This window comes from Moraxella sp. RCAD0137 (assembly GCF_002894025.1).
GTDB lineage: Bacteria > Pseudomonadota > Gammaproteobacteria > Pseudomonadales > Moraxellaceae > Moraxella > Moraxella porci.
Genome location: NZ_LTCC01000004.1, coordinates 1 through 57,671, shown reverse-complemented (window position 1 = coordinate 57,671; position 57,671 = coordinate 1). Strand labels below are relative to the sequence as shown.

Annotated in this window: 47 protein-coding genes (1 of these 47 running past the window's edge); 24 read left to right on the top strand and 23 right to left on the bottom strand. The window is 48.2% G+C overall.

What is annotated here, in order from left to right:
- From AZ602_RS04690 to AZ602_RS04680, 3 genes are all read left to right on the top strand, one after another.
- Nucleotides 1-208, top strand: the 3' portion of a protein-coding gene (locus AZ602_RS04690) for a CidA/LrgA family protein (RefSeq protein WP_103033925.1). The gene continues 170 nt to the left of window position 1, outside the view; 208 of the gene's 378 nt are visible here — the last part of the coding sequence; the start codon falls outside the window, past its left edge; the stop codon is at nt 206-208.
- Nucleotides 205-924 carry an LrgB family protein gene (locus tag AZ602_RS04685; protein WP_255409068.1) on the top strand — a complete coding sequence of 240 codons (720 nt, stop codon included), beginning with the start codon at nt 205-207 and terminating at the stop codon, nt 922-924. Before AZ602_RS04690 ends, AZ602_RS04685 begins: the two co-directional genes overlap by 4 nt.
- A gap of 144 nt (nt 925-1,068) precedes the next feature.
- Nucleotides 1,069-2,637, top strand: coding sequence for a Na/Pi cotransporter family protein (locus AZ602_RS04680; RefSeq protein WP_103033924.1), 1,569 nt, complete (start codon nt 1,069-1,071; stop codon nt 2,635-2,637).
- 20 nt (nt 2,638-2,657) lie between these two features.
- Here AZ602_RS04680 and AZ602_RS04675 read toward each other — a convergent pair whose 3' ends face one another.
- Both AZ602_RS04675 and AZ602_RS04670 read right to left on the bottom strand, forming a co-directional pair.
- Entirely contained in the window at nt 2,658-3,266 is a 609-nt protein-coding gene (locus AZ602_RS04675) for a 3'-5' exonuclease (RefSeq protein WP_199174087.1), read from the bottom strand.
- Nucleotides 3,267-3,275: 9 nt separating this feature from the next.
- Nucleotides 3,276-5,090, bottom strand: a complete 1,815-nt coding sequence (locus tag AZ602_RS04670; protein ID WP_103033922.1) for a DUF294 nucleotidyltransferase-like domain-containing protein — start codon at nt 5,088-5,090, stop codon at nt 3,276-3,278.
- 199 nt (nt 5,091-5,289) lie between these two features.
- On the opposite strand from AZ602_RS04670, the gene dcd reads away from it, so the two are divergent.
- From dcd to AZ602_RS04655, 3 genes are all read left to right on the top strand, one after another.
- Nucleotides 5,290-5,865: a dCTP deaminase gene (dcd, locus tag AZ602_RS04665; protein ID WP_078317553.1), complete on the top strand. Its 576-nt coding sequence runs from the start codon at nt 5,290-5,292 to the stop codon at nt 5,863-5,865.
- A gap of 174 nt (nt 5,866-6,039) precedes the next feature.
- A complete protein-coding gene (locus AZ602_RS04660) occupies nt 6,040-6,330 on the top strand; it encodes a polyhydroxyalkanoic acid system family protein (protein WP_103033921.1) in 291 nt (96 codons plus the stop codon).
- Nucleotides 6,331-6,357: 27 nt separating this feature from the next.
- On the top strand, nt 6,358-6,927 hold the full coding sequence (locus tag AZ602_RS04655; RefSeq protein WP_103033920.1) for a DUF4126 domain-containing protein: 570 nt from the start codon (nt 6,358-6,360) through the stop codon (nt 6,925-6,927).
- Nucleotides 6,928-7,003: 76 nt separating this feature from the next.
- Here the strand turns inward: AZ602_RS04655 and AZ602_RS04650 are convergent, their stop codons facing one another.
- The 6 genes from AZ602_RS04650 to AZ602_RS04620 all read right to left on the bottom strand — a co-directional run bounded on the left by AZ602_RS04650 (nt 7,004) and on the right by AZ602_RS04620 (nt 11,805).
- Nucleotides 7,004-7,483 (bottom strand): low molecular weight protein-tyrosine-phosphatase, encoded by a 480-nt coding sequence (locus tag AZ602_RS04650; protein ID WP_103033919.1) that lies wholly within the window; start codon nt 7,481-7,483, stop codon nt 7,004-7,006.
- 37 nt (nt 7,484-7,520) lie between these two features.
- The gene (gene truD, locus AZ602_RS04645; protein WP_103033918.1) at nt 7,521-8,603 is read right to left on the bottom strand and encodes a tRNA pseudouridine(13) synthase TruD; all 1,083 of its coding nucleotides are present in this window, start codon (nt 8,601-8,603) and stop codon (nt 7,521-7,523) included.
- Nucleotides 8,604-8,639: 36 nt separating this feature from the next.
- Nucleotides 8,640-9,206, bottom strand: a complete 567-nt coding sequence (locus AZ602_RS04640; protein ID WP_103033917.1) for a DUF1543 domain-containing protein — start codon at nt 9,204-9,206, stop codon at nt 8,640-8,642.
- Between the two features lie 11 nt (nt 9,207-9,217).
- On the bottom strand, nt 9,218-10,069 hold the full coding sequence (locus AZ602_RS04635; protein ID WP_103033916.1) for a tetratricopeptide repeat protein: 852 nt from the start codon (nt 10,067-10,069) through the stop codon (nt 9,218-9,220).
- 271 nt (nt 10,070-10,340) lie between these two features.
- Nucleotides 10,341-10,790 carry a hypothetical protein gene (locus AZ602_RS04625; protein ID WP_227525175.1) on the bottom strand — a complete coding sequence of 150 codons (450 nt, stop codon included), beginning with the start codon at nt 10,788-10,790 and terminating at the stop codon, nt 10,341-10,343.
- A gap of 61 nt (nt 10,791-10,851) precedes the next feature.
- Nucleotides 10,852-11,805 carry an SEL1-like repeat protein gene (locus AZ602_RS04620; protein WP_227525174.1) on the bottom strand — a complete coding sequence of 318 codons (954 nt, stop codon included), beginning with the start codon at nt 11,803-11,805 and terminating at the stop codon, nt 10,852-10,854.
- A 165-nt stretch (nt 11,806-11,970) separates the two neighbouring features.
- On the opposite strand from AZ602_RS04620, the gene metH reads away from it, so the two are divergent.
- Nucleotides 11,971-15,732: a methionine synthase gene (metH, locus tag AZ602_RS04615; protein ID WP_103033913.1), complete on the top strand. Its 3,762-nt coding sequence runs from the start codon at nt 11,971-11,973 to the stop codon at nt 15,730-15,732.
- 104 nt (nt 15,733-15,836) lie between these two features.
- Here metH and AZ602_RS04610 read toward each other — a convergent pair whose 3' ends face one another.
- The gene (locus AZ602_RS04610) at nt 15,837-17,288 is read right to left on the bottom strand and encodes an NAD(P)H-hydrate dehydratase (RefSeq protein WP_227525173.1); all 1,452 of its coding nucleotides are present in this window, start codon (nt 17,286-17,288) and stop codon (nt 15,837-15,839) included.
- Between the two features lie 32 nt (nt 17,289-17,320).
- Nucleotides 17,321-18,022, bottom strand: a complete 702-nt coding sequence (locus AZ602_RS04605) for a tRNA-(ms[2]io[6]A)-hydroxylase (protein WP_103033911.1) — start codon at nt 18,020-18,022, stop codon at nt 17,321-17,323.
- Nucleotides 18,023-18,686: 664 nt separating this feature from the next.
- Between AZ602_RS04605 and AZ602_RS04595 the strand changes: the two genes are divergently transcribed.
- Nucleotides 18,687-19,790, top strand: coding sequence for a porin (locus AZ602_RS04595; RefSeq protein ID WP_103033909.1), 1,104 nt, complete (start codon nt 18,687-18,689; stop codon nt 19,788-19,790).
- 113 nt (nt 19,791-19,903) lie between these two features.
- Here AZ602_RS04595 and AZ602_RS04590 read toward each other — a convergent pair whose 3' ends face one another.
- The 6 genes from AZ602_RS04590 to rsmD all read right to left on the bottom strand — a co-directional run bounded on the left by AZ602_RS04590 (nt 19,904) and on the right by rsmD (nt 25,007).
- Entirely contained in the window at nt 19,904-20,560 is a 657-nt protein-coding gene (locus AZ602_RS04590; RefSeq protein WP_103033908.1) for a hypothetical protein, read from the bottom strand.
- 173 nt (nt 20,561-20,733) lie between these two features.
- A complete protein-coding gene (infA, locus tag AZ602_RS04585; protein ID WP_029102801.1) occupies nt 20,734-20,955 on the bottom strand; it encodes a translation initiation factor IF-1 in 222 nt (73 codons plus the stop codon).
- Between the two features lie 72 nt (nt 20,956-21,027).
- Nucleotides 21,028-21,861 (bottom strand): tRNA pseudouridine(38-40) synthase TruA, encoded by an 834-nt coding sequence (gene truA, locus AZ602_RS04580; RefSeq protein ID WP_103033907.1) that lies wholly within the window; start codon nt 21,859-21,861, stop codon nt 21,028-21,030.
- A complete protein-coding gene (locus AZ602_RS04575; RefSeq protein WP_227525172.1) occupies nt 21,858-22,853 on the bottom strand; it encodes an asparaginase domain-containing protein in 996 nt (331 codons plus the stop codon). Before AZ602_RS04575 ends, truA begins: the two co-directional genes overlap by 4 nt.
- A 196-nt stretch (nt 22,854-23,049) precedes the next feature.
- A complete protein-coding gene (asd, locus tag AZ602_RS04570) occupies nt 23,050-24,168 on the bottom strand; it encodes an aspartate-semialdehyde dehydrogenase (protein WP_103034017.1) in 1,119 nt (372 codons plus the stop codon).
- A gap of 170 nt (nt 24,169-24,338) precedes the next feature.
- Nucleotides 24,339-25,007, bottom strand: a complete 669-nt coding sequence (rsmD, locus tag AZ602_RS04565) for a 16S rRNA (guanine(966)-N(2))-methyltransferase RsmD (RefSeq protein WP_103033905.1) — start codon at nt 25,005-25,007, stop codon at nt 24,339-24,341.
- 248 nt (nt 25,008-25,255) lie between these two features.
- Here rsmD and AZ602_RS04560 point away from each other — a divergent pair, with 248 nt between their 5' ends.
- The 6 genes from AZ602_RS04560 (at nt 25,256) to adk (ending at nt 32,133) form a co-directional block, all read left to right on the top strand.
- Complete coding sequence (locus AZ602_RS04560; protein ID WP_369803867.1) at nt 25,256-26,587, top strand: hypothetical protein; 1,332 nt, start codon at nt 25,256-25,258, stop codon at nt 26,585-26,587.
- Nucleotides 26,588-26,725: 138 nt separating this feature from the next.
- Complete coding sequence (locus tag AZ602_RS04555) at nt 26,726-28,735, top strand: heme lyase CcmF/NrfE family subunit (protein WP_103033903.1); 2,010 nt, start codon at nt 26,726-26,728, stop codon at nt 28,733-28,735.
- Entirely contained in the window at nt 28,732-29,310 is a 579-nt protein-coding gene (locus AZ602_RS04550) for a DsbE family thiol:disulfide interchange protein (protein ID WP_103033902.1), read from the top strand. The genes AZ602_RS04555 and AZ602_RS04550 overlap by 4 nt, the downstream gene beginning before the upstream one ends.
- A gap of 9 nt (nt 29,311-29,319) precedes the next feature.
- Nucleotides 29,320-29,844 carry a cytochrome c-type biogenesis protein gene (locus AZ602_RS04545; protein ID WP_103033901.1) on the top strand — a complete coding sequence of 175 codons (525 nt, stop codon included), beginning with the start codon at nt 29,320-29,322 and terminating at the stop codon, nt 29,842-29,844.
- 9 nt (nt 29,845-29,853) lie between these two features.
- On the top strand, nt 29,854-31,113 hold the full coding sequence (gene ccmI, locus AZ602_RS04540) for a c-type cytochrome biogenesis protein CcmI (protein ID WP_103033900.1): 1,260 nt from the start codon (nt 29,854-29,856) through the stop codon (nt 31,111-31,113).
- A 366-nt stretch (nt 31,114-31,479) separates the two neighbouring features.
- Nucleotides 31,480-32,133, top strand: a complete 654-nt coding sequence (adk, locus tag AZ602_RS04535; RefSeq protein ID WP_199174090.1) for an adenylate kinase — start codon at nt 31,480-31,482, stop codon at nt 32,131-32,133.
- A 57-nt stretch (nt 32,134-32,190) separates the two neighbouring features.
- On the opposite strand, the gene AZ602_RS04530 is transcribed toward adk, so the two are convergent.
- From AZ602_RS04530 to AZ602_RS04520, 3 genes are all read right to left on the bottom strand, one after another.
- Nucleotides 32,191-34,332 (bottom strand): triacylglycerol lipase, encoded by a 2,142-nt coding sequence (locus AZ602_RS04530; protein WP_103033898.1) that lies wholly within the window; start codon nt 34,330-34,332, stop codon nt 32,191-32,193.
- Between the two features lie 166 nt (nt 34,333-34,498).
- Nucleotides 34,499-35,374, bottom strand: coding sequence for a M48 family metallopeptidase (locus AZ602_RS04525; protein WP_103033897.1), 876 nt, complete (start codon nt 35,372-35,374; stop codon nt 34,499-34,501).
- 184 nt (nt 35,375-35,558) lie between these two features.
- Entirely contained in the window at nt 35,559-36,884 is a 1,326-nt protein-coding gene (locus AZ602_RS04520) for an MFS transporter (protein ID WP_103034016.1), read from the bottom strand.
- Between the two features lie 108 nt (nt 36,885-36,992).
- Between AZ602_RS04520 and AZ602_RS04515 the strand changes: the two genes are divergently transcribed.
- Together AZ602_RS04515 and AZ602_RS04510 are read left to right on the top strand one after the other, a co-directional pair.
- Complete coding sequence (locus tag AZ602_RS04515) at nt 36,993-39,797, top strand: autotransporter assembly complex family protein (protein WP_103033896.1); 2,805 nt, start codon at nt 36,993-36,995, stop codon at nt 39,795-39,797.
- Between the two features lie 214 nt (nt 39,798-40,011).
- Nucleotides 40,012-45,057 (top strand): translocation/assembly module TamB domain-containing protein, encoded by a 5,046-nt coding sequence (locus AZ602_RS04510; RefSeq protein ID WP_103033895.1) that lies wholly within the window; start codon nt 40,012-40,014, stop codon nt 45,055-45,057.
- Nucleotides 45,058-45,198: 141 nt separating this feature from the next.
- Here the strand turns inward: AZ602_RS04510 and hemP are convergent, their stop codons facing one another.
- Nucleotides 45,199-45,360 (bottom strand): hemin uptake protein HemP, encoded by a 162-nt coding sequence (gene hemP / locus AZ602_RS04505; RefSeq protein WP_227525178.1) that lies wholly within the window; start codon nt 45,358-45,360, stop codon nt 45,199-45,201.
- A 286-nt stretch (nt 45,361-45,646) separates the two neighbouring features.
- Between hemP and AZ602_RS04500 the strand changes: the two genes are divergently transcribed.
- Together AZ602_RS04500 and AZ602_RS04495 are read left to right on the top strand one after the other, a co-directional pair.
- A complete protein-coding gene (locus AZ602_RS04500) occupies nt 45,647-46,684 on the top strand; it encodes an NUDIX domain-containing protein (protein WP_158245116.1) in 1,038 nt (345 codons plus the stop codon).
- Between the two features lie 217 nt (nt 46,685-46,901).
- Entirely contained in the window at nt 46,902-48,254 is a 1,353-nt protein-coding gene (locus AZ602_RS04495; RefSeq protein WP_103034015.1) for a glyceraldehyde-3-phosphate dehydrogenase, read from the top strand.
- A gap of 80 nt (nt 48,255-48,334) precedes the next feature.
- On the opposite strand, the gene AZ602_RS04490 is transcribed toward AZ602_RS04495, so the two are convergent.
- Nucleotides 48,335-48,721, bottom strand: coding sequence for a hypothetical protein (locus tag AZ602_RS04490; protein WP_103033892.1), 387 nt, complete (start codon nt 48,719-48,721; stop codon nt 48,335-48,337).
- Nucleotides 48,722-48,855: 134 nt separating this feature from the next.
- Between AZ602_RS04490 and AZ602_RS04485 the strand changes: the two genes are divergently transcribed.
- The gene (locus tag AZ602_RS04485) at nt 48,856-49,308 is read left to right on the top strand and encodes a hypothetical protein (RefSeq protein WP_103033891.1); all 453 of its coding nucleotides are present in this window, start codon (nt 48,856-48,858) and stop codon (nt 49,306-49,308) included.
- Between the two features lie 90 nt (nt 49,309-49,398).
- Here AZ602_RS04485 and AZ602_RS04480 read toward each other — a convergent pair whose 3' ends face one another.
- Complete coding sequence (locus AZ602_RS04480; protein WP_103033890.1) at nt 49,399-50,475, bottom strand: alpha/beta hydrolase; 1,077 nt, start codon at nt 50,473-50,475, stop codon at nt 49,399-49,401.
- Nucleotides 50,476-50,788: 313 nt separating this feature from the next.
- On the opposite strand from AZ602_RS04480, the gene cgtA reads away from it, so the two are divergent.
- The 5 genes from cgtA to AZ602_RS04455 all read left to right on the top strand — a co-directional run bounded on the left by cgtA (nt 50,789) and on the right by AZ602_RS04455 (nt 57,195).
- Complete coding sequence (gene cgtA / locus AZ602_RS04475; RefSeq protein WP_103033889.1) at nt 50,789-52,003, top strand: Obg family GTPase CgtA; 1,215 nt, start codon at nt 50,789-50,791, stop codon at nt 52,001-52,003.
- Between the two features lie 9 nt (nt 52,004-52,012).
- The gene (proB, locus tag AZ602_RS04470) at nt 52,013-53,143 is read left to right on the top strand and encodes a glutamate 5-kinase (protein WP_103034014.1); all 1,131 of its coding nucleotides are present in this window, start codon (nt 52,013-52,015) and stop codon (nt 53,141-53,143) included.
- A gap of 72 nt (nt 53,144-53,215) precedes the next feature.
- Nucleotides 53,216-54,286, top strand: a complete 1,071-nt coding sequence (gene hemE, locus AZ602_RS04465; RefSeq protein WP_103033888.1) for a uroporphyrinogen decarboxylase — start codon at nt 53,216-53,218, stop codon at nt 54,284-54,286.
- Between the two features lie 286 nt (nt 54,287-54,572).
- Complete coding sequence (gene argC / locus AZ602_RS04460; protein ID WP_103033887.1) at nt 54,573-55,646, top strand: N-acetyl-gamma-glutamyl-phosphate reductase; 1,074 nt, start codon at nt 54,573-54,575, stop codon at nt 55,644-55,646.
- A 241-nt stretch (nt 55,647-55,887) separates the two neighbouring features.
- Nucleotides 55,888-57,195 carry a S1C family serine protease gene (locus tag AZ602_RS04455; RefSeq protein WP_103033886.1) on the top strand — a complete coding sequence of 436 codons (1,308 nt, stop codon included), beginning with the start codon at nt 55,888-55,890 and terminating at the stop codon, nt 57,193-57,195.
- 398 nt (nt 57,196-57,593) lie between these two features.
- Here the strand turns inward: AZ602_RS04455 and AZ602_RS04450 are convergent.
- On the bottom strand, nt 57,594-57,671 hold a 78-nt coding region (locus tag AZ602_RS04450), incomplete at its 5' end, for an IS3 family transposase (protein ID WP_146025225.1).

Genomic DNA, 57,671 nt, shown 5'->3' with positions numbered 1-57,671 from the left:
GCTGATGGATTATTTGGTGCTACTGGTCATTCCTGCGTGTATCTCTATCATGCAGTATCTGGACATCATCCGTGATGATTTGTGGGTGCTGCTTGTTGGCGTGAGTGTAAGTACGATTTTGGTACTGATTAGCACGGCGGGCTCATATACTTGGCTACGCAGAGTACAAAAATCTCGTCATCAGAGGCATCAGGAGCGTGTGCGATGATGCAGCAGTGGTTAGCCCTCGGTGATGAGCTATTGAGAAGTCCATTTTTATTACTCATGCTACTGATCGGGGTATTTGAATTGTCCGTATGGCTGCGTCAGCGTACAGGACAGCCATTGATCAATCCGACATTGGTCACGACTGTGGTGGTGATTGCCGTGTTGATGGTGCTCGATATTGAGTGGTCAAGCTTTGAAAAAGCAAGCAATTACATCACGTTTTGGCTACAGCCTGTGGTGGTGTGCTTGGCAGTGCCTTTGTATATCCAATGGCAAAAAATCCGAGCGCAGTGGCTACCTATCATCATCTCCCAAATCATCGGCAGTGTGGTGGGCATCGTGACAGGTGTGGGATTGGTGCGACTGCTCGGCGGTAGCACAGATAGTATGGTCGCCACCGCTGCCAAGTCAGTAACCATGCCGATAGCCATCGAAGTGACGACGGTGCTTGGCGGTGTCATCGGCATCGCAGCAGCGACGGTGCTGATTGCTGGTGTGGTGGGGCAAATCATCGGCGTGTGGATATTGCATCGATGCGGCCTTAGACTGCCGATGGGCATGGGGCTGTCGCTAGGCAGTGCATCACACGCACTTGGCACAGTGCGGTCAATGCAGCTGGGCGCTCGCTATGTGGCGTATGCAACTTTAGGGCTGATTTTAAATGGCGTACTGACGGCGTTTTTGGCGCCTGTGCTGGTGCCGTGGCTTATTCCTTAGGCTAATCAATTAAGCTTATCAATCAAATTATTTGAATATCAAGGCAATTAAAACAATGAAAACGCTTGGTATTATTGGCGGTATGTCAGCGAAGTTTATTTTACAATGACAAAAATTTTAGACTAACAATTAACAAGGCTTAGCGTGCAACAGATTATCATTCAGCTATCAGGTGGCATCGGACTGTTTTTGCTCGGTATGAGTCTGATGACCGACAGTCTCAAGGCGATGGCAGGCGAGAGTCTGCGGCAGTGGCTTGGGCGTTTTACAGGCTCGCCATTTAAGGCGATGATGTCAGGCATTGGCTTTACGCTAGTCGTGCAGTCATCGACAGCGACGACGCTTGCGACTATTGGCTTTGTGAGTGCAGGGGTGCTAAGCTTCACCCAAGCCATCGGTGTCATCATCGGTGCCAATATCGGTACGACCAGCACTGGCTGGATGGTCGCACTGCTTGGGCTGAAATTTTCGGTATCGATGATCGCTCTGCCGATGGTGGGTATCGGTGCGATGATGAAGCTGCTTGGTCAAGATCGCATGGCTTTATTGGGGCTTTGCTTGGCGGGATTTGGGCTGTTGTTTATTGGCATTGATTTTCTGCAATCGGCGATGGCAGGCTTTGCCGAGCAGGTGGATCTGGCGCAGTGGTCAAATGATGGCTTGATGACACGACTGATCTTGGTGCTGATAGGCATTGTGATGACCATTCTTTTGCAGTCATCGAGTGCAGCGATCACAGCAACTTTGGCAGCACTGGCAGGTGGAGCGATTGATTTGCCACAAGCATTGGCACTGGTGATCGGGCAGAATATCGGTACGGTGGCCACCGCGGTACTGGCAGCCATCGGTGCGACAGTGAGTGCCAAGCGGACAGCGGCGGTGCATGTGGTGTTCAATGTCGTGACAGCAGTGGCGGCGTTTTTTGTGCTGATGCCTGTGACGATTTGGCAGGTGCGTGACGGTGTGCTGGCAGACTGGGATAATGTGCTGATCATTGCTTTGTTTCATACGGCATTTAGTATGATGGGCGCGATGATATTTATGCCGTTTACCCGTCGTTTTCAGGCGCTGCTTGAGCGGCTGATCCCTGAGCGCATCGACGCATCGAATACGCACTATCTGGATGAAAGCTTATTTTCGATGCCGGCGGTGGCCATCGGTGCGGCTAGGCAGGCGCTGTGTCAGACGACAGCGGTAGTGCTGTCGCAATTTGCTAAAGCGTGCCAAGGGCGGATGTATGGTGATGCCATCGATGTGATGCAGCTAGATCGCTGTTTGCAGACGGTGGATGATTATCTTAATAAGATGCCCGTGCCACAAGCAAAAGCAGACCAAGAAAAGCTGATGCGACTGTTGCAGCTGATCGTCTATATCCGTGTGATTCGTGAAGATTTGACGCATAGTGCGTTTATTGATGTGCTGCATACGCACGCTGAGCCTGTATTGATGCAAGAAGTCACGGCGTATTTTGAAGAGTTATCGATGCTGATGCTGGCAGATGTCGAGCAGCTACCCAAAGCATTTGTACAACAATTTGTGGCGTTTGGTGATGATATGAAGGCCCAAAAAAGCGATGCTCGCTTTGCGCTCATTGAGCGGTCGGCGAGTAGTCAGACGCACGCTGCAGATGCACTCAATCTCATCGTCGCTCGCCGCTGGCTGGATCGACTGGTCAAGCACACCGCCAAGATGGTGATTTTGTTGGGCAAATGATGGCTGTCAAGTGATCAAGCTCACACGCGGCGGTGCTTGAGCGCTAGATACATCATCGCCACATTGATGGCGTCGTTGAGTGCATCATGGCGGGGCAGATCAGGAATGCCAAGCGTTTTTACCATATTTGCCATCGTCAAATCGATCTCGGCATCATAGTATTTGTGCTTGGTTTCTTGGGCGTGAAATAGGCGTGAGACCTCGATTTGCGGCTGGGGCAGCTTGATGCCGAGCATGGGCTTTAGAAATTTATTCACCATCGCCACATCATATTCTAAGAAATAACCCACCAAGGGGCGACCACCCACGAAGTGCAAAAACTGCTCAATGGCATCTTCAACCGTCGTGCCATGTGTCAAGTCCTTGGGGCGAAGTCCATGGATGGTGACATTGGTCGCCTCCATCATACCCTCAGGTTTGATGAGTATCTCAAAGGTTTCGCTTGTCAAGATTTTATTGCCACGGATTTTGACCGCACCGATAGAGATGATCTGTGCCTCTGCTACATTGAGACTGGTGGTCTCGCAGTCAAAGCTGACCAGCTCATCAGGATGTGTGTCGTACAAAAATTCATAGCGTTTATCACGCAGTTTGCTGCGATAATACTGGTGCATGAGTTTATGAAACATCATTTTCCCCTATGAATATTGTAGGTTGAAATGATTGCTGACATAGCTTTTGAAGCGTTTCACCACTTGCAAGGCATCCTTGAGCAAATCCCGCTCAAGTGTGGATAGGCGTTCGGTGGCGATTTGGTTGGGCTGCACTTCTTGACCGTGTTTGATGGCATTTAGGCCATTTTTTAGGCGCGTGTGCATCAGATACGCCAACGCTTCAGATACATCTTGGCTGAGCTGTTTTTCGATAATGCCCATCGATGCAAGCTTTGCGATACGCTCAAAGGTATTGGTCTCGGTGAGTTTGGCTTGTAGGCTCAAAGCACGCACGCCATGCACCACTGGGAAAGTGCCCATTTTTTTGATGTCCATTTTGTTCTGTTTTTGACCCAAAAATTGCGCAAAAAATCCTTGCCCGTCTTCGTTAAATTGATTGATGGCACGCGCAAAGCCCATCAGCATCCCAACATCATCGCTGATATGATGCATCAGGCTTGCTTGGACATCATGCAATAAACTGGCATCACCAGCGACCGCTTTGGCATCAATAAAAATCGCCAAATTCATCATATTCTCACCACTGGCACTGCGACACCATGTGATGACCATGTCGCGAAACTCGCTGAAATTTTGGCACCAAGTCGGATTATTGACCATGATTTTGCCTTGGCAAGGTGGATAGCCAAAGCTGGTCAGTACTTGTGAAAACTGCTCTGCATAAGGCATGACGGCGGCAATGTCGATGCCATCTTTGACGATGAGTGCGTTATCTTGGTCGGTCTTGAGCACTTGCTCGCCACGACCTTCAGATCCCATGACGATCAAGCATGAGTTCGCCACGATATCAGCAGGTGCGATGAGTTGCCATGCTTTTTCAAACAATCTGGCATTGAGCACTTGCATCAGCTGCGCTAGTTGTCTGGCCTGCATACCATTGGCAAACAGTGCTGAGATGGTGCTCGTCATCTGTGAAGCAACAGCGGTGAGCTCATCAAGCGTGGTGGCGACTTCAAGTTTTTCGGCGATCAGATGACTGTGGTTGGATAAAAATGCCAAGATATCCACTTGCTCAAGAATACCGATTGGATCATTATTTTTATTGACCACGACACGCTGAATGCGATGGTTCATCATCTTAAGTAGTGCAGTGAACATAAAATCGTCAATATCCACGCTAATCAGATCAAAGCGCGCCAGATGATGCACGGCTTCATGGGCATTGACGATGCCGTCGCTTTGGGTGATGACATCACGAAATAGTGACTCGGTGACCAGACCGATGCGTCCATCATGATGGATAAGTAGGGATTTGGATTTGGCTTTTTGCATCGCCTTGCCAGCATCGAGTAGGCTGATGCTACCACTATATAGCTCATCATAAGGGCGGTAGGCATCTTTGACTTTGGCGGTGAATAGTCCTGCCAACTCATTATCCCGCTTATTACCTGTCTGGGATTGTAGCTTGTCAGCGATATTGGCAAAAAAATACGCACCAAATTCGCTGTTTTTTTCGATCAGTTCTCGAATGATGCTTTTTGGGATGGCGTATAGCAAGCTTTGATCAACAGCGACGAAACTGTGGCGATAAGTCTGCTCAAACAAAGCCCGTGTATCAAAGCTGTCAGACGGATGATATAGAGCAAGTACTTCACCATCGGCATCAACTTCTTGGATCATGCCTTTGATGACGATATAGAGTGTATCAATGCTGTCATTGGCTTGTATGACGGTCGCTTGATCGTCAAAAAATACAATATCGGTGGCTTTTTCGAGTGTCTGACGCTGCAGACTTGTCAGGCTATTATAAGGGGCGGTGCTAAAGTCAAAGCGATTCATGAGCAATCCTTATCATGAAATATTAACACAAACAGTAGGGGAATTTTTACAGTAAATCCTGTTTCATATATTAGCAGATGACAAAAATTTGACAAGTGGTATAGATAAATAAACTTCGCCAAAAAATCAAAAATTAGCTACTAAATTTTTGGCAAATATTTTATAATGAGTGCCAATCATCATCAGTTACGAGTACAAAATGTCTATCAAATCCGATCGCTGGATCCGCAAAATGGCCGAAGAGCATGAGATGATTTCGCCATTTGAGCCAGGTCAAGTGCGTTATAATGAACAAGGCGAAAAATTGGTCAGCTATGGCACATCAAGCTATGGCTACGATGTCCGCTGTGCCAATGAATTTAAGGTCTTTACCAATGTACACTCAGCCATCGTCGATCCTAAGAATTTCGACGAGCGTAGCTTTATTGATATCGTCGGTGATGAGTGCATCATTCCGCCGAACTCATTTGCACTGGCTCGTACGGTCGAATATTTCAAAATTCCCCGTGATGTACTGACCATTTGCCTTGGCAAATCGACTTATGCACGCTGTGGCATCATCGTCAATGTCACGCCACTTGAGCCTGAGTGGGAAGGTCATGTGACGCTTGAATTTAGCAATACCACCAATTTGCCAGCGCGTATCTATGCCGGTGAAGGCGTAGCGCAGATGCTATTTTTCCAATCAGATGCTGATGATGTCTGCGAGACTTCTTACAAGGATCGCGGCGGTAAATACCAAGGGCAGACGGGCGTAACCTTACCTAAAACTTAAGGCCAAAAACCCAACACTGCCAACACCGCACAATCAGACCCTTAAGCATGACTTAGGGGTTTTTTGATTAATTTGAGCGGATAAACTGTGCCATCTATGACAGTTACAAAATAGCACGGAATTTTGGGTGATGGTGATATAAAATAAGCCAGACTTTACAAAACGAGCATAGCAATGAGCGATATCCGTATCGAAAAAACACACAATTTTGATTTTGCCACCGCGCGAGATAGAGCCAAGCAATGGCTTGGTGAGGCTGAGCAGCAGTTTGGATTAAAAGCCACTTATACCGAAGGCGAGTCGATGGATACTGCCAGTATCAGCAAGGCAGGCGTGGATGCCAAAGCAGTGCTTGATGCCCAAAAAATCACCTTTGAAGCATCGCTTGGATTTTTCGCCAAGCCATTAAAAGGGGTGATTCATGATGGGATTAATCAGGGTTTGCAGAAGTATTTTGAAGTATGATTTTGGCTTAGGATAAAGGGTGGAGTTATGACTGTTGAGATGATTATTAGCATTTGTTTGGGGATTGGTCTGGCAGCAAGTACAGGCTTTCGGGTATTTGTGCCGTTATTTGGATTGTCATTGGCATCGTATTTTGGCATCATACCGCTCAATGACACTTGGGCGTGGGTGGGTAGCTTATCCGCCTTGATTATCCTAGGTGTGGCCAGTGTGGTTGAGTCCATCAGCTATCTGGTGCCTGTGGTGGATAACCTACTTGACACCATCGCTGTGCCATTGGCAGGCGTGGCTGGGACGCTGGTGATGGCAAGCACCTTGACAGACATGAGTCCTGCGATGACTTGGGCGCTGGCCATCGTCGCAGGTGGTGGGGCAGCGGCAACCATCAAGACCACATCAGCGGCGACACGGGCGGTATCGACAGTGACCACCGCAGGCGCGGCCAATCCTGCCATCGGCATGGCAGAAACGGGCGCGGCGATCGGGCTGTCGGCAGTGTCGATTCTGTTTCCTGTGGTTGGGATGTTCATTGCTGTCATCGGCATCGTGGTATTGATTTGGCTTGCGGTGCGTCTAAAGCGTCAATTTGCCAAATGATCTTAAACATCCTTGAATGATAAAGCAATCAAAAGCTCGGTATATGCCGAGCTTTGGTGTATGGATAATCACGATTTTATTGATGTGCTTGCCATGCAGTCAGGTGCTGATCGGCCACCGATTCCAAATGCGCATACATCGCCACAAAATCAGATTCATCCCCATAATAAGGATCGGCAACGGCTTTACCAGTTGGATCAAATAGCTGCAAGCGTGCCACCGTGCGACCATCTGCAAGCTGTTCGGCTTGGGTGCGTAGTTTGCTTAAATTTGCCAAATTACTCTCATCCATCGCAAAGATGAGTTCAAATTCATAAAAGTCCGCCACGCTGATCTGTCTGGCTCTTAAGCTTGATAAATCATAGCCTAGAGACCGACCAACTTTGATACTGCGAGTGTCAGGCGGATTGCCTGTGTGGTAATTGGCGGTGCCTGCTGAGTCTAGGCGTATGGGTAGGCGAGCATTGGAAATTTTGGTCGCCATCACCGCTTCAGCAGCAGGCGATCGACAGATATTGCCAAGACAAACAAATAAAATACTGCTAGGATAAGTCATAAATCTTCTCAATCATCAATGTGAAATCTTGTACTTGTCATGCATCTGATGTATCTGGTGATGATGATCCCATCACCAACTCATCCACCAAAGCCGATAGCACGACTGTGGCAAATGCCCCCTTAGGCAGTTCAAAATTCAGCACCAACGACGCATCATCTACCCAGTACCAAGTAAGTAGCCGCACCAATAGGCGTAAGGGGCGATAGCTCATTTTGGCATCAATCTTCAGTAGTCCTTGGCAAAATACCGTAAATTCATCCCGACCAAGCACGCCATCATACAGTGCGGCCGCATCAGCGGTATGCTTGGGTGTACCTGTGCCAAACAGTGGGGCGGTGGGGTGAATATCACAAGTTCTCAGGCGAGTGCGGATGTCATCATCGATATCAGCGACAAAAATCGAGCCTGTGCCATCCAGATTAAATACATCACCGTCGATCGCCGTCTGCCAGCTGCCATCTGCCACACGAGCATCCAGCATGGCATTGAACAGTGCACTGCGAGCGGTCGAGATCAGTAGGCTGTCACGATGAGCGGTTTTTTTATTTGGGCGGTAGGGTTTGGGCGTGGCTAGGATTTTTTCAAAAAAAATTTGAGCCTTTTGGATATTACCCTGATCATTGCCAAACCGCTGTTCGCCAAAATAGTTTGGCACGCCACTGGTTTTGATTTGAGTTAGCCTATCATCGATGGCGGCTTTATCGCCTGTGATGGCGTGTAGGGTGATGGTGAAGTGATTGGATTTGTGCGTACCACGACCTAGCTTGCGACTGTGCCACACTTGCTCGCTGATGTGGACGGACTCGCCATCGTGCAGATGCGGCTTGATAAAGTCGGTAAATGGCACACTCGGCACCACCTTGGTCGGCAGGCGAATACTGAACCACTGATGGGTGATGGCGTGGCGGTCTTTTAGCCCTGAATAGCCGACATCTGCTGTAGGCACGCCTGCCCAGTCAGCCAGTAGTCGTACGACATAGGCGGTGTTTAGATTGATTTTGGTGATGTATAACCACAGATGTTCGCCATCGTGGGTGTGCTCGATGGCAAGCTGTTCGGTGACGATAAAGTCGGCAGGCGTGGCTTTATAAATAGCGTGGCGGATAGGGCAGATCATGGTATCGCTCAGTAAAATATCTTCGCCACCATTGTATCACACAAACATCTTCTTCGGCAGATAGCCAATCACCATCTCATCAGGGGTAGCCGTACTATCTGCGGTGATATGCAGACGGTAGCGGTCTTTGAACACTTGGGGTAGCACATCACTGACATTGTGAATCTCATCAATATCCACGCCATACTTATCATCGATATGCGATGTCGCTCGAGTACCTGCGATGTCAAACGCTTGATAAAACTCGCTTTGTTTGGCGATGGCGGTCGCTTGATGGATATCATCAGCCATAATCAATAATTTGTGATGATATTCTTCAAAATGATTGGGCTTGTAGCCACCAAGATTGACAAAATATAACTGTTTGTCGTTGGGCGGGTCATTGGGATGATCGTCTTTATTGATAATCTCGATACGATAGCCATCAACTGCAGTAATTTTGCGATAGGCATCTAGGTGCCAAATATCTTTGATTTCTGGCCAAGCTGATTCAAAATGCGGTATCAGCTCACGCACATCATCGGCGATACCAAAGAAAATATCATGCTGTTCGATCAGCCGACCCTTTGGCGTAGCACCGATTTTTAGCATATATAGATACATGGTTTCCCCTGTTAATAACCTAGTTGGTTTAGTTCGTGATATTCATCACAGCTTTTTTGATAGCCGTTATCACAGGCTTTACTAAGCCATTGTTTGGCGAGTGTTAAATCTTTTTTGATGCCTTGACCATGATGGTACATTTTGGCAAGATTGATTTGGGCAAAAATATTACCTTGTTCAGCAGATTTTAAAAACCAATCTTTTGCTTGTGTGTAATCTTGAGTTATCCCAATGCCGCTGCCGTACATTTCACCAAGATTAAGCTGTGCATCTGCAAGACCTTGTGTAGCAGCTTGTGTGTACCAATACAAAGCCTGCTGATAATCTTGGGGTATAATTTTGCCATCATAATAAAGTTGAGCAAGGTTGAATTGGGATTTTGCAAAGCCTTGTTTGGCGGATTTGGTGTACCACTCCACAGCCTTTTTGCCATCGAGATAACTTGGGTGGGTGGCAAAAATATATCCCAAATTATATTGGGCTTGGGTTTGATTTTGTTCGGCGGCTTGGTTTAGATAATCAATGGCTTTTTGGGTGTCTTTTGGAATGCCATACCCTTGATAATACATCATTCCTAAATTATACTGGGCGTTCGCATTACCTTGATTGGCTGATTTGCTAAGCCATTGGTGGGCTTGTGAATAGTTTTGGGTAATGCCTTGACCGTCAATAGACATCAAGCCTGCGATTAGTTGGGCTTGGTCATCCCCTTGTTCTGCCGCTTGACTAAAATAACCAAATGCTTGGCGATAGCCATCATCAGTACCAAGATCATAATAATACACACCTCTATCAAAGGCGGTATTTGCCATCACCGACATCGATAGCATTAATCCCATCGCCAAACTTGCTAACTTTTTCATCTTTTATGCTCCATAAATAGATTGACTAATTGGTGGATAATATCATATTTGCCAAAAGTGTTTTGCTTGAACAAAAAGGTAGCATTCGCCAATAATACATAGCTCAAGCAACCATTCCACTTGGCAGAGAGTAGGTGAAGCAGTGTATCATCTTTGGGTTTGGGCTTATGTTTGAATGAATAAATGTAAATTTCTACCATTGATTGTGTTTTTATTTTAAATATTTAACAAATATATCCATAACATCATGATATTATAAATTTAAAATTATTTAATTTATCTCATCATACGGCCAAACAAAATCTTTAGGTCTTAAATCGGGATAAAAATAAATCAAATATTGCCCGATATTTTCAACGCCATAAACCGCACCGCAGCGGCTTAATTCTCTATCGCGCAGCTGTTTAACCAGCTCATATTTTTCTTGATTATTTGTGGCGATAGGATAGCTATAGGCAAGCTCGTATTGCTCGTCAATCAGATTTTGATAAAACTGATTTTTATTTTCGCTATCCTCCTGTGCGATACTAAATGCCAAGGCAGCCTGCTTACTCTCATCCAAGGGCAGATTGGATTGCCTGTCGCTCATCGCTTGCATTGCCAGACTTGAAGTGCTCAAGCAAATAGAGATGGCAACATCTGCTTTTTCTTCTTGACTTAAATCCAAAAAAGGATAGATGAGCGTATCTGCCCAAGCAGTCGCCCCAGTACTTATCAGCATGAGTATCGCAACAGCACTGATTTTTAATTCTTGCATTGTGATAAGCCTGATATCAATAACCTTATTGGTTTAGCTTACGATATTCATCACAGCCATATTGATAGCCGTTATCACAGGCTTTACCATACCATTCTTTGGCAAGTGAGTAGCTTTGGCGGACACCCCAGCCATTGTAGTACAAGCCTGCAATATTGGATTGAGCCACGGCATCATTTTGGGCGGCCGCTTTGGCATACCAGTTAAAGGCTTGTTTATAATCTTGACGGACGCCATAGCCGTGATAGTACAGATAGCCTAAATTTACCTGAGCCTCAGCAAGCCCTTGATTGGCGGCTTTGGCGTACCATTCTACCGCTTTTTGATAATCTTGGCGTACGCCGTGACCTTTTTCATACATCAGCCCAAGATTGGTTTGAGCCTCAGCAAGCCCTTGATTGGCGGCTTTGGCGTACCATTCTACCGCTTTTTGATAATCTTGGCGTACACCATAACCTTTTCCGTACATATAGCCTAAATTTGCCTGAGCATCAGCATATCCTTGATTGGCGGCTTTGGCGTACCATTCTACCGCTTTTTGATAATCTTGGCGTACGCCGTGACCTTTTTCATACATCAGCCCAAGATTGGTTTGAGCCTCAGCAAGCCCTTGATTGGCGGCTTTGGTGTACCACTCAACCGCTTGTTGATAATCTCGGCGTACGCCATCGCCTTTTTCGTGCATCAATCCAAGATTGTATTGAGCACCAGCATTCCCTTGTTCAGCAGATTTGGTGTACCATTCGAGTGCTTTATTGTAATCTTGATTTACACCATAGCCCATAATGTACATATAGCCAAGTTTTAGTTGTGCTTCACTATCCCCTTGTTCCGCCGCTTGACTAAAATATGTAAATGCTTGACGATAACCATCATCAGTGCCAAGATTATAAAAATGTAAGCCTTGCTCGTAGGTAGTATTCGCCATCACCGACATTGATAGCAGAAGTCCCATCGCCAAAGTTGCTAACTTTTTCATCTTTTACACTCCATCAAAAGACTGATTAATAATTTATCTAGTATAACAATTTCCCCATCATTTGCCAACGAAGTCAATTTGACAAAAATTACAAAAACTTAGCCATCATCACAGCATAAAACTGCTATAATAAGCCCATTTTATTTGCCAAATTTTGGATAACTTATGAGCGTATCAGCCAATAACAACACCACTCACAAACCGCACAATCCTGATAATTTTATCCGCACGCCACAGGGCGAGTTTGCCCATCGTGATGTCCAAAGCACCAATAAAGCACGCTTGACAGAGCTTTTGAAACAGCGGATTTTATTCCTTGATGGGGCGATGGGGACAGAGATTCAAAATTATAAACTCACCGAAAGCGACTATCGTGGTACTCGTTTTGCTGATATCGCTAACGATGTCAAGGGCAATAATGACCTCTTGGTACTGACACAGCCTGACATCATCAGTGCGATTCATAGAAGCTATCTGGAAGCTGGCTCGGACATCATCGAGACCAACAGCTTTAATGGTACGCAGATCTCGATGGCGGATTATCACATGGAGCATCTGACCTATGAGATCAACCGTGAAGCCGCTCGCCTAGCCCGCCTAGCTTGTGATGAATACAACGCCAAAACGCCTGATAAGCCACGCTTTGTGGCAGGTGTCATCGGTCCGACTTCTCGCACTTGTTCCATCTCACCCGATGTCAATGACCCTGCGTTTCGCAATGTGACCTTTGATGAGCTCGTGGACAACTACACCGAAAGTACGCTGGCACTGATTGACGGTGGGGCGGACATTATTTTGATTGAGACGGTGTTTGACACCCTAAACGCCAAGGCGGCGATTTTTGCGGTGACGGGCGTATTTGAGATGATTGGCTTTGAGCTGCCGATTATGATCAGTGGTACGATTACCGACGCATCAGGGCGGACGCTGTCAGGGCAGACGGCAGAAGCCTTTTATAATTCGGTACGCCATGCCAAGCCCATCTCAATCGGCTTTAACTGTGCTTTGGGGGCGGACGCACTCAAGCCACATATCCAAAGCTTATCTGATGTCTGTGAGACCTTTGTGTCAGCACACCCCAATGCAGGCTTGCCGAACGAATTTGGCGAATATGACGAAACGGCCACCGAGACTGCCACGATGGTGCAGGGCTTTGCCAAAGCAGGGATTGTCAATATCGTCGGCGGCTGCTGTGGCACGACACCTGAGCATATCAGCACGATTGTTGAGATGGTATCACCGCACGCCCCACGAGCCATTCCTGAGTACAAGCCCGCTTGCCGTCTGTCGGGGCTAGAAGCTTTTAACATCACTCGTGATAGCTTATTTGTCAATGTCGGTGAGCGTACCAATGTTACAGGCTCCAAAAAATTCTTGCGACTGATCAAAAACGAAGAATACGCAGAAGCTCTGGATGTCGCCCGAGACCAAGTAGAAGGTGGTGCTCAGGTTGTGGACATCAACATGGATGAAGCGATGCTTGATAGTAAGCAGGCGATGATTCATTTTGTCAATCTGATTGCGTCCGAGCCTGACATCAGCCGAGTGCCACTGATGATTGACTCATCAAAATGGGATATCATTGAAGCAGGTCTCAAATGCACGCAAGGCAAGGCGATTGTCAATTCTATCTCGCTCAAAGAAGGCTATGATGAATTTGTCGCCAAAGCTCGCCTATGTATGCGATACGGGGCGGCGGTGATTGTCATGGCGTTTGATGAAGTCGGTCAAGCGGACACCGAAGCACGCAAGATTGAGATTTGTAAACGCAGTTATGACATTTTGGTCGATGAAGTGGGTTTTCCATCTGAAGACATCATCTTTGACCCAAACATCTTTGCGGTAGCCACAGGTATCGAAGAGCATAACAACTACGGCGTGGACTTTATCCGTGCGACCCGTTGGATTACTGACAATCTACCCAATGCGATGGTGTCGGGCGGTGTGTCCAATGTGTCGTTTAGTTTTCGTGGTAATCCGATTCGTGAAGCGATTCATGCGGTGTTCTTGTACCACGCCATCAATAATGGCATGACGATGGGTATCGTCAATCCTGCGATGCTTGAATTGTATGATGAGATTGAGCCGTCTGCTCGTGACGCCATCGAAGATGTGATTTTAAACCGTAATAACGACAATAACGAAGCGACCGAAAAGCTGCTTGAAGTTGCCGAAAATTACCATTCAGGCGACAAAGCCAAATCAGGCGGTGCTGACCTAGCATGGCGTGAAGACACGGTAGAAAAACGCATTGAATACGCCCTAGTCAAAGGCATCACTACCTATATTGATGAGGACACCGAAGAAGCTCGCCAAAAATACCCACGACCGCTCGATGTCATCGAAGGGCCTTTGATGGACGGCATGAATGTGGTGGGGGATTTGTTTGGTGCAGGTAAGATGTTCTTGCCACAGGTGGTCAAATCCGCTCGTGTGATGAAACAAGCCGTCGCATGGCTAAATCCCTACATCGAAGCCGAAAAAGTCGCTGGCGAGTCCAAGGGTAAAATCCTGATGGCGACCGTCAAAGGTGATGTGCATGACATCGGCAAAAATATCGTCGGTGTGGTCTTGGGCTGTAACGGCTATGAGATCATTGACCTAGGCGTGATGGTGCCGTGTGAGAAGATTTTGCAAGTGGCTTGTGATGAAAATGTAGATATCATCGGATTGTCAGGGCTGATTACCCCGAGCCTTGATGAGATGGTCTATGTCGCCAAACAAATGCAAGAGCAAGGCTTTAAGCTGCCGCTACTCATCGGTGGTGCGACCACGAGTAAAGCACATACGGCGGTCAAGATCGAACCCAATTACCAAAATGACATCGTCGTCTATGTGGCGGATGCCAGCCGTGCTGTCGGTGTGGCGACGACCTTATTATCCAAGGATAAGCGTGGCGAGTTCATTGATGAGATTCGCGCAGAATACAGCGAAGTGCGTGAACGCCTAGCTAATCGTAAGCCAAAAGGGGCGAAGCTTAGCTATGAGCAGTCGATTGCCGAAGGTTTTCAGTATGATTGGGATGGCTATACACCGCCAGTGCCAAATACGCTAGGGCAAGTGGTGCTTGATGATTATCCACTTGAAAACTTGCTGCCGTATATTGACTGGACGCCGTTTTTTATCTCGTGGGGCTTGGTGGGCAAATTCCCAAAAATCTTTGATGATGCAGTTGTCGGTGCTGAAGCCCGTGATTTGTACGCCAATGCACAAGCCATGATTGATAAGCTGATCAAAGAAAAACTCGTCACCGCCAAAGCGGTATTTCGCCTAGCCAAGGCACAACGCAGTGCACCTGACACCGTCGTAGTCTATGATGAAGCAGGTCAAGTGGTTCAGCACTTTGAGCATTTACGCCAACAAAGCGATAAAGTCACCGGCAAGCCAAATTATAGTCTGGCTGACTTTATCTCGCCAAACGGCGATGATTATTTAGGCGGCTTTACCGTGTCTATCTTTGGTGCCGAAGAGCTTGCCAATGAGTATAAGGCAAAAGGCGATGACTATAATGCCATCATGGTGCAGGCAGTGTGCGACCGCTTTGCCGAAAGCTTTGCCGAGCATCTGCATGAGCTCGTTCGCAAAGACTACTGGGGCTATCAAGCGGATGAAAACCTAAGCAACGAAGAGCTGATCAAAGAGCAATATGTTGGCATTCGTCCTGCACCAGGTTATCCTGCTTGCCCTGAGCATACCGAAAAAGGCAAGCTGTTTGACTGGCTAGACACCACCAATGCCATCGGTACTTATCTCACCGAAAGCTATGCCATGTGGCCACCGTCTAGCGTATCGGGTTTTTATTATAGTCACCCTGACAGCACCTATTTTAATGTCGGTAAAATCAGCAGCGACCAATTAGAAGACTATGCACGCCGTAAGGGTTGGGATATCAAAACCGCTGAGAAGTGGCTAAATCCAAATCTCTAAGCTTGTGCTAAATTAGGTTGGACAACAAAACCGCTTTGATGATGTCAAGGCGGTTTTTTTGGGTTTGGTTGCTTGGGATGACTGAAGGGCAATTGAGGCTGGAGTTATTTGGCGATGGCTTTTAGTGTTTGGCTTGCCATCCGTCCCATCTGATTGACATCGACGACGATGCCATCAGCACTTAGCACATCACCGCAGTAAGCGTGTAGAGCGACGATTTGATGAATTGGCGTCGTTGGTGCTTGGGCGAGTATCCCTGCCATCATACCAGAGAGTACATCACCCATGCCGGCAGTTGCCATCGCGGCATTACCGAGCGTACAGATGCGAATCTTGCCATGCATATTGATGGTGAGTGTGTTGGCACCTTTTAGTACCCATTGCCCGCCGTAGCGTGACTGTAGTGATCTGATGGCATGGATACGATCAGCTTCGACTGCATCGGCGCTGATACCTAACAAGCGAGCAGCTTCGGCGTGATGTGGCGTGGCGATGGCATTGGCTGGCAGGCGTATATTTGAACAATATGCCAAGCACCACAGTGCATCTGCATCTATAATGATAGGTATGGTTAGCTGAGCTAATTTTTGTCGGTACACATCACAAACTACAAGTGACCATTTATCACGCCCAAGCCCCATGCCGATACAAATAGCTGTCATATGCTCTGGCCTAGCTTCATACATCTGATCGATGTCATGCACCATCAGATTAGGTTTACGGGCGATGATAGCAGGATGATGATTGGGATGTGTGGAGATGGTGACACGACCTGCGCCGACACTGATGGCGGTCTCAGCACTCATGATGACCGCACCGCCCATCGTGGGGTGACCACCGATGACCATGACCGAGCCGTAGTCACCCTTGTGCTGATGGCTGCGTGAGCCATCACGAGTGGGTAGGGTGGGTAGGGTATTATCGATATGAGCAGTTGTGATTAGTGCATCATCGGCAGGGATGAGTGGTAGGCAGATTAGCTTGCCGACATGGCTTTTGGCACAGCCGGTGAGCAGTCCTACCTTATAGCCCATCAAACACAGTGTCATATCAGCACGCATAGACGCAGGCAGTGGCATCCCTGTGTCAGGATGTAGCCCTGTAGGGATATCGATGGCGATTTTATAGCCTGTGTGTGTATTATAGTCATCGACGATGACAAGCATCTCATCTGTCAGCGGACGATCCAGACCATTGCCAAACACCGCATCGATATGCACATCTGCCACCACAGGCGCATTCGTGATGCTGATACCTGCATCGATGGCAGCTTGGCAGGCGCGCAGAGCATCAGCACTGGCAGGTGGAGCGATTTGATAGATATGCACTGTATGATGGCGTGACAGATAGACGGCGAGCAGATAGCCGTCGCCACCATTATTGCCGCTACCGCACCAGATGCACACTCGTGATGGTGCTAATTGCCCTAGCAAATGATTTGCCATCATCAGTGCCGCTTGCTGCATCAGTCCATAGCTTGAGTTGCCAGCGACGAACCAGCGAGACTCCCAATCTTTGACGGCTTGGGCGGTATATACAGGGATGGGGTAGCTCATCATCTTATCCTTATCAATGACGAATGAATGGCTTATGCGTTCGCTTGGCTCTGCGCCATCAGCTCATCACTTGGCACGCCACTATGAAACCGCAACTGATCATCAGGCGAGTCAATCAATTCACGCTCAACATCACGAAAGAACGCCACCCGCTCATCGATACTCTCATCCGTGATGGAGCGAGCCAGATTCAGATAGTCTTCATAATGTCGTGATTCTGATTTGAGTAGATATTTATAATAACGAGCCAATTTCTCATCATCGATGGCATCAGCGAGTGCCGAGAATCGCTCACAAGAACGCGCTTCAATAAACGCCCCAATAATCAGCACATCCACCATCGCCGCAGGCTCATGCGTCCGTTTGTGTTTGAGTAGCCCTTTGGCGTAGCGACCTGCAGGCAGATAATGCCACTGGATACCACGATCTTTCATCAAGGACAGCACTTGCTCGTAGTGTAGCATCTCTTCACGCACCAGCTGTGCCAGTCGCTCTTGGAGTTCACGGTGAAATTCATAGCGAAAAATCAGATTCATCGCTGTGCCTGCTGCTTTTTTCTCGCAGTTGGCATGGTCTTGGAGTAGTAGGGGTAGATTGTCTTTGGCAAGCTTTAGCCAGCTATCAGAAGTGCGACAGCCTAAGAATTCATAAATATGGCTGATGTCCGTCTGTGCGCGGGCGCGAGTGGTGATGATGGCCAGATCATCGTCATGGCTGCTGTTTGGGTGTGTCATGATAGTCCTTATGGGTGGTGCATCTGCTGCCAAAACCATCAATGACAGCTATGATGCCTGTATGATGCCTTTATTATAGCATATTGCCAGCCATCAAGGTGAGACTGACTTGGCGCGTTTGATCAAACCTACAGCAGTGTAATCAGCCATAAATGCAACAAAATTTAAGCCAAACAACATTTGTCACAGTGTCGTAACATTAATATGCTACACACCCAAATTTCAGCGTACAAATGTTTTAAATGTCAAGATTTGATCTGATTTATCAGACGAATATTTGTAACAAAATTTGAAATACGCACGCAATTTTTGCCAAAAATTAGCCTTATTTTGGCCATAAACTGATCATTTTTATCATAAAAATGAAAAATAATCCAAATAAATAACTTTAAAAAAATGATAAATTTCAAAGATTTATAAAATAATATGCAAATGTTACAAATTTTTTCATGCCAAAGGTATTGCAAAATATTTCAAACTTGGTATTCTATAGTCACAGTATGAAGATTGGCTGCCTGTATTGCTACAGTGTGTAATTTTATGTTACTCTTTGCTGCGATGCTCAGCCATCATGAATTGATACATCAGCACCTCGCCAGTGTATCTCATAAGCAAGCAATCTTGTACCGGGCAACGATGTCCGATTTTTAAAGTGGAGAAACCCATGAAAAAACTAGTTCTAGCTACTGCAGTCGCTGCTCTATCGGTAACAGCCGCTCAAGCTGCACCTACCGTATACGGTAAAGCATTCCTTACTCTTGATCTAAATGATGGTGATACTGACCGCACCACAGTTACTACTACTACTGTAACCAATTATGATGGTACTGTAGCAAGTCGAGTTGTTGGTAATTCTGAAACTACTAGCGTTTCTACTACTGGTCGCAGCAAACTAAATTCTAACGCTTCTCGTATCGGTATCCGTGGTTCAGAAGCACTAACTGCAAATACTGACGTACTATACCAACTTGAATACCGCGTTGATGTTGATGCACGTGACCAACGTAACTTTGAATCTCGTGACACTTACCTAGGTCTAGCTAATAAGCAATATGGTACTCTGCTAGCAGGTCGTCTATCTGCGATCGATGGTCGTGTAGACTATGCTAACGTAACTCAAGGCGGCGTACTTGGCGGTGACAATGTTCTAGCATCATTCGACAAACCACGCGCTAACAACGCATTTGCATATGTTGCACCAACTTATAACGATGTAACTGTATCAGCTATGTATGTAATGGATGAGAACAACTCATCTGACAGCCTAGGCCGTGATGCTTTCGGTGTGGCTGCTCAATATGAGCCAAAAGCACCATACCGCGCAGGTGTTTCTTACATCCAAGCAGGTGACTTTAAAGCTGCTCGTATCTCTGGTGCTTATGACCTAACACCAGCGACCACCATCGGTGCACTATATCAAAATACTGACTTTGGTGGCGATGACAACGAAAATGCATTCACTCTAAGTGCAAACCACAAAGTAGCACAAACGCCATGGACTGCATACGGCCAAGTTGACCTAGTTGACAATGCTAATGGCAATGCTAATGCTGAAAAACAACGTTTTGTATTGGGTGGTAAATATGCATTTAACCGTGCAACCACTGGCCACATCTATGGCGCTTATCTAAACACTGATAAGTTGGAGTACGAAACCACAACTACATCTGCTGACCCACTTCTTGGACAAACCAGAACTGTTACTGTTTCTGGTACTGAAGACTACAGCGGTTTCGGTCTTGGTGCAGGTCTAGAATACAAATTCTAATCCCAGCCGACTCAGTCAAAAAAGCTCATCGTATGATGGGCTTTTTTTGTTGATGGCATCTGTGCGCTATGGATGTATGATAAGTCTGTTTGGCACTTAGGCATCCATCGGCATCACCGTAAGAAACACCCATGCTGCAAAAAATGCAGTGTCTGCACCGCTGCCACCTTATCCGTCAATAGCCCCGTATGGCTCACCGGCAGGATCAAATAATCATCAGCGTCCTGCAATCTGGTCTCGGACAGATACACCGTGCCATCATGCTGACGCGCGTCACCATCGAGCTTATGGCGATGAGTGTGCAGCGTCAAAATTGGCAAACCCAGTCCGATCGGTCGGTTGCCAGCGATGATGCCTAAGCTGACATCATCACGCAGCGGCGGGCAGCTGCCATCCAGCGCCCCCAGAAACGATTGGTTAATAAGCGGTGATAGGTAGCGATGCGCAAACTGTGCCGTCTGACTGCCCTGATGTGGCGTGCCAAGCGTGACACAGCGATGCACTTGCCACATCGGATAATGCACCAAAAAATGCCGTATCACAAGGCCGCCTAGGCTGTGTCCGACCAGATTAATCGGCATGGCAGGATCATGATGGGTTAGCAGATACTCGTGCAGCCCTTGACTGTTCTTGGCGATGGGGTGGCTTAGGCTTTTGTAGCCATAGCAATAGGTTGGCAAGCCATGATTTTCCAGTCTCTTGGCCAGTGGTTTCATATACCACGGATTTAGATGCAGTCCGTGAATTAGGATGGTTAAGGGTGTGTTCATTGCTGCTATGATATTGCTTAGATGAACCGATATCATAACAAATCTATAAAATGACAATCAACCATCGCACAAAAAGCATACAATACATACAATAAAAAAAGACCCAAACCAGCGTTCGGATCTTTTGGGATTTAAAATGATTTAAAATAAAGCTAAGTCATCAACTTGGCGGATTATTTACCACGATAAGTGATGCGACCTTTGCTCAAATCATAAGGGGTCATCTCAACCTTGACCTTATCACCTGTCAAGATGCGGATGTAGTGCTTACGCATTTTGCCCGAGATGTGGGCGATGATTTCGTGTCCGTTATCTAGGCGGACTTTGAATAGGGTGTTTGGCAAAGTGTCGATTACTTCGCCTTCAAATTCGATGATGTCGTCTTTTTTTGCCATAATCTCATCAATATCGTTAAAAAATTTGGGCTATTATACTATTTTTTGAGCCGAAAACATAGCCTTATTTGACTATTTCGGCAAATTTAGCCAAAGGGGCGTCAGTGGTTCATCAGGCAGTAGCGTCTGGAAGCGCTCTGGATAATAGGCATTGATAAAATACAGCCCATCAGCCGATGCGGTCGGCGGTGCCAAGGTGCGATCTTTGGCGTGTATCAATGGCATCAGCGCATCCACCGCCATCTCACCACGACCGATGGCAAACAGTGCACCCATGATGTTACGCACCATATGATGCAAAAAACCATCGGCTTGGATGTCCAGCACCAGATACGCCCCATGTGTGAATAGCTCGGCATGGCTGACTGTGCGTACAGGCTGATTGGATTGGCAAGCTGCCGCACGAAAACTTGTAAAATCATGCGTACCGACCAAAAGCTTGCTTGCCTGTATCATCTTATCAATATCAAGCGGTGCATATTCATGTGTCACCTGATGGCGCAAGATGGCAGGGCGATAGGGCTGATTGAGCGTGATATAGCGATAGCGACGAGCGATGGCACTAAAGCGAGCATGAAAATCATCAGGCATCGGCACCATCCAGCGCAGAGCGATGTCATCGGGTAGCATGCTATTGACACCGCGCAGCCAGTTATAGACAGGGCGATGGGCGTGCGTGGTGAAATGCGCTACCATATTGCCAGCATGGACACCAGCATCGGTGCGACCTGCAGCGATGAGCTCGATGGGTTCGTTGGCGATCTTGGATAGGGCGTTTTCGATGACGGCTTGGACACCGATGGCATCGATTTGGCGTTGCCAGCCACGATAGTTGGTGCCGATGAACTCGATACCGACGGCATAGACCTGTGCATGGTTTTGGGCGGCTTGGGTGTCTTGTGTCATGGGGCGATCGTCCAATGCTCGGCAGTGAGCTGATTATTTAGGCTAAGCCACAGCGCCTGCCCGTAGATGGCAGCGATGCTAAGGTTGCCGCCTGAGATGACGCCATGCGCATACTGCCATGCGCCAGCTGCGTAGGTACTGCTGACACCGCCAAACGGGCACATCGTCGTGCAGATGATGCGCACGCCACGAGCGATGGCATCATCGATGGCACGGATGATGGCAGGCGACGATGGCAAATTGCCCGAGCCATAGCCGATTAGGATGACTGCTTTGACATCAACATGGAGCGTCTGTAGGCTCTCGACAAGATAATCGGGGTCATTAGGCAGAGCATAGATGGCGTGGATACGGGTTTGGGCTGCTTGCTTGATGATGGTTGGCAGGTGGGATAAATGATGATCCAGCACCGCCTGATCCGTACCATCGATAACCGCTGGGCTGATGGCAGCTGGCACACCGACAAAGGCATCGTGGATTTGGCTGTTGATTTTTTGGGTGTTTTTGGCATCAAGTGTCTGATGATAAAACTGCACAAACACACCCGTCTGTGCCATCGCGACATCCAGTGCACCGCTAAGATTTGCCCATGCATCGCTGTGTGGATTGATCTGATAATCGGCAGAATCAGCGACGAACAGCGGCTGCATACTGCCTGTGATGACTAGGCTAATATCATTAAAGTCTGCCAAAGCATGTGCCAAAAATGCCGCCAAAAAACTGAGTGTATCCGTCCCTGTCAATAGCACAAATCGGCGCACGCCTGTGGTATAAGACGCCAAAATCAGCTGATAAAAATGCACAAACTCCGTCGGTGTCAAGGTGCTAGAATCCTTGACGACATCGTTATCAAGCACGGTGATGGCATACTGCTTCTCTGCCAATCGTTCGGTCAAAATCGGCAAAAACACATCAGCAGGCAAGGGCGATAAGGGCGTACCATGACTGCCAAAAGTACCGCCAGCATAAATCAGATGAATGGGTGTGGTCATAAGAATCATCACTCAAAAAAGCTTAGGCGTATTATAAAGCAAAGCCACCAAAAAAGCACATCAAATCATCGGTAAAGCCATCGTACTCACCATCGCAAGGCGTGTCTTAGGCAAATAAAAAAACCATTTATGCCACGATAGGACATAAATGGTTCTTGCACACGCTAAAATGGCGGTGAAACGCTCAAATTAGGGCTTAGATGCGACCTTGTACGATGGCAAGCATACGGCGTAGCGGCTCAGCAGCACCCCACAGTAGTTGGTCACCAACGGTAAAGGCAGTCAGGTACTCGCCGCCCATGTTCATCTTACGCAGACGACCGACAGCGACATTTAGCGTGCCTGTTACTGCTACAGGGGTTAGACGCTCCATGCTCGCAGGTTTGTCATTTTCGACGACATCCAGCCATGGATTGTCGCTGTCACGCAGAGCAGCTTCGATTTCTTCAAGTGGGATGTCTTGGGTAAGCTTGATGGTCAGTGCTTGGCTGTGGCAACGCATCGCTCCGATACGCACGCAGATACCATCGATATTGATGAGTTCATCGCCTGATTTGCCAAGGATTTTATTGGTTTCGGCTTGACCTTTCCACTCTTCACGAGATTGACCGTTTTCAAGCTGACTGTCGATATAAGGAATCAGACTGCCTGCCAATACTGCGCCGAAGTGCTGTTTTGGGAAGCTGTCGCTACGCTGTGTATCGGCGATGGTCTTATCAATCTCAAGGATGGCAGACGCAGGATCGGCAAGCTTGTCAGCGACCGAATCACGCAGTACGCCCATACCGCTGATTAGCTCACGCATATTGTTTGCGCCAGCGCCTGATGCGGCTTGATAGGTCATCGCTGACACCCATTCTACCCAGCCACGGCGGAACAGTTCGCCGATGGCCATCAGCATTAGGCTGACGGTGCAGTTACCGCCGATGAAGTCTTTTTTGCCATTGGCTAGAGCGGCATCAATCACATCACGATTGACAGGGTCTAGGATGATGATGGCATCATCTTCCATACGCAGTGAGCTTGCCGCATCAATCCAGTAGCCATTCCAGCCGCTGTCACGCAGTTTGCCATGTACGGCTTTGGTGTAGTCACCGCCTTGGCAGGTGATAATGGTATCGCATTTGGCAAGCTCGGTGATGTCGTTGGCATCTTTTAGAGTGCCTGCATCCACGCCAAAATCAGGGGCTTTGCCACCAGCGTTACTCGTTGAGAAGAACACAGGCGTAATGTGTGCAAAATCGCCTTCTTCGACCATACGAGCCATCAGTACAGAACCCACCATACCACGCCAGCCAACCAGACCGACTACCATTTTTTCTGCCATGTTAAAACTACCTTTTGCTTGGTGAAATGACCCAATCAAGACCATCACGATTGGGCGTCATGTGAATGGATAACTATGCCTTGTTATGACCAAAAAATCAAGCACTTTTATGCACTTTAGCACAGCAATTTTTTGGGATGAAGTTAACTTATGGTTAATCATTCCTCCAGACCATCTGCACGCTTAAGATCCTCTTGTGTCATCGGCGTCATCAGATAAGCGTGCGCTTGGCCGACTTGAGTGGCTTTGATGAGGGTAAATGCATGCAGCAAATCGGCACTGATCACAGTATCGATGTCTCGATCCGCCTCAAGGTATATTAAGCTGTTCTCATGAATCAGCTTTAAGTCGATGAGTGTGTTTAAGATCGGCTGCCACAGATCCAGCGCATACGGCGGATCGATGAATATTAGATCAAACGGTCCTTGAAGTGCGTCCAATGCCGTCGGAGAGGTGCCGTGTATGATCTGAGTGGAGGCACTGAGATTTAATAGCTCAGCATTGGCAATGAGCTGCTTGGCTTGAGCAGCATTGGCCTCAATCAACACAGCATCTGCTGCACCACGGCTTAACGCCTCAAACGCCAGCGCGCCACTACCAGCACAGACATCAAGCACGCGCGCATCGGTCAGATGACCTGTCAACCAATTAAAAATCGTCTCGCGCAGTCGATCAGGCGTCGGGCGCAGACCGTCGGCGTCGATAAAGCTGATCAGGCGGCGTCTGTGCATACCACCGATGATGCGCACTTGATTGGTGGGTCGGTTGGGGCGATGATCGGTGTGCGATCGGGCGTTTGGGCTGCGGCGTTTGGTGGGTGATTTCATGGTAAGTTTCTCTGGGCTTTTTTATTTTACAAATATTTTGCGACTGTTTTGGGTTATTTTACTGGATGTTACGGTTTTGTGATAGCCCTTGGATGGAATTTGTGACTAAGTTAAAACTAGGATTAATTTGTCAATTTTGATGGCACAAAAACACAGAATTTTCCCAAAGCGCGCCAGATCTGTGCTAGAATAACGGGTTAAATTTTAGGCAAATTTGCCATCGCTGCCCTTAAACATCCACATTTTAGATCATTGCTATGTTTTCATCTGTCTGGCAAGCCCTAAGCGAACACCCTGAATTTATCGCCATGCTGACGATTCCGCCAGTGACAGCGTTCGTGACTTGGGCGCATGTCTGGATGGCGCTTGAGATGTTGTTTTATCCCATCAAATTCTGGGGCATTCGCATCAATAATATGCCATTTGGGCTAAAAGGCTTGGGCTGGCAAGGCATCGTACCTGCCAAAGCAGGGAAAATCTCTGGTAAAATCGTCGATCAAACCCTTTCAAAGCTTGGCTCACTCGATGAGTTTTTTCAGGCGATGGAGCCTGAAGAGATGGCAGAGTTCATCACTTTAACAGTCGATAAAAACTTAGAAAGCCTCATCGATGAGATCATGCTGGAGCGCTCATATACACTGTGGACGCACATGCCTTATGCCATCCGTCGCCGCATCTACTCACATGTCCATGCCAAGCTGCCTGACATCATGAAGGCGCTGGTGATGGATTTGACTTATAATGTCGAATCGCTTGTCGATATGCGCCAGATGATCGTCTCTAAGATGGAAAATGATCGCAAGCTGATGGTGGATATGTTTTTGCGCGTCGGCAAAAAAGAAATCAACTTCATCTGGAAAATCAGCGCACTGATCGGCTTTGGCTTTGGTGTGGTGCAGATGGCGATTTTTTATTTTGTGCCACAGCATTGGACAGTGCCTTTTTTTGCGATGGTGTGGGGTGCTTTGACCAACTGGATCGCCATTTGGATGGTGTTTAATCCTGTTGAGCCGCGCTTTATTCCATTTGTTCGTCTGTTTCGTTATGAGATGGTCGATGGCCATAAGCGCATTCGATGGATGCGACCGCACTGGCACACCTACAGCTGGCAAGGCGGCTTTATGAAGCGACAAGATGAGGTCTCAAGCGTGTTCGCTGAGATCGTCGTCAAAGAGCTGGTGACCCTTGAGAACATCATGCATGAGATGATGTACGGCAGCCGTGCGGATCAAACGCGCGATTTGATGAAGTCGCATTTATACGGCATGCTCGAAGAGCCTGTGGTGGCGACGACGCTGAAGATGGGCATGAATGAACAAAGCTTGGATCATTTTAAAGACATGATTTTGGATAAATCGATCGATGCCACCATGGTGCCGATTCGCGATCCAAAGCTCAATACTTCTCGAGCCAGCAAGATTTTTGGGCTGTTCGAGGGTCGCATTCGCGCTCTGACACCCAAAGAATTTCAAAATCTATTAAGACCAGCTTTTCAAGAAGATGAGATTACCTTGATTGTCCTTGGTGGTATCACAGGCTTTTTGGCAGGCTGGCTGCATCTTGTGGTGGTGTTTTTCTAATTTGTCGGCGGCCATATCGCCGCTTTTTGTGGTTATAAGTCAGATCAAGCAGCTGCATGCTTTGCTTGATCAGTCACTGAGTTGATAGCATTGATCGAGCGTTATGCCCATCAATGTACAGCAAATGAGTATCATACTATGCTAATAACAGAACTTGGATATTTTGCACTATTACTGGCCTTTGTGCTTGCGATATTGCAGGCGATTTTACCCGCCGTTGGGGTGATAAAGCGACAAGGACAGTGGCAGCGATTGGCTCCAAGTCTGGCGATGGCGCAGTTTTTGGCGATGGCGGCGTCTTTTGGCGCGCTCATTGCAGGCTTTTTGTATAATGATTTTAGTCTGGTATATGTCGCCAAGCATTCAAATAGCCTGATGCCGTGGTACTACAAGCTGTCTGCCACTTGGGGCGGCCATGAAGGTTCGTTGCTGCTTTGGATGACCATCTTGGCCACTTGGTGCATGTTGGTGTCGGTGTTCAGTCGTGGGCTGCCGCTTGATATGCGCGCGCGTGTACTGTCTGTACTGGGTGCAGTGCAGACCATGATGCTGGCGATGCTGATTTTTACCTCATCACCATTTGATCGCGTGCTGCCGAATCTGCCTGTCGATGGCGCGGATCTAAATCCGATGCTCCAAGATCCAGGATTGATTTTCCATCCGCCGATGCTGTATATGGGCTATGTGGGCTTGGCAGTTCCGTTCGCGTTTTGTATGGCGGCATTATGGGCAGGTCGATTGGATGCGACTTGGACGCGCTGGAGTCGTCCATGGGCGCTGACGGCGTGGGCATTTTTGACCTTGGGCATCGCGCTGGGTTCATGGTGGGCATACTATGAACTGGGCTGGGGCGGCTGGTGGTTCTGGGATCCTGTTGAGAATGCCTCATTGATGCCTTGGCTTGCTGCCACAGCACTGGTGCATTCACTGGCTGTCACCGAAAAACGCGGCGTTTTTAAGGCATGGACGATCATGCTGGCCATTTTTTCGTTTGCGCTGAGCCTACTTGGGACTTTTTTGGTACGCTCAGGTGTGATCACCTCAGTGCATTCATTCGCCGCTGATCCGACGCGAGGCCTTGCGGTGCTGGCGATTTTGGCGGTGATCATCGGCTTTGGTTTGTTGATGTTTGCACTGCGTGGCTGGAAGCTGACGGTGGAGAGTAGCTATAAGCTCAAATCACGCGAAACCGTTTTGGTTATTAATAATCTAATCCTGCTTGTCGCCACACTGGTGGTACTGCTAGGAACACTATACCCGATCATCGCTGATTTCTTTAAGCTTGGTCAGGTCTCCGTTGGTCCTCCGTATTTTAATGCCTTATTTGTGCCATTGACTTGGCTGCTTTTGGGCTTTATGGGCATAGGTTCGATCTTGCGCTTTAAATATGACAGCCGTCCGCTGCTCGCGACTATTTTAGCGTGTGCGCTCAGTGCCTTTGTTTTGGGTTCGGTATTGGCATACATGGTGTCGCAGCTGGCGGAATTTCCTCGCTTTGACTATAGTGTGTATGTCTCAGGCATCTTATCGTTGTGGGTGCTTGCGTTCATCATTATTGACATCAAAGATAAACTAAAGCACCATAAAGGCGGCCTATTGTCAGGTCTTGGCAAATTGACACCAAGCTACTGGGGCATGCAGATTGCGCACATTGGCGTCATCGTCTGTGTGATGGGTGTGGCTGGCGTGAGCAGCATGAGCATCGAAAAAGATGTGGCGATGACTGTCGGTGATAGCGTGCATGTCCAAGGCTATGATTTTTATTTGCAAGAATTTGAGACCATCAAAGGATCAAACTACGATGCCACTCAGGCCACCATCACCGTCAAACAAAACGATCGATTGATCAGCACGCTGTATCCCCAAAAACGCAACTATGTCGTCAGCATGATGCCGATGACTGAGGTTGGTATTCACACCAGCTTATTAAATGAAATGTATGTGGCTTTGGGCGAGCCGATCACCGCTGATAATGGCCAAACCGACATCAACACTTGGGCGGTACGAGTCTATGTCAAACCGATGGTGCGCTGGATTTGGCTAGGGGCGATCATCATGGCCTTGGGTGCATTCATTGCGATCATCGATAAGCGTTATCGCCTCTCAAAAGTCCAATCTATCAGACGAAATGATACAGGAGCATTGTGATGACTCGAAATAAACGCCTTTGGGTTTTTATCATTCCTTTATTGGTTTTTGTGGTGCTTGTGGTGATGCTGTTTCGCCAATTGGGCAAGCCCACCGAGGTCAATACCAGTCGCGTCGTCGGGCAGCCTTTGCCTGAATTTAGCTTACCGCTTTTGTCTGATACCACACGCCAAATGACCAAAGCAGATCTGCCAAACAGCCCATTTTTATTAAATGTTTGGGGTTCGTGGTGTCCTACTTGTTATATCGAGCATCCTTTTTTAATGCAGCTACACGCCAAGGGTGTGCCGATGGTGGGCGTTAATTATAAAGACGAGCTGTCTGATGCATTGGCTTATTTGAACGAACATCAAGATCCATTTATATTTTCTATTCAAGATCTGTCAGGTGAATATGCGTTGGATCTGGGTTTGATGGGTGCGCCCGAAAGTTATGTGGTTGGCGGTGATGGCGTGGTGTATCAGCACATCGTCGGCGAGGTGGGCGAGATGAATTGGCCTCAGATCGAGTCGTGTATGACCGCGGTGGCTGATGCAGCGCTCGACAGTGATGCTAAGCTGGCTGCATGTCAATAGGGGAAACAGATGAAAACATCCATCATGGCGGTGATGCTAGGTTTGTGCGTTACAACGGCTGCTTTGGCGACCAATATTGAGCTGTATGAATTTGATTCGCCTCAACAAGAAGCGCAGTATCGTGGTTTGATCGAAGAGCTCAGATGTCCAAAATGCCAAAACCAAAATCTGGCAGCTTCTGACGCACCCATCGCGCAAGACTTAAAACAAAAAACCTATGAGATGGTCAAAGATGGCCGCACGGATACCGAGATCCGTAATTATATGTTTGAACGATATGGTGACTTTATCAGTTATAAGCCGCCTGTGCGGCCCTCGACTTGGATTTTATGGTTTTTTCCGCCTGTGCTGCTGGTGCTGTTGATTTTAGGTTGGCTGTATAAAGCCAAAAAAGGCCGTGCGGCCACCGTCAGCGATACGGCTGCGCCACTGTCTGCCAGTGAAGAAGAGAAGCTGGCCAAGATTTTGTCGCAGCATCAAGATCGGCTGAATCACTCAACAAAATCCACCCCTCAAGATTCAGATAAAGCATAAGGCAGCCAAATGACACCGAGTTTGATTTTATTTTTTTCGTTATGTGCTGTACTGACAGTACTGCTGTCGATTGTGGTGATTTCGCCATGGATGCGTTCGCAGCCAGCCGCGGACAATCAGCTGATGGCGGTCAATGTGCAGGTCTTTGGCGAGCGCATTGGCGAGCTGGAGGCAGATCGAGCAGCGGGCAATCTGTCTGAAGCTCAATACCAAGCACAAATCACCGAGCTAAAACGCCAGCTGCTTGAGGCGCAAACTGTGGCAGAAGCGCATGCCCCTGTGGGTGCCAAAGGTCGTGCCATCGTGCTGATCTGGATCCCGATTTTGGCGGCGATCGCTTATCTGACCACTGCTGATCGCACGCCTGTTTATGCGCTGTGGCAAGCCCAAGATAGTGTCGGTCAGGTCGCTGACGATCTTTTGACTGCCAAAATAGATGCACCGCCTGAGTGGGCGACCAAAGATTCGATGGCATTGATCAGCGCCATGCAGACCAATGTGCATCATCATGCCTATGATGCCGATCGCTGGATGCGTCTGTCGGAGCTGTTTATGATGCTCGAGGCGTATCCACAAGCACTCGAGGCACTGTCTCGTGCCAATCGACTAAGTCCTGACAACCAAGAGATCGCCTTGGCTTATGCACAGACCAGTTTCTTTGTCAATGAAGGTCGCATGGATGCGCAGTCGCGTGAGATTTTGGGTGATATTTTGGCCAAGTCGCCCAAGCATGAGGGTGCGATGATGATGATGGCGATGGGCGAATCACGCGCTGGCAACTACCCAGAAGCCAAGGCGTGGATCGCAAGACTACGCTCAAACATCGCATCGCATTCAGGCGATCGCAGCGAGGCTTTAGCAAGTCTGGATAAACTGATGGATAACATTACCGCCCAAGAGGCTGCTGCTGCTCAAGGTGTGGCCATTACGGTACATATGGCACCCAATCTAGCCGCGCAGATGCGTCCTGATGACATTTTATTTGTCTCTGTGACTGATCAAGCCGGTGGTGCGCCTTATGCTGTCAAGCGTATGGCAGCAAGTGAACTGACAGCTAGTGGCGTCGTCGTGCGTCTAAGTGATGCTGATGCGATGATGCCTGGCCGCACGCTGTCATCAGGCCGTGATGCTGGCACGACACTGGTGGTGAATGCGCGCATCAGTCATTCAGGCAATGCCATCGCCGAATCTGGAGATCTGGCCGCCAACCCTGTGGTGCTGGATAAACAAAATCAGATCAGCTTAACGATCTCACAGATCATCCCTTAAGGTATTGGATTTGGGTTTGATAACTCAAATTGATGGGATGTATCGCATCAAAGACTTGGCTTAGACCAAGTCTTTTTTTTTGGCTATTAGCATGGCAGCCAAAATCAGCTCATGATGCATAGATTGACTGATGGGTCATGATTTATTAAAAATTAATCGAATTTTGCCGATTTTGATGAGATTTGGAGATGGATTTCATTAAATTGTCACATTAACTTGTGATTTCATCGGATTTTATGATAAAAGCCAATAAAAGCACTTGAACAATTAGCCAATGTGTTTTATAGTGGGTATGTTTTTGTTGGGTAAGTTTACTTACCGTATTTTACTGTCATTGGCAGATTTTGATTTGGAGAGTTTCTCATGATGCGCATCATCCTATTGGGCCCACCAGGTGCAGGCAAAGGCACTCAGGCTCAGCTGATTTCAAAAGAATTTGGCATTCCACAAATCTCAACTGGCGATATGCTCAGAGCTGCGATCAAAGAAGGCACAGAACTTGGTAAATTGGCCAAAAGTGTCATGGATGCAGGTCAGTTGGTGTCTGATGATCTGATCATCAATCTGGTCAAAGATCGCATCAGTCAGCCAGACTGTGCCAATGGTTGTATCTTTGATGGTTTTCCACGCACCATCGCGCAGGCTGAAGCGCTGTCAGCAGCAGGCGTGGATATTGACTATGTCATCGAGATCAGCGTACCTGATGATGAGATCGTCAGCCGCATGTCAGGTCGCCGCGCGCATTTTGCCTCAGGTCGCACTTATCATGTGGTGTACAATCCGCCAAAAGTCGAAGGCATTGATGATGTGACAGGCGAGCCTCTGGTACAGCGTGATGATGATAAAGAAGAAGTCGTACGCGATCGCTTGTCTGTGTATCATGCACAGACGGCAGCGCTGATCGATCATTATCAACAAGTCGCTCAATCAGGTGAGAATGCACCAGAATATCATGATTTTGATGGCACCAAGGCCATTGACACCGTGCGTGACGAGATTTTTGCAGTATTAAAATCTTAACTGATCATCACGATTAAGCCCAAAGCACTGACGCTTTGGGCTTTTTGGTTTTGTGGATCAATGTAACAGATGCTGATGCAGAATTTTGCGCAGCTGTACGATGGTCTTTGGATTTTCGTGAATGTTATGTCTGCCTGTGATGATGGTTTCTGAGGCAGTGCCTTCTAGGTGCGAGCTGTCATAAGGCACGACACCATCTGAGATGGCAGCACCCACAGTATCGACGCTGTCCTGATCACCGCGATGATTGCCGACGATGGTGTGATAGCGCACCGATGGGCTGATTTGTACATCCTCGGTCAAGGCCACAAAGGAAGATCGATCCGACAGCTGGCTTGCGCCATTTTGAAGATACAGCGATCCCAAAAAGCTTTGGGCGCTACCTTCACCGCTCAAAGCTCCAGTAATTGACTTGGTGAGTTCTACCGGCAGGCGGATGACACGCCGCGCTGCTCTAGTGAACCAGCGATCGGCATAATCGGTACCACGATGCGGCGCAGAGATGAACACGGCCTCATCGATCTGTGGCAAGGCCGATAGCATCAGACGATCGTTGATGGCTTGGCGTTGATCTGATGGGAGGCGGTTGATTAACTGATACTGTTTTTTGTCATCAAGTCTGGCCAGTGCCGCAGTCAAATCGGTATCGGACACCAGCATGCGTGATATCACACCGCCCATGCTGTGGCCGATGATCACAGCATTGCGACTGGCGCGATCTTGACCTGTGGGATCGACGGCTTGGAAAGCTTGACGAATCAGCTGATGGATTTGATAGCGATTTTCAAGGATTGGCAGGTTTGTTGAGTAAGCGATCTGCCAGACTTGATAATTGTCATTAAGCTTAGGATCAGATAGTAGCGTGTTGGTGAGATTCACCCAAGTGGCTGGACTTGATGCCAAACCATGCAGCATAATGATGACTTGTTGATCAGGTTGATAAGGCTTGAGCATAAAAAGCTCGGGCAGCGCCATGGCATCTTGCCGCGAGATCATGTTCATCAGTGAGATCTGTTGCAGCTGATTTTCACTCAGCCACAGCGCATAGCCAGCAGAAAAATTGGCTGTCAACGGATGATCTGTGCCGTACATCGTGATGCTGGCTTGTTTTGAGGGATTAAAAAAGTAGGCATCAAACTCGTCGGCAGCCAGTACTTGTTTTAGATCATCGCCTCGAGGCTGCACCATCGCAGTCAGCTGTACATGACCTGCTGGATGGATGCGATCATTCAGTGGTTTGTTGGGTTCGATATTCATCTTGCGAGCGCTGACGGTATGACGGTCATGAATGGCGCCGATAAAACTCACCCCAAGACCTGAGCGCCGCGCATTGACATCTAAGTTCACCAATCTTGAATCATAAGCTGAAATCAGATCAGAAAACAGCGCTCGATGATCATCAGAGTTAGCCAAAATTTTTTGCAGATAATCATCGGCGGCCACAGATAAGCGAATGGTGTGCTTTTGGTTTTGATCTTGGCTATAAATGGTGCTGATTGGTAATTGATTGTGATTGGTTGTGTTTTTTGAACTTGGCACATCATCGATCTTGGCATCGGCAAAAATACCGCGATCGGCGCGATAAATCTGTGTCACCAGATCATTGATCGCCAAATGATACAAATCCAGCGTGCGCACATCGGCATCTTGGGCGATCGGCGAGGGTGCTTCTGCACCGCCCAGACCGTGATAAAATAAATAAGCATAGCTTAATTTGATCGTCTGATACAGCGCCTCACGGTACTGGGCTGCGCACATTTGCTTGGCCTCGCTCTGTGCGCGCATGGCTTCATCGCTCAGTGGCGCATTGGCATAATACGGATCGATCGGCGGACGATCCAGCTCAAGTCGGCAGGCGTCTTGGGCGATGAGCGTCTGTGCGCGGGTATAATACAGCTCGCTTAAGACCGCAAGCTTTAGGCGGCTGGGCGTCTCAACCAAAAAAGTGGCATCGATGGCTTGGATACAGTCCTCAAAATCTGCCATGCAGCTTTCTTGGGTATGACCCGATGAGACCAAAATCGAGCGCGTGGCAGCACTGACTGCAGAGGTGGTGACGATGCTACTACGCGACTGCTCGAGCAACTTGGCTGGTGTTTGCTTGGGTGGCATCAGCGTGCTACAGGCGCTCAAGGCGATCAAAGCTGTAATCGCCATCAAGCCACGAAGCGGCTGTGATAGGGCTGTAAAAGGTTTCATAAGATGATGTTATGCCTGTCTGTGGGCGCAGTTTGTATGCTTTCATAGCCCAATCAGACTCGATGGCTATGAATGAGATTTGACAAAATCGGTCTTTGATCAATTTGTTTATCATAATAAAAAGCATCCGCACAATCAAGATGCGCGGATGCTTTGGGTTGGTTCATTATTTGATGGGTTTCACATCAATGTCATCGGCTTTTAGATTCCAAATATAATAGCCGCCATTTTCGACGATGTTAATCTGTTCGGTCAACTGGGCATTGTCAGGATGCTTAGCTGCCAAATCACGCAGGCGCTTTAGGGCTGCACTGCGATTATCACCCAGCAAATCAGCTTGGGCGATGCTTTGCTCAGCATCGATACTGCCTACGCTGATGGCTTTGTCCAGATACTTACGACCCTCTTTAAAGGCACCCGTTTCAGACAGCATCATCCCAAACAGATAATTAGCTTCCATGTCATCAGCGCGCAGCTGTAGTGCTTTTTGCATGTGCGTGCCAGCGCGCAGGGTGTAGGTAGTGCCCAGATTTAGGTTGCGAGCCATGCCGTTTAATTTGGCGGCGCGCAGCACCACATCAAATGAGGCATCTGGCGCAGCGGCATGCGGCTCGATCCAGTCTGATAGGTGTTTGATGTTTTCGGTGGTGATGTACTCAGCCGTACGACTTGGGAAATTGGGCGGGTAGTTGCGTACATTTGGCGAGACATCATTGATGAATTCATCAATCAAAGTCACATCAAGCACCTTGGTGCCTGAAGTATTGGCAGGGATGGTCACAGTGCTGATGTTCTTAATCTCAGTGACTGAAATGTTTGGGGTCGGTAAGCCTTGCACTGAGGTCTGCAGTAGATTTGCGATGCCTGGCTGAGGAATGATGACCTCAGTGATTTCACCGCGCATGGCAGGCGCTTGAAGGACTGCTTGAGTGGCTGCACTTGAGGCAGTGCTGATCGATGCGGTCGGCAAAGTGGCTGTGTTTGCGATGGCAGCGCTGCTCATCAAAGCGCCAACGATTGCGACAAGTGATACTGTTTTCATAAAACCATCCGTTTTTTAATTAAACCAATAAAATCAAGCATCGCTGTTGTGCGCCTAATGCACTGCTAAAAGCTTGGGCGATGGCTTGATAAATTTATCAAATCATAGCAGATTTCATACTGCTACAGGGTAAAGATTTACAAAAATTTGCATAAAATATTGCGCCAGTGTTGCTGATTGCAACTTATGATAACATCGGTGTGTCATCGGTATTGATGGGTAAGCTGCGATCGTATTTTGTAAGTTTAATATACAAAAACGCACCCACCACGACATTGACCGCGGCTGTGATGGCAAATAGCTCAGGCAGAGTCATCATTGCCAAGACCACGATGGCAAAAATCGCTGAGACCACCATAAATAGCGCATTAAAAATGTTATTGGCACCGACAATGCGCGAGCGATGCGCGATCGGCGCATAGGCTTGCATCGCGGTATAAAGCGGTACGATATACACGCCACCGCTAAAACCCAATAAAAACAGCTCAGCAAACACAGGCCAAGTATCACGATGTGTGATCAGCTCAAAGATGCCATAAGGCTCAACTGGCGCTGGCAGCGACAGTTGATTTAATGAAAAATACAACAAAGCGGCAAAGAGCGTCAAGCCTGCCAAGCCAAAAGGCAGCAGCCTAAAGCTGACTTGGTTTTTGGTGAGCGTTTTACACAGCAGTGAACCGATGGCGATGCCCACCGAAAATAAGGTCAATAAAAAAATCACCACCGATTCATCACCATGCAGCAAAACCTTGCTAACCTCAGGGGTCTGCGTCAAAAAAGTCGCGCCATAAAACCAAAACCAGCTGTTGGCCAAAATGATGAAAAATAACAAAGGCAAGCTGTACAGATATTTGATGATGCCATAGCTGGTACGCACGATATTCCAATCGATGTCAAGATCGGCGGCGCGCACGGTGGTTTTTGGGATTTGGCGCGCTGCCAAATAGCCCAAAATCGCCACAAAAATCGTCACCGCAGCCAGCCAATATTCGGACAAATACAGCTGGGTGAGTACACCAGCTAGCATCATACCTGTCAAGATGGCAAGACTGGTACTGGTCTGAAATAAGCCATTGGCTGCCACCAATTCATCGCGGTGCATGGCCTCAGGCAGATAGGCGTATTTGATGGGGCCAAAAAAAGTTGACTGCGCGCCCATCATAAATAAGCAGATGAATAATAAGCTGTAAATCTCAAAGATAAAGCCGATGGCTGCCACCGCCATGATGATGATCTCAAGCAGCTTGATGCGTCGAGTAAGTAAAGATTTTTCGTATTTATCGGCGATCTGTCCTGCCAACGCCGAAAATAAAAAATACGGCAAAATAAACAGCATCGCTGCCAGATTATTTAATAAGCTGACTTCCATACCCAGCTTGACGGCGGCTGAATAGGTCAGCACCAAGATCAATGCTTGTTTAAAGACATTGTCATTAAACGCCCCAAAAAATTGGGTAAAAAACATGGAGGAAAATGCGGATCGGCGAAATAAGTTAAGCTGGCTTGCCATAATAAAAACTGCATCTAAACAAGGGGCGGTGAGTGCAAATTGGTCTTTCATCACTCATAAACTCTGCTATAATAACAGGAATTTTAGTTTTTATCTTGGGTTTTTTGTATGCCAAAGTCGGTTTTGATGACAAATCGGATATTTGTCCCTGTGTCGTTGGTATTTTATTTGCCGCTGATGGCCACTCAGGCGATGGCTCAAGATGCAGTGACGATGGCATCTGTCGCACCAGTGGCGCAAATTCCCCAAAATATCGATGCGCCCGCCAATGGTACTGCACTTGGCCAAAAACCGACCACGCCTACATTACTAACGCCTGAACAAATCCAAGATAGATTGAATGCCGCCAAAAACCAAGCACTGCCTGTCAGCTCAAACATCGCCATGCCCACCGAGCAGATGCCGATCGCGCGCATCAACGAGCCAGCACTGCCCATTGGCCTTGACTTGACGCAGCTAAAAGACAGCATGCCTGTGGCGACCGATGAGCTGCTTGCCCAAACCCCGACTACCCAAACCCCAACCACCCAAAACCCGAGCGCCACAGGCATCGATCCGCGCGAGCATATTCCTGATTATCAAGGATCGACAGCGCCCACCGAAGTGGCGATCGCCCCAAGCATCGAGCCTGAGTCTCCAGGCGTGATTCAGCGACTGTATGATCGGCTGTTTAACGATGGCGTCAGTAAAGTCCCGCGCCTAAAAGCCAATTTTTATCAAGCGGTAGAGGGCGGTGAGCCTGCCAAAATAAAATCCGCCACCCAAAAAATCGAACCTTATGCCAACATCAAAGCAGCGATCGAAGATGTCACCCAAGAGTCGGTGATGGATTTGTCCACTTCGGTGGCGCGACTTAAGCAAACAGCGCTGACAGCCGCGCGCGCTGTGGGCTATTATGAGGTGGATCTTGCCATCGTGCGCACCAGTGTCGGCGAGGTGGATGTGATCATTCACGATCTGGGTCAGCCAGTCAAAGTCGAGCAGCAGGCTGTCGAGGTGCGTGGTGTAGGCAGTGGTGATGCTGCCTTTCAAAACGCGGTGTCATCAGTGGCATTGCAGCCAGGGGATGTATTTCATCATGGCAACTATGAGAGCAGTAAATATCTCATCGAAGATGTCAGCTTAGAACAAGGCTATTTGGATGGTCGCTGGTTGGATCATTCAGCCGATGTGATTTTGCCTGATAATATCGCCGATGTCAGCTTGATTTATGATACAGGTGAGCAGTATGATTTTGATGAGGTAGTGTTTTTTACCATCGATCATGACACAGGCCAGCTCACCACAGATCCAGATAAACTGCCTGTCAAACCCAAGCTGCTTGAACAGCTGCTCAGCTTTAAGATGGGTGATGCCTACAATCGCCAATCGGTGCGCGCACTATCCAATGATCTGCTTGCCACAGGCTACTTTAATATGGTCAATACCGAAGCGGTCTTTCCTGAACGCGGTCAGCTTGACAATGCTCAAGTCAGCTTTGAGCAGTCATCAGGCAGCACAGCGCCGATGAATGAAGCATCGCTTGAGCCTGTGATTGAGACGCTGACACTTGATGATGGCACGATGGTCGATGTGGCGCCGATCGAGTTTAGCGCATCCAGCCTTATCCAAGACAAGCTGGATCTGGTCGCTGCCAAAGCGCGCCGACTGTACGACATGCCAGATGATCGCGTCTTGGCGATCGATAACAGCAGCGAACAAAACCGCTCTATCTTAGGCCGCATCAGTGATGCCATCTCAAGCGTCGCACGGGCGATCCTGCCAGATGAATCAGAAGCCGATCCTTTTAATATGCCAGAGGGCGTGGAGCGCCCTGAGCTGGCGGGTCGCAAAACACCCAATGAAGTGTATCAGACCAAAAAAGTCCCATTGTACATTTTCGTTGCCAGTGATAAGCCGCGTGATGGTCAGATCGGTGTGGGCTGGGGATCGGATACGGGTGCGCGTGCCATTGCCAAATTTGAGCATAATCTGGTGAATCGCGATGGCTATCAAGCAGGGATCGAGCTGCGCGCTGCCCAGAATCAAAAAGGCGCTAAGCTGTATGCCACACGCCCGCTGAGCCACCCTTTAAACGACAAACTGCGTGCAAGTCTTGGCTATGAAGAAGAGGTGATCGCCCAATCCACCAATGGCTTTGATTTGACGACGCGCACACTTGAACAAAGCCTAAGCCGCAACATCGTCGTCGATAATGGCTGGAATCGTACTTATTCACTGCGCTATCGACTTGATGAACTAGAAACCCAAGCAGCCCCAGAGACTTGGCAGGATTTGCCAGTGAACTTCATGGATGGCAAACCCAGCCAAGAGGCGCTTTTGGCAGGTTTTGCGCTGCATAAGACCGTCAGTGACAATCAGGTCAATCCGATGCGCGGCTATCGTCAGCAGTACTCGATCGAGGCGGGGACTGACAGCGTGATTTCAGATGCCAATATGATCATCGCGCGTGCTGGCGTGAGCGGCGTGTACAGCTTTGGTGATAATGCTTATGGCAAAGATCGCGCGCATCAGCTGATTGGCAGTCTGCAAGGCGGCTACATTTGGTCGGATAATTTTGAGAATGTGCCGTATCGTCTGCGCTTCTTTGCTGGGGGCGATCAGAGTATCCGTGGCTATAATTATAACAGCTTATCTCCAGTGTCGGATAAAGGGTATTTGACTGGCGGTCAGGTGTTGGCTTTAAGCAGCGCTGAGTATAATTATGAATTTATGAACGGGCTGCGCTTGGCGGTGTTTGGTGATGTCGGGAATGCTTATGACAAAAATTTCACCAACGAAACCAAAATCGGTGCTGGCGTCGGTGTGCGCTGGGCATCACCTGTCGGGCAGGTGCGAGTCGATGTGGCAACGGGGGTGAACGAGCCTGACAATCCCATCAAGCTGCACTTTTTTATTGGAACGCCATTTTAAAGGTATGACAAAAGCCTGCGTATCTTATCTACATCTTAAGGCACGGCATCAGCAGTGATTGGATGATATATTCAATGATGAATCAAAATTGATAAAAAGAGTTATCAGTTAAGATAAGCCAAAATTTGGCGAAAATTGACCGCAAATTAATTGATAATTTTTCCCATTTGTGATTAAATGGCATATTTAAAAAAACGATGACAACAGGCGATCTATGACCCATCAGGATAATTCACAGCCACACCCATCGACAGCATCGAAGCGTGCCGAGGATGCGACTGGGTCTTTTGCGCCTAATCAATCGCCTGTCAAGCCACCCAATCAGCCCACCAACCCAACGCCGAAGCGACCGCGCTGGATGATCTATCTGATTCGTCTGCTGATCACAGCCATCGTTGCGACTGTTTTGCTGCTGGTGGCACTGTTCGCTGTCACAAACAGTGAGACAGGCTCAAAATTTTTAATCGAAAAAATCGCGCTGGAGACTGGCACTGAGCTAAAATATACCGAAGGCTCAATCCGCCGCGGCGTTTGGGTCTCTGATGTCAAAATCGCACAAGGCGAGGACATCACCATCACTGTCAACCGCGCCTATGTGCAGCTTGGTTGGCGAGCATTATTCGCGCGCCAAGTGCATCTGGTCAATCCTGATATCGATAAAGTCAAAATCACCAACAAAAAACCCTCTACAGGCGAGCCGTTTGATTATGCCACCATCAGCCTGCCTGTGACTTTAGAGCTACAAAATGCACGCGCCAATGAGATCATCTATGATCAAGCAGGTAGCGAGCCTGTGGTGTTGCACAGCATCCACATGCCATATGCCAAATGGTCAGGTTCTGAAGTCGAGATCAAAGACAGCGCGCTTAGTTACGGTGACGTCGTCGATGTCAGCCGAGCCACTGGCACCATCACACTGTCTGATCACTACCCGCTTAAGCTGGATGCTGATGTGCATGTATCGGCGCTTGACGGCGTGTATTTTGATACTTTGGCAGTAAAAGCAGGTGGCAGTCTCAAGCGTACCGTCGGCACAGTGAGCAGTCGCTATAATCAGCATGATGTCACAGGCAGCTTTATCGCCCAAGGTTTGGATAAAAACTCACCGTTTAGTGCGCGGCTGGATTTTGATGAGGTGTTACTGCCTTATGCCGAAGAGCAGCGTATCGTTTTGAGCAATGGCAGCATTACCGCTGATGGCGTGGTCTCGAACATTGAGCTGCGTATTAATACCGATCTTAGCGCCAAAGACATCCCGAGCGGTCATTATCAAGGCCGCGGCATCATCAATGATGGCGGCATGCAGATTCCATATTTAAAAGCCAACACACCAAGCGGTACGCTGATCGCGACGGGCGATATGCGCTGGTCAGATGAATTTGAGCTGGATGCGACCATCTCAGGCGATGGCTTTAAGATTCGCGAGGTGATGCCTGTTGAGTATCGCGATTATCAGGCTTATTTGCCGCAGACGCTCACAGGATCATTGGGTGTGCGTTATGCATTACTTGATCGTAGCAATGGCGATACGCGCTTTGAATTTGATCTGAATCAAAAAGACGGCGAGCGCATCCAAGCCACACTCACCCAGAACCAACAGATCGATGATGCACCGTGGCGAATTGATGCCACTTGGGCAAATCTCATCCGTCATGGCATCCCTCAGATCGGCGAGATTAACAGCCGCCAAGGCAGCGCTAATATTCGCCTAGAAGAGGGGCGCACTTTCATCACCGCCGATGCTGACATCATACGGCTTAATGCTGCACCCAGTGGACGCTATGCCATCGAGGCGAACATCGAAAAGGGCGAGCGGCTGCATTTGACTGACTTTTATTATCAAGGGGTGATCGGGCAGCTGACAGGCACGGGGCGGTTGGATTTTGCGACCTTGACACAGCCCTTGCGGTGGCAGATGGATCTGCGTGCCGACCCACTGCGTGCCAATGCTTATTTTGATACACCCAACAAGACGCCATTTGAGACCATCACAGGTCGTATCGTCGCCACAGGTCGGATGCGTGATGATCAGGGCGCAAGCGTGCATGATGTTGAGATCATAGACAGTGATTTGGATGCGCGCATGCTTGATGGCGCTAAGGTGCATCTGATCGGCCGCGGTGCTGGGGTGGTGCGTCTAAGAGATGGTGAGATCGAGCATTTGACCGCCAAATTTGATGGCGATGTCGATCAAAGCCTATTGCCACAGCTGCGCCAATCGACCATCGGCATCGATGTGTCAGGGGATCTAAATGCGCTGAACATCAATCGAGCAAGCTTGATCAGTGAGTCGGGCAAGGTATCGCTGGCAGGCAAACTTAAGCTCAATGACGGCATCGGCTGGGATGTCACAGGTCGCCTCGATGAGGTGAATACCGCAAAGTTTGTGAATAATAACAATCTCATCGCCGTCATCACAGGCGATGTGGCAAGCCAAGGCAAATACACCGCTGGTAATATCAGTGAGCTTGCGCTGAAATTCGATGGCGGCATCCGTAATGATCGCCTGCCTGATGGCAATGTGTCGATTGACTTGGCAGGCTCTGGTTCGCGCTATGTGATCCATCGCTTAACACATCAAGGCGGCGCTGGCGGTCTGGATGCCTCAGGTTGGGTGGATATCAGCCGCGGTGTGGCGTGGCAGTTGGATGCGCAGATGAATGCTCTGAATCTCGGGGCTTTTGTGCGCAGCCTCAATACGCATCTAAATGGGCGCATCGGCATTACAGGCAGTTGGCAAGATGATATTCAAGAGCTTAACATCCGCGATCTGGATGTGACTGGGATATATAACAATCAGCCACTTAAAGCCAGTGGCAACCTGTATGCCAAGCTGTCGTTACCTAAGGATTTGGGTGCTTATATCGATCAGATCAGACGCAGCAGCCGACGACCCACCACCACCGATGAGCTCTTGGATCTGCGTGGCCGTATTGATGCCAATGCGCGCCAAGCCCAAAACATTATCCATGTGCTTGATGCCAATGATCTTAATATCCAGATCGGTGACAATCTATTGGCGATGAATGGTGATCAGTCACAGCTGACCACCAGCATCAATGTCAGCGATCTGGGGCAGATTGTGCCAAAAGCAGCAGGCATGATCCAAGGCGGCGTGATCTTGATCAATGACGATAACGCCTTGCCGACCTTGTATGTCGATGCATCAGTCAATGCGCTTCGTATGCCAAATTTGGTGATCCAAAATGCCCAAGTGCTTGGCAAAATCGTCAATCTGGGTAATAGCGACAGTCAGCTGCTAATCCAAGGCAATGACATCATCGCCATGGGCAAGGTGATTAAGTCTGCACGCGTTGATTTTAGTGGTACAGAAAGCGCACACACGCTGACTGTAGCCACCAAAAGTGGCGATATCGAAGCGGCGGCACATGTGGTAGGATCGCTGGATCGCAATACGATGCGCTACACTGGCGTATTGTCCGACAGCTTTATCCAAAGTCGCTATGGCGAGATGGCGCAGCGTCAGCCGAGTGAATTTAGCTATGGGCTAAATGATGGTAGCATTCAAGTGGCAGCACACTGTTGGCAGACAGCACATATCCAAAATGATGGCGTTGGCGTGCTGTGCCTAAAAGATCCGCTCAGCTACACGCCGACCTCAGGCCATGTGAATTTGGTTATCCAAAATCTCGATACGCAGGTGTTCTCAGCGGCATTGCCAAGTGACATCCAATGGCAATCAATGCTTAACGGCCGCGTGCTGGCAACATGGCGTCAAGGCGCTAAGCCGACTGTCGATGCGGTACTGTACTCAGATGATGGCAGCATCGGGCTTACCCAAGATGACACGGGCTATGTCGAGATGCCGTATCAACGCGCCTCAGTGATCGCTAAGAGCGTCGATGAGGGCTTAAAGATTCGCACAGATGTCTTGGGTTCGGCAGGGCGTGGTTATGCCGATGTCATCATCGATCCATATGGTCAAAATAAGCCCATCTCAGGCGCTTTGGTGATGAATGATCTGAATTTGGCAGTCATCAGACCGTTTTTCCCGAATATCCAAACGCTGACAGGGCGTGTGAATCTGGCAGGTGGCTTGGGCGGCACTTTATCAAAGCCATTATTCTATGGCAATGCCGATCTGACTGATGGCGCGCTTGCTGTCGTTGGTGTGCCTCTGCCATTATCAGACATCACCGCGCAGATGAATATCCGTGGCACCAATGCCACTTTGGATGGCAGCTTTAAGGCTGGCACAGGTGAGGGTCTGCTGATGGGGAGTATGGATTGGGCGAATGAATTACAGGCACGCTTGACGGTATCGGGTGAAAATTTGGCCGTCAACCAGCCGCCATTGGTGACAGCGCAAATCAGCCCAGATCTACAAATTACCGTCCGACCCACCCAAAAATATGTCAATATTCAAGGCGTGGTCAGTGTGCCAACAGCGACCATCCGACCACCTGAGGCGACAGCGGACATCGTAGCTGAGTCACCTGATGTGACGGTGCTGGATCGTCGTATTACGGGTAATATCGATCAGATCTTAGCGCAGGTAGAACCTTGGAGCATCAATGCCAACATTGGCGTGGATCTGGGCAGAAATATTGAATTTCGTGGCTTTGGCGCGCGCGTGCCACTGGCGGGAGCGCTGCATCTGACACAGTCAGGTCAAGGCGTGATGCAGGCGCTCGGTGTGGTGCAGGTCTCTGAACGCACCAAGATCGATGTCATCGGCCAAAATCTTGATTTGAATTATGCTCAGATTCGCTTTAATGGTGATCTGACCAATCCGCGCCTATCGATCGAGGGCGAAAAACAAATCGAAGGCCAAACGGTCGGTGTGCGCATCCGTGGTACGGCGGCAGATCCTGACATCACGGTATTTAATGATGCTGGCTTGGGCGAGCAGCAGGCGATGAATGCGCTGATCACAGGGCGCATCAGTGAAGCCAGCGACACAGGCATCACTGAGCAAGGTTTCCGCTCACAAGTGACCAATCACTTGGTGGCAGCAGGCCTTAGCCTTGGCTTGTCAGGCACGCGCGAGATCACCAATCAAATCGGTCAAGTGCTCGGCTTACAAAGTCTCACCATTGATGCTTCGGGCAATTCAGATGATACCAATGTCAATGTCACTGGCTATATCACACCGGATCTGTACATCCGTTATGGCGTGGGCGTGTTCAATGCCGAATCCAGCCTATCGATGCGCTATCAGCTGACTCGCCGTGTCTATATCGAGGCGACCAGTGCCACTGAGAACATGGTAGATGTGATTTATCGTTGGAAATTTTAATGATTTTCGATGAGGTATCATAAGCCAATCAACGCGCGAACTTATGCCATCAACAGCCAAAACCCAAAAAGCACCATCGGCTGACAGTGCTTTTTGGGTTGGAGAAAGAAGGCTGCTTATAACAAGCAGTAAGTTGAGTAATTATTTGGTCAAAATCAAGCGGTTATTGCGAGTTAGACGCAGGCGATATTCTTCACCTTGATGCTCGATACGGACTTCCTTGGTCATGGCAAATAGATTTTGTGAATACAGTGTCGGTAGGCGAGTGTTTTCACGGTTGCTGAAGTAGCGAGCGATGGTCATAGTCATGGCGAGTTTCCTTTTATTGACGGGTGATGGGTGGTTATCCCAAGCCGTAAGCTAATACTGATGAACATAATTTGCGTCAAGACGCATCAATGATGATTATTATGCCAAAAATAGCAAGTTTATGAAACCAGATATCAAATGCTATTTGTTTTTAAACAATAATAATTATCATTTGTTTTTATGATAGCAGATTTTTGATAAATTGCAAATGCAAATCATAAAAATTGGCAAAATTTATCAAAAAAGTTTCCAACCCATTGAATTTATTATAATTATCATGATGAATACTTACGTTAACAACCCCCAAACTCATCCCATCATCCGTGTCGCAGTGGCGGTGATTCGCTATCATGATGAATTTTTGCTGGCCATGCGTCATCAGCATCAACATCAAGGCGGCAAGCTAGAATTTGTCGGTGGCAAGATAGAGCAGGGCGAATCGGCTGAATCTGCACTGATTCGAGAAGTGGGTGAAGAGATTGGGCTACAGTTAAAAACCGACCAGTTGGTTCGTTTTGGCGTGATTGCTCATGACTATACGGATAAGTCAGTTGAGCTGCATATTTATCAAGCACATCTTAATGAAAGTGAGTACCAAGAGTTTCGCCATCGCACACATGGCTGTGAGAGCCAAGCGCTGCATTGGCTAAGTTTGGATGAGCTGCTTGCCAGTGGTGAGCGTCTGCCTGCTGCCAATCTGCGGATTTTGGATTGGCTTGGCCTTTGTGATACGCTGATTATTTCGCACGGCTTGACGCACTTTGGCACCCAAGATGATTTTGAGCGGTATTATATAGATAATCTACCAAGTCATGCATACTTCTATCTGCGTCCACAGACAGATGTGATGACGACCAGGCAGCTATATCAAGCCATCCGCACGCATCGCCCTGATATTCGCCTGATGATCAAAGATGATGTGTATTGTGCGTACCGTGATGAATGGGACGGCGATGTGATGGTCAAATTATCCGCACAGACATTGGCAAATATAACTCATCGCATTACACAAGGCATGGATATTTCAGCGGATTTGCCATCAGATTTGCCCATCATGGTCGGTGTGCATGATGCTAATGAAGTGATGATGGCAAACTTGCTCGCTCGCCATGTCCGTATCATCGCTGCGATGGTCTCGCCTGTACTGCCCACCCAAAGCCATCCAACGGCACCAGTACTGGGCTGGCAGCGCTTTAGCGAGTTGGCAGGGCAGCTGTCGATGCCTGCGATTGCGCTTGGTGGGATAAATCCATCTGATGTAGTGACGGCAAAAGCTTATGGGGCGGTGGCAATCAGTGGCATTCGCGGTATGCTGTGATTTGCCTGTATTGACAGCAAATTGCACATAATTCATACAGATTGATTCATATTTACATAAATTATATAAATATTGCCATTTTATAAATTAATTTAAATTGCGTCGGCGGTCATTTTGTTTTACAATCTTGTCGATTAAGCAATTTTTTTATGCCGAAGGTGTGCCAAATCGCATCATCGGTTCATCCAAACTGATTTATCATGAAAAAGGTGGCTCTATGTCTGCTAATCTGTACCAATCTCATTTGGCAACTCGCCAAGCCCAAGAAGCAACCGCAGCCAAGCTTATTGCAGCGCTAAGCTTGTTGGCAGCAAAAGATGTAACCGTATCGTTCTTTGGTGAGCGTGTGGCATTGTCTGTTGCCAAGGTGTTGGCACTGCATGATCAGCACGGTGTGGATGTGGCTGCATCATTGGCACTGGCAGAAAGCTTGGTTGCACAGGGTACGGCGACTGCTCGTATTGACCTAGGTCAAGCCATCAAAGCAGGCAAATCAGCAGCAGACTTCGCTCAAGGCACAGCAGCGGCGACAGATGTCGTACTGTATGGCTTTGGCCGTATCGGTCGTATCCTAGCACGCCTATTGATGAGCCGTCCTGCATCATCAGCAGGCCTACAGCTAAAAGCCATCGTCGTGCGTCCAGCGGGTGAAGGCGACCTTGCCAAGCGTGCAAGCTTACTAGAGCGTGACTCAGTACATGGTTGGTTTGATGGTAGCGTAAGCATCGATGAAGCCAATAACGGCATCATCGCCAATGGCCGCTTTATCCAAGTCATCTATGCAGCTGACCCAAGCGAAATCGACTACACCGCTTATGGCATCGATAACGCACTGGTCATCGACAATACAGGTAAATGGAAAGATGAAGCAGGTCTAGGCAAGCACCTAGCCTCAAAAGGCGTAGCAAAAGTACTGCTAACCGCACCTGCCAAAGGCGACATCAAAAATGTGGTCTATGGTGTGAACCATGACACCATCGGCGATGACAAAATCGTCTCAGCAGCCAGCTGCACCACCAACGCCATCACCCCAACACTAAAAGTACTACACGATGCCTTTGGTGTGGTCAATGGTCATATGGAAACGGTTCACGCTTTCACTAATGACCAAAACCTAGTGGACAACCACCACAAAGCTGACCGCCGTGGCCGTGCTGCACCGCTGAACATGGTGATGACTTCTACAGGCGCGGCATCTGCTGTCTCAAAAGCCATTCCAGAGCTAAAAGGCAAGCTATCAGGCAATGCCATCCGTGTACCGACACCAAATGTCTCATTGGCAATCTTGAACCTGAACTTCGAAAAAGAAGTCGGCACCGCTGATGATCTCAATGCCTTTATCAAAGCTGTCGCCCAAAGCGAACAATGGCAAGAGCAAATTAACTACTCAGATTCACCAGAAGCAGTCTCAACGGACTTTGTCGGTTCTGAAAAAGTGGCGATTTTTGATGCCAAAGCGACCATCGCCAATGGCAACCGTGCAACCATGTACATCTGGTACGATAACGAAATGGGCTATAGCACCCAAGTTATCCGTGTCGCTGAAGAGATGGCAGGCGTGCGTTACTAATCGCTTTATTGCTGATTAACAAAACCACCAAATGGCTAAAGCTGTTTGGTGGTTTTTGTTTGATTTACAGAACCGTTGATTCACAAGAGTTGCTTCTTATTCAGCGCTTTAATGAGATTTAAAAATAAGGATTGGTTGTCGGGTGACAATAAAGAAAATTCATGCAATAACTCAATCTGCTCATCACTAAATTGCTTGATTTGGGCGGTGTAATTATCATCACCAAATCTTAACCAATGAATATCCACGCTAAGCCAATCAGCAAGCACTTCTAATTTGTCTTGACTTGGAAAAGAAATAGCATACAGCCAATTGCTGGCGGTCTGCACTGTAATCGCTTTGCCGTCAAATTGGGTGTTAAATCCTTTGGCAAGAGCGGTTGGGCTAATGGGTATTGAGCGATTGGACAGGCTTTGGCGAAGTCGTTCACTAAATGCTTGCCTACTATTTTGCGAAGTATTTATCATTTGCTCAAATTAGCATAAATGAATACAAGTTTTTATTGATAAATTTATCAACAAATAATATAATAATTGTAAGAATATTGTAGCATTCAAAATTTAGCATTCAAAATTTCAACGCTAATTGCAAGGAGTAAACAGTGAAAAAATTTCTTATGTATGGCTTGGTCATAATCATTGCATTGTTTGTACTAGTCATTGCCATGTCAGGTGGTGAGTCAAGTTCTTCAAATTCTACAAGTACAACAGCCGAAACTAAGGCGGAAGAAGTGCCAGAAGAAGTCATTGTTGTAAGCTCAAAAGAATTGGCGAAAGCATATGAGAGCAATGAAGTTGCAGCGGATAAACAATACAAAGGTAAAACACTAGAAATTACTGGTAAGGTAGATGGTATTGATAGCGGTATTGGCGATCAGGCTATTGTAAAGTTGAATGGCGTTAATCAATTTTTAAGCGTGATGGCGAAAGGTGATGATGCATTCAATGAATATGCAACAACATTAAACAAAGGACAAAATGTTACTTTGATTTGCAAGGGTGATGGCGAAGTGATTGGCGCACCAAATCTTACAGATTGCAAGCCAAAACAATAATATAGGCAAAAGAAATGCAAAACCACCAAATACCCCAATTTGGTGGTTTTGCTTTGTCTAATGCCTACATCATCGATAAAGAGCCATTAGTTAAGTAAATGCTTGTCGCAAAGCTTGCACTGCATCATCAAAGGCGGCTTTGGCATCATCGATTTGCCCTGCGATATTGATAAATGGATGAGGCAGCGTCTGATAGACTTTTAAGGTAGTGGGTACGCCATCGGCGGTAAGCTTATTGGCATAATCCACGCCTTCATCACGCAAGGGATCAAAGCCTGCTACCCAGACATAAGCAGGGCAGACGCCTGTGGTGTCCCCAAAAATCGGCGATGCCAAAGGATTGGTTTTGTGCTGACTATCTTGTAGATACTGCTCGGTGTACCAGCGCATCTTGGCACGCTCCAAGAATAATCCTGTGGCGAACAGCTCATACGATGCCCGTTCACGGCTCATATCCACCCACGGCACCCACAGCATCTGTACGATGGGTTTGATGGTATCATTTTTGGTTTGCTGGGCGACGACAGCTGCCAAATTACCACCAGCACTATCGCCACCGACACCGATTCGCTTTTGATCGATGCCAAGTTCTTTGGTGTGATGAGCCACATAGCGAAACGCTGCCAAGCCATCATTGACAGGCGTGGGAAAAGGATGCTCAGGCGCCAGTCGATAATCGACAGCGATGATGGCGCAATCAGCCTGCAGTGCCAAGTGCTGACAGACTGTATCGTGCGATTTTAGCGAGCCTGCAACATAACCACCACCGTGATAGAACACAAGGCACGGCAGGTTTTTATCCACTTTTTTGCTCAAAAGCCGCTTTTTTAGGGGTTTGTAGATGCGAAGGGTGATCTGCTCACGATCATCGGCATCGATGCGGATGTCTTTGATGGCGACATCACGGCTTGATGGCTGCGACAGCCAAGCACCTTGCTCATCAAACTCCGCTCGCGTCTCATCGACACTGGCCAGATGATTTGGCGGTGGTGAGAACAGTTTTAAGAGCATTTGCAGTGGCAGATTTAAGGTTTGATCATTGATGATGAGGGGTTTGCCGACGATTTTTGTCATCATCGCAGGCGGCAGTTTGACCAGTTTTTTGACCAATAGCCGCTGAATGGGTAGCGCGAGCTTTTGAGTGTTGTTTTTGAGCGTCTGTTTCATCCTTGATCTCCATAAGTTAGCCTTATCCTGTGCTTGTACTGTTGTTTGGCATCAGTCATGTTAGCACAAAAATTATCGGGCTGAAAGTGCTGTGTTAGGGAAACGACAGCCATGCTACTTGCCAAATCACAGCGCGGATGGCTTTGGCATCTGATGGTGAAACAGCAAGCATGCGGCTGCCAACTTAATAATCCCCCAAAACCTGCCAAACTGTGCTAAAATACATTACTATGCCCAAATTTTGTGCGGTGGGTGGTCGCATGGGCGAATGATTTTTTTTAATTTAGTCAGAATTTAGTCAGTTGGAAAAGATATGCGTTTTATTGATGAAGCTGTGATCAGCGTCAAAGCAGGTGATGGCGGTAATGGGATTGTGAGTTTTCGCCGTGAGAAATTTGTCCCAAAAGGTGGGCCAGATGGCGGTGATGGTGGTAAAGGCGGTGATGTCTATGCTATCGCTGATGATAATACCAATACTTTGGTGGATTATCGTTATACCCGTAAATTCGAAGCTCGCCGTGGCGAAAATGGCGGTAGCAAAAACTGCTCGGGCAAGGGCGCGGATGATATTTATTTGGCGGTGCCGATTGGTACGACGATTATTGATACCGATTTGGATTTGGTGATTGGTGATTTGACCGAAAAAGGCCAAAAAATTCTCATCGCCAAAGGGGGTGATGGCGGATTTGGTAATACCCGCTTTAAATCCAGTACCAACCAAGCACCGCGTAAAGCCACACCAGGTTTCCCAGGTCAAGCCAAAAACATCAAGCTTGAGCTAAAAGTTGTCGCTGATGTCGGCTTGATTGGCCTGCCAAATGCTGGCAAATCAACCTTTATCCGTCAAGTATCGGCAGCTCGCCCAAAAGTGGCAGATTATCCATTTACCACGCTTGTGCCAAATCTTGGCGTGGTCGATGTCGGCACGCACCAGTCCTTTGTGATGGCGGATATTCCAGGTCTGATTGAAGGTGCGTCCGATGGTGCAGGGCTTGGTATTCGTTTTCTTAAGCATGTGGCGCGTACTCGTCGCCTGCTCCACATCGTCGATGTACAGCCGATCGATGGCTCAGATCCTGTAGCGAACGCTGAGATTATTCTAAATGAACTTGAGAAATTCTCGCATGAACTGTCACAGCTACCGCAGATTTTGGTATTGAATAAAATTGACCAAATCCCTGAAGAAGAACAAAATGCCGTCTGTACAGATATTGTCGCTCGTCTAGGCTGGACGGGTATGGTGTTTCGCACATCAACCCTGACTGGGGATGGTGTGGATGCAGTGAAGTTTCATTTGATGAACGCCATCGAAGAAGAGCGTGAGCGTGAAATCGAAGACCCAATCTTTGCCGAAGAACAGGCCGAACGCTTCCGTCGTCTCGAAGAAGAAGTGCGTCACAACACCGAAATCCAAAAAGAAGCCTATCGTGCGATGCGTAAAGCACAGCGTGAAGGCATCAGTGATGATGACGATGATGATTTTAATGAAGATGATTATGATGTCAAAGTCGAGTACGCACCGTACTGATTGGGCTTGATGGATGGCATGATGGATAAGCACATGAACACCAAACGCATCGTCGTAAAAATCGGCTCATCACTTCTGACCAACAACGGTCGGGGGCTGGATCGCACGGCGATTTATGAATGGGCAAGACAAATCGCCGAGCTACAAAACAGCGGTCATGAAGTGCTGCTGGTCTCAAGTGGCGCGGTGGCTGAAGGGGTGGTGCGAATGAATCTGCCTGAGCGGCCCAAAAAGCTAGAAGCCTTGCAGGCGTGTGCATCCATCGGGCAGATGGGGCTGATTGAGACTTGGTGGCAAGCACTGATCCAAAAAGGCGTGCAGTCGTCACAAGTACTGCTGACCCATGATGATTTATCCCATCGTTCTCGTTATCTGAATATCTCACAGACCATCGCTCAGCTGATGGAGTGGCGTGTCGTGCCAGTGATTAACGAAAACGACACCATCAGCTATGATGAGATTAAGTTTGGGGACAATGACAGTCTTGGGGCGATGGCAGCGGCGATGATCCATGCCGATTTGTATATCATTTTGACTGACCAAGATGGCGTATTTACTGACAATCCCCGCACCAATCCTGATGCCAAGCTGATCGAGCAAGAGCGCGCGATGGCAGATTATTTGTTCGATGTCGCAGGTGATGGCGGCAAATGGGGTAGTGGCGGTATGCTGACCAAAATCCGTGCCGCACGTCTAGCTGCGATGAGTCAATGCCAAACCGTGATTGCCAGTGGCAAGGTGGATGATGTGATTATCCGCTTGGCTCGTGGTGAGCGTATCGGCACACTACTGACGACCGATAGCACGGATAAGCTGATTGCCAAAAAACAATGGCTGGCTGCACATATCCGCATGGCAGGCACGCTGATTATCGATGATGGGGCAAAAACCGCCATCACGACCAATCACAAGAGCCTGTTGCCGATTGGTGTGATCGAGGTGCAGGGTGATTTTGATGCAGGTAGTGTGGTGCAGATCGTCGATACCGCCAAAACTCGCATTGCTGTCGGTCAAGTCGGCTTTTCATCAGAGGATGCCAAATTAATCATCCAAAAAAACTCCGCCCAAATCAAGGCTATTTTACCGCATATCGATGAAAAATCCGTGATGGTGCATCGAGATGAGATGGCGATTTTATAACGATTGACTTGCAAAATTTTAAAATTAACACTTGCTAATGATCACCAATGATTTGCTAATTTAGGATAAGCTATGACCGAATTTGCTCCACTAAAAAATGACCGCCTACTGCGTGCCATCCGCTTTGAACCTGTGGATACGACACCTGTGTGGATGATGCGTCAAGCAGGGCGTTATTTGCCAGAGTACAAAGAAGTCCGCGCACAGGCTGGGGATTTTTTGAGTCTATGTAAAGATACTGATAAGGCAACCGAAGTGACTTTGCAGCCGCTGCGTCGTTTTGAGTTGGATGCGGCGATTTTGTTCAGTGATATTTTGACGATTCCTGATGCCTTTGATTTGGGTCTGTATTTTGCCGAAGGTGAAGGCCCTAAACTGAAAAAGACCGTCCGCACCGAAGCGGATATCACCGCCTTGCCAAAGATTGATATGAATTCATCGCTGGATTATGTGATGAAGGCAGTGACAAGCATTCGCACAGCGTTGAACGGTCAAGTGCCGCTATTTGGTTTCTCGGGCAGTCCGTGGACATTGGCGACTTATATGGTCGAGGGTGGTTCTAGCCGTGAGTTTCGCCATACCAAGCAGATGATGTATGCCACACCTGAGCTGTTGCACGCACTGCTAGCCAAGATCGCTGATGCGGTGGTGGATTATCTGGATGCCCAAATCCATGCAGGGGCGCAGATTGTGCAGATTTTTGATAGCTGGGGTGGAGCACTTGGTCATCGCCAATTTGCCGAATTTAGCCATCGCTACAACAAAGATATCGTCAAGCGTCTAAAAGCCATCCATCCTGAAGTGCCTGTGGTGCTATTCACCAAAGGCGGTGGGCTGTGGCTGGATATCCAAGCTGATAGCCAAGCCGATGCATTGGGACTGGACTGGACGATGCCACTGGATAAGGCACGCCATACGCTATCAGCGCTGAACGCCAAAAAAGCCCTACAAGGCAACCTAGACCCTGCGACCATCTATGGCACACCTGATGCCATCCGAGCTGAAGTCAAGCGTATGCTGGATGATGCTTATGTGCTGGATAAGACAGGCTATGTGGCGAACTTCGGGCATGGCATTACCCAGTGGTCAAATCCTGATCATGCCAAAGCCTTTATCGATGCGGTGCATGACTATCAGATTTAACTTGGTAAAAGACTTGGTGTGTGCCAAGTCTTTTTTTGATCTATAATCACTGCTACAGATACGCATTGATTTATTGATCAGGATATCGGCTTGGCTTTTTTCATTGATGATCAATGATAAGAGTAAAGCAAGCTTCTTTGTACTAAAAATCGCGTCGCTGGGCTAGGATGCGTGCATGAATGATGGTAAAATGACGGCAGATTTTTGGATGATGCATCTGTTGGATTATTCAGACAATTTCATCTGATCATTGATATAAATTTAATAGTCATAAAAGGATACTCTCATGGCAAATCAAATTTCAGTCGGCATCATCGGCGGTACAGGTTATACAGGAGTTGAGCTGCTGCGCATCTTAAGCCGCCATCCCTTGGTTATTGTGAAGTATTTGACTTCTCGCAGCGAGGCGGGCAAAAGCGTCAGCGAGATTTTCCCAAGCCTGCGCGGCGTGTGTGATCTTGCATTTTGTGATATGACTGATGAGACGATGGCGATGATGGCTCGCGATTGTGATGTGGTGTTTTTTGCCACACCGCATGGCGTGGCGATGGCGCATACTCCTGCACTGGTGGAGCAGGGCGTAAAAGTCATCGATCTGGGCGCGGATTTTCGTTTGCAGTCGCTGGATGAGTTTGAACAATGGTATGGCATGGCGCACACTTGCCCAGATATTCTAAAAGACAGCGTGTATGGCTTAACTGAGGTGACGCGTGCCAAAGTGGCTACAGCCAAGGTCATCGCCAATCCTGGCTGTTATCCGACGACAGCGATTTTGGGGCTAAAACCGATTATCGATACCGAAAATATGCAGCAGCAAGCATTGGTCGATGGTCGCATCATCATCGATGCCAAATCAGGCATCTCGGGCGCTGGGCGCCAAGGTAAGCTTGCCATCAGCTACGCCGAGACCGCTGATAATTTCAGTGCTTATGGCGTTGTTGGTCATCGACACAGCCCAGAGATTGCGCAGGGCGTGCAGGCGGTATTGGGGGCAGATTTTGACCATCGGATTCGCTTTGTGCCACATCTGGTGCCGATGATCCGTGGGATGTTTAGCACCATTCATGTGCCATTGTCGCATGCAGGTGAGCAGGTGGATTGGCAGGCGGCGTTCGAGTCGGTTTATGCAGATGAATATTTCATTGATGTCTTACCAAAAGGTGTGCTGCCAGATACCCGTTCGGTGAAAGCGTCGAATAAGCTGCGCATCGCCATCCATCAGCAGGCAGATATGCTGACTGTACTGGTGGTGCAGGATAATCTGGTCAAAGGCGCGGCAGGCCAAGCGGTGCAGAATATGAATGTGATGTTTGGCTTTGATGAGACCATCGGTTTGACTTTGGTGCCGATTACGCCTTGATGACTATGATGGCGACTTTGGTCGAACGCAGCAAATTATGTCATCTGATGGCGCTGAATTTTAGCCCAACTGATGTGATATAAGATCAAATGCCGCCATCAAAAGCCATCAACCTTGCTGCAAAAATTATTAGCATTTGCCAACAACAGACAAAAATATTGGCAATATTCATGTGCTAAAATTTGCACAACCGATTTTATCGTCATCTGGCTGCGTGTCATTCGCGCATTTAGGAAAATCTATGCAACCAAATCACTTTCATCGCCAATCTGGCATCAGCGTGCTGCTAATATTATCATGGCTATTGTTGGCAGTTTTTGCTGTCATTATCGGCTATCTGCTGATGAATCCAGGTGTCGTCACCAAAAGCAGTGAAACACCAGCGCCTGCCATCGCAGCACCGAGCGAGCCACAAGCATGGCAGCCGACTTTGGATAATACCACCAAAACCAATCCAGACACCCCAGCACCGATCGCTTCTTATCACGATGCAGTGAATCGTGCGGCGCAGTCGGTGGTGAATATTTATACCACGCAGACCACCAGCGCAGAGGTGTATTCCAATGACCCTGTGATGCAGCGCTTTTTGGAGCGTTATTATGGCGGCTCACCCCAAGGCAGCAGCCTTGGCTCGGGCGTAGTGGTGTCTGATGAAGGCTATATCATTACCAATGCTCATGTCATCGAATCAGCCGATGAGATCGTCGTGGCATTCAATGATGGCAGAAAAGCCACTGCCACTGTCGTCGGCAGCGATGCAGACAGCGATCTGGCGGTGATCAAGGTGCAGCTGGATAATCTGGTGCCAATGGCATTTCGCGCCGATCCGATCCGTGTCGGTGATGTGGCGTTGGCGATCGGCAATCCTTTTGGGGTCGGTCAGACGGTCACTCAGGGCATCATTTCAGCGACAGGGCGCGCTGGCATTGGTGTCAGTAGCTTTGAGGATTTTATTCAGACGGATGCTGCGATCAATCCTGGTAATTCAGGCGGTGCGCTGGTGGATGCCAATGGTGCCTTGATCGGGATTAACACGGCGATATACTCACGCTCTGGTGGCTCGATGGGTATTGGCTTTGCCATTCCGACCCAGATCGTGCAGCAAGTGATGACGGGTTTGATCACCACAGGCAAGGTCAGCCGTGGGTGGATGGGTATCGAGATGGCGCGGACGATGAACGATCCGACGCGTGTAGAAGACAATGCGGTGACAGTGGCACATGTCTGGGAAAATAGCCCAGCTGCGGCAGCAGGCGTGCAAGTCGGTGATGTCATCAGCAGCATTGATGGCATACAGATTAAAGATGCCAATGCGCTAATCGGCATCGTCGCGCGTAAGGCGCCTGGCAGTCAGCTGTCGATGGAGGTACTGCGCAATCAGACACCGATGACGCTGCAAGTGGTGCTGGCTGAACGACCAAATTTTGATGAATTGACACAGTCTCAGCGCACCCCTGCCAATCCATCTGCGCCATCAGCACCTTCGCAAGCTGAACAAATCCAAGAGCTGATGCGTCAGTTGCAGCAGCTGCGCCAAGATCAGCGCTAGGCGATAAGCTTGGATCAATCGTAAGCTGCCATCTGGTGACTCCATACAGCTTCGGTTATGAGAATCGATCATCAAGTCATCAGACGATGGCTTGATTTTTTATGATGTATTGTTTAACAATCTAATTTATTTTATCATTCAAATAATTAAAACCACCCATCTGTCATCAAGCTTAACCCTGTCAGATGTGTCATCAAGGGTGATGGTGATTATTGGTTGTATGGTTGATGGTCGTGTCAGCTTATACCATTGAATATTTGAACAGTGAGAGGGTGATGTACACTGGCTGGGCTATAAAGCATTGAGATGGCTTAATTTTTTTACCCAGTAATCACTGATAAAAACACCCCAAGGCTGAACCGACCCCCAATTCTTAGACACCAGTTTAAGATTAACGGTTAAGGTTTAATAAAGGACTGAGTTCTGTATTGTACAGGACTCAGTCCTTTTAATTTTACTTTTATTCTATCATGATT

What these genes read in the sequence shown, in the direction of transcription:
- AZ602_RS04650 (WP_103033919.1), bottom strand. Translation starts at nt 7,483, where the DNA reads ATGACTTATCCTAGCAGTATTTTATTTGTTTGTCTTGGCAATATCTGT.
- adk (WP_199174090.1), top strand. Translation starts at nt 31,480, where the DNA reads ATGCGCATCATCCTATTGGGCCCACCAGGTGCAGGCAAAGGCACTCAG.
- AZ602_RS04640 (WP_103033917.1), bottom strand. Translation starts at nt 9,206, where the DNA reads ATGTATCTATATATGCTAAAAATCGGTGCTACGCCAAAGGGTCGGCTG.
- AZ602_RS04545 (WP_103033901.1), top strand. Translation starts at nt 29,320, where the DNA reads ATGAAAACATCCATCATGGCGGTGATGCTAGGTTTGTGCGTTACAACG.
- AZ602_RS04530 (WP_103033898.1), bottom strand. Translation starts at nt 34,332, where the DNA reads ATGAAACCTTTTACAGCCCTATCACAGCCGCTTCGTGGCTTGATGGCG.
- argC (WP_103033887.1), top strand. Translation starts at nt 54,573, where the DNA reads ATGGCAAATCAAATTTCAGTCGGCATCATCGGCGGTACAGGTTATACA.
- AZ602_RS04625 (WP_227525175.1), bottom strand. Translation starts at nt 10,790, where the DNA reads ATGCTGATAAGTACTGGGGCGACTGCTTGGGCAGATACGCTCATCTAT.
- metH (WP_103033913.1), top strand. Translation starts at nt 11,971, where the DNA reads ATGAGCGTATCAGCCAATAACAACACCACTCACAAACCGCACAATCCT.
- AZ602_RS04525 (WP_103033897.1), bottom strand. Translation starts at nt 35,374, where the DNA reads ATGAAAACAGTATCACTTGTCGCAATCGTTGGCGCTTTGATGAGCAGC.
- AZ602_RS04670 (WP_103033922.1), bottom strand. Translation starts at nt 5,090, where the DNA reads ATGAATCGCTTTGACTTTAGCACCGCCCCTTATAATAGCCTGACAAGT.
- AZ602_RS04685 (WP_255409068.1), top strand. Translation starts at nt 205, where the DNA reads ATGATGCAGCAGTGGTTAGCCCTCGGTGATGAGCTATTGAGAAGTCCA.
- AZ602_RS04510 (WP_103033895.1), top strand. Translation starts at nt 40,012, where the DNA reads ATGACCCATCAGGATAATTCACAGCCACACCCATCGACAGCATCGAAG.
- cgtA (WP_103033889.1), top strand. Translation starts at nt 50,789, where the DNA reads ATGCGTTTTATTGATGAAGCTGTGATCAGCGTCAAAGCAGGTGATGGC.
- infA (WP_029102801.1), bottom strand. Translation starts at nt 20,955, where the DNA reads ATGGCAAAAAAAGACGACATCATCGAATTTGAAGGCGAAGTAATCGAC.
- hemP (WP_227525178.1), bottom strand. Translation starts at nt 45,360, where the DNA reads ATGACCATCGCTCGCTACTTCAGCAACCGTGAAAACACTCGCCTACCG.
- asd (WP_103034017.1), bottom strand. Translation starts at nt 24,168, where the DNA reads ATGGTAGTCGGTCTGGTTGGCTGGCGTGGTATGGTGGGTTCTGTACTG.
- AZ602_RS04635 (WP_103033916.1), bottom strand. Translation starts at nt 10,069, where the DNA reads ATGAAAAAGTTAGCAAGTTTGGCGATGGGATTAATGCTATCGATGTCG.
- AZ602_RS04605 (WP_103033911.1), bottom strand. Translation starts at nt 18,022, where the DNA reads ATGACACACCCAAACAGCAGCCATGACGATGATCTGGCCATCATCACC.
- AZ602_RS04660 (WP_103033921.1), top strand. Translation starts at nt 6,040, where the DNA reads ATGAGCGATATCCGTATCGAAAAAACACACAATTTTGATTTTGCCACC.
- AZ602_RS04595 (WP_103033909.1), top strand. Translation starts at nt 18,687, where the DNA reads ATGAAAAAACTAGTTCTAGCTACTGCAGTCGCTGCTCTATCGGTAACA.
- AZ602_RS04480 (WP_103033890.1), bottom strand. Translation starts at nt 50,475, where the DNA reads ATGAAACAGACGCTCAAAAACAACACTCAAAAGCTCGCGCTACCCATT.
- hemE (WP_103033888.1), top strand. Translation starts at nt 53,216, where the DNA reads ATGACCGAATTTGCTCCACTAAAAAATGACCGCCTACTGCGTGCCATC.
- AZ602_RS04555 (WP_103033903.1), top strand. Translation starts at nt 26,726, where the DNA reads ATGCTAATAACAGAACTTGGATATTTTGCACTATTACTGGCCTTTGTG.
- dcd (WP_078317553.1), top strand. Translation starts at nt 5,290, where the DNA reads ATGTCTATCAAATCCGATCGCTGGATCCGCAAAATGGCCGAAGAGCAT.
- AZ602_RS04620 (WP_227525174.1), bottom strand. Translation starts at nt 11,805, where the DNA reads ATGAAAAAGTTAGCAACTTTGGCGATGGGACTTCTGCTATCAATGTCG.
- AZ602_RS04655 (WP_103033920.1), top strand. Translation starts at nt 6,358, where the DNA reads ATGACTGTTGAGATGATTATTAGCATTTGTTTGGGGATTGGTCTGGCA.
- AZ602_RS04490 (WP_103033892.1), bottom strand. Translation starts at nt 48,721, where the DNA reads ATGATAAATACTTCGCAAAATAGTAGGCAAGCATTTAGTGAACGACTT.
- proB (WP_103034014.1), top strand. Translation starts at nt 52,013, where the DNA reads ATGGATGGCATGATGGATAAGCACATGAACACCAAACGCATCGTCGTA.
- AZ602_RS04515 (WP_103033896.1), top strand. Translation starts at nt 36,993, where the DNA reads ATGCCAAAGTCGGTTTTGATGACAAATCGGATATTTGTCCCTGTGTCG.
- AZ602_RS04575 (WP_227525172.1), bottom strand. Translation starts at nt 22,853, where the DNA reads ATGACCACACCCATTCATCTGATTTATGCTGGCGGTACTTTTGGCAGT.
- AZ602_RS04500 (WP_158245116.1), top strand. Translation starts at nt 45,647, where the DNA reads ATGAATACTTACGTTAACAACCCCCAAACTCATCCCATCATCCGTGTC.
- AZ602_RS04675 (WP_199174087.1), bottom strand. Translation starts at nt 3,266, where the DNA reads ATGTTTCATAAACTCATGCACCAGTATTATCGCAGCAAACTGCGTGAT.
- ccmI (WP_103033900.1), top strand. Translation starts at nt 29,854, where the DNA reads ATGACACCGAGTTTGATTTTATTTTTTTCGTTATGTGCTGTACTGACA.
- AZ602_RS04610 (WP_227525173.1), bottom strand. Translation starts at nt 17,288, where the DNA reads ATGAGCTACCCCATCCCTGTATATACCGCCCAAGCCGTCAAAGATTGG.
- rsmD (WP_103033905.1), bottom strand. Translation starts at nt 25,007, where the DNA reads ATGAAATCACCCACCAAACGCCGCAGCCCAAACGCCCGATCGCACACC.
- AZ602_RS04520 (WP_103034016.1), bottom strand. Translation starts at nt 36,884, where the DNA reads ATGGCAAGCCAGCTTAACTTATTTCGCCGATCCGCATTTTCCTCCATG.
- AZ602_RS04590 (WP_103033908.1), bottom strand. Translation starts at nt 20,560, where the DNA reads ATGAACACACCCTTAACCATCCTAATTCACGGACTGCATCTAAATCCG.
- AZ602_RS04455 (WP_103033886.1), top strand. Translation starts at nt 55,888, where the DNA reads ATGCAACCAAATCACTTTCATCGCCAATCTGGCATCAGCGTGCTGCTA.
- truD (WP_103033918.1), bottom strand. Translation starts at nt 8,603, where the DNA reads ATGATCTGCCCTATCCGCCACGCTATTTATAAAGCCACGCCTGCCGAC.
- AZ602_RS04495 (WP_103034015.1), top strand. Translation starts at nt 46,902, where the DNA reads ATGTCTGCTAATCTGTACCAATCTCATTTGGCAACTCGCCAAGCCCAA.
- truA (WP_103033907.1), bottom strand. Translation starts at nt 21,861, where the DNA reads ATGACACAAGACACCCAAGCCGCCCAAAACCATGCACAGGTCTATGCC.